The 56,343-nt window shown below is 71.7% G+C and carries 49 protein-coding genes, 1 tRNA gene and 2 pseudogenes (2 of these 52 cut by a window edge); 29 read left to right on the forward strand and 23 right to left on the reverse strand.

Annotated elements, in window-relative coordinates; genetic code table 11:
- The 6 genes from ACZ4Z1_RS10215 to ACZ4Z1_RS10240 all read left to right on the forward strand — a co-directional run.
- Positions 1–379: the 3' portion of a DUF5063 domain-containing protein gene (locus ACZ4Z1_RS10215; protein WP_468486117.1), read on the forward strand. The gene continues 287 nt to the left of window position 1, outside the view; only the last 379 of its 666 coding nucleotides appear in the window; its start codon lies beyond the left edge, outside the window; it ends in the stop codon at positions 377–379.
- A 366-nt stretch (positions 380–745) separates the two neighbouring features.
- Positions 746–2,017: an aspartate kinase gene (locus ACZ4Z1_RS10220; RefSeq protein WP_003984653.1), complete on the forward strand. Its 1,272-nt coding sequence runs from the start codon at positions 746–748 to the stop codon at positions 2,015–2,017.
- On the forward strand, positions 2,014–3,153 hold the full coding sequence (locus ACZ4Z1_RS10225; RefSeq protein WP_468486118.1) for an aspartate-semialdehyde dehydrogenase: 1,140 nt from the start codon (positions 2,014–2,016) through the stop codon (positions 3,151–3,153). Before ACZ4Z1_RS10220 ends, ACZ4Z1_RS10225 begins: the two co-directional genes overlap by 4 nt.
- 555 nt (positions 3,154–3,708) lie before the next feature.
- On the forward strand, positions 3,709–4,296 hold the full coding sequence (locus ACZ4Z1_RS10230; RefSeq protein ID WP_174857309.1) for a SigE family RNA polymerase sigma factor: 588 nt from the start codon (positions 3,709–3,711) through the stop codon (positions 4,294–4,296).
- Positions 4,293–5,675 carry a DUF4232 domain-containing protein gene (locus tag ACZ4Z1_RS10235; protein ID WP_468486119.1) on the forward strand — a complete coding sequence of 461 codons (1,383 nt, stop codon included), beginning with the start codon at positions 4,293–4,295 and terminating at the stop codon, positions 5,673–5,675. The genes ACZ4Z1_RS10230 and ACZ4Z1_RS10235 overlap by 4 nt, the downstream gene beginning before the upstream one ends.
- Before the next feature lie 154 nt (positions 5,676–5,829).
- Positions 5,830–6,705 (forward strand): SURF1 family protein, encoded by an 876-nt coding sequence (locus ACZ4Z1_RS10240; protein WP_468486120.1) that lies wholly within the window; start codon positions 5,830–5,832, stop codon positions 6,703–6,705.
- 4 nt (positions 6,706–6,709) lie between these two features.
- Here ACZ4Z1_RS10240 and ACZ4Z1_RS10245 read toward each other — a convergent pair whose 3' ends face one another.
- Positions 6,710–7,546, reverse strand: a complete 837-nt coding sequence (locus ACZ4Z1_RS10245) for a pentapeptide repeat-containing protein (RefSeq protein ID WP_468486121.1) — start codon at positions 7,544–7,546, stop codon at positions 6,710–6,712.
- Between the two features lie 360 nt (positions 7,547–7,906).
- The gene (locus tag ACZ4Z1_RS10250) at positions 7,907–9,775 is read right to left on the reverse strand and encodes a S9 family peptidase (RefSeq protein WP_468486122.1); all 1,869 of its coding nucleotides are present in this window, start codon (positions 9,773–9,775) and stop codon (positions 7,907–7,909) included.
- A gap of 69 nt (positions 9,776–9,844) precedes the next feature.
- Here ACZ4Z1_RS10250 and ACZ4Z1_RS10255 point away from each other — a divergent pair, with 69 nt between their 5' ends.
- Entirely contained in the window at positions 9,845–10,690 is an 846-nt protein-coding gene (locus ACZ4Z1_RS10255) for a class I SAM-dependent methyltransferase (protein WP_468486123.1), read from the forward strand.
- A 60-nt stretch (positions 10,691–10,750) separates the two neighbouring features.
- Here ACZ4Z1_RS10255 and ACZ4Z1_RS10260 read toward each other — a convergent pair whose 3' ends face one another.
- The 5 genes from ACZ4Z1_RS10260 to ACZ4Z1_RS10280 all read right to left on the reverse strand — a co-directional run bounded on the left by ACZ4Z1_RS10260 (position 10,751) and on the right by ACZ4Z1_RS10280 (position 17,309).
- Positions 10,751–11,776: a PLL family lectin gene (locus ACZ4Z1_RS10260; protein WP_468486124.1), complete on the reverse strand. Its 1,026-nt coding sequence runs from the start codon at positions 11,774–11,776 to the stop codon at positions 10,751–10,753.
- Positions 11,777–11,985: 209 nt separating this feature from the next.
- Positions 11,986–13,365, reverse strand: a complete 1,380-nt coding sequence (locus tag ACZ4Z1_RS10265; RefSeq protein WP_468486125.1) for a cryptochrome/photolyase family protein — start codon at positions 13,363–13,365, stop codon at positions 11,986–11,988.
- A 31-nt stretch (positions 13,366–13,396) separates the two neighbouring features.
- A complete protein-coding gene (locus tag ACZ4Z1_RS10270) occupies positions 13,397–13,792 on the reverse strand; it encodes a hypothetical protein (protein WP_468486126.1) in 396 nt (131 codons plus the stop codon).
- A gap of 359 nt (positions 13,793–14,151) precedes the next feature.
- A complete protein-coding gene (locus tag ACZ4Z1_RS10275; RefSeq protein WP_468486127.1) occupies positions 14,152–15,810 on the reverse strand; it encodes a protoporphyrinogen/coproporphyrinogen oxidase in 1,659 nt (552 codons plus the stop codon).
- The gene (locus ACZ4Z1_RS10280; RefSeq protein WP_468486128.1) at positions 15,807–17,309 is read right to left on the reverse strand and encodes a globin domain-containing protein; all 1,503 of its coding nucleotides are present in this window, start codon (positions 17,307–17,309) and stop codon (positions 15,807–15,809) included. Before ACZ4Z1_RS10280 ends, ACZ4Z1_RS10275 begins: the two co-directional genes overlap by 4 nt.
- Before the next feature lie 429 nt (positions 17,310–17,738).
- On the opposite strand from ACZ4Z1_RS10280, the gene ACZ4Z1_RS10285 reads away from it, so the two are divergent.
- From ACZ4Z1_RS10285 to ACZ4Z1_RS10295, 3 genes are all read left to right on the forward strand, one after another.
- On the forward strand, positions 17,739–18,476 hold the full coding sequence (locus tag ACZ4Z1_RS10285; protein WP_468486129.1) for a response regulator: 738 nt from the start codon (positions 17,739–17,741) through the stop codon (positions 18,474–18,476).
- A gap of 403 nt (positions 18,477–18,879) precedes the next feature.
- The gene (gene ctaD / locus ACZ4Z1_RS10290; protein ID WP_468486130.1) at positions 18,880–20,550 is read left to right on the forward strand and encodes an aa3-type cytochrome oxidase subunit I; all 1,671 of its coding nucleotides are present in this window, start codon (positions 18,880–18,882) and stop codon (positions 20,548–20,550) included.
- A 141-nt stretch (positions 20,551–20,691) separates the two neighbouring features.
- A complete protein-coding gene (locus ACZ4Z1_RS10295) occupies positions 20,692–21,243 on the forward strand; it encodes a hypothetical protein (RefSeq protein ID WP_468486131.1) in 552 nt (183 codons plus the stop codon).
- Positions 21,244–21,265: 22 nt separating this feature from the next.
- Here the strand turns inward: ACZ4Z1_RS10295 and ACZ4Z1_RS10300 are convergent, their stop codons facing one another.
- The 3 genes from ACZ4Z1_RS10300 to ACZ4Z1_RS10310 all read right to left on the reverse strand — a co-directional run bounded on the left by ACZ4Z1_RS10300 (position 21,266) and on the right by ACZ4Z1_RS10310 (position 23,128).
- Positions 21,266–22,408, reverse strand: a complete 1,143-nt coding sequence (locus ACZ4Z1_RS10300; RefSeq protein WP_468486132.1) for an SPFH domain-containing protein — start codon at positions 22,406–22,408, stop codon at positions 21,266–21,268.
- Between the two features lie 14 nt (positions 22,409–22,422).
- A complete protein-coding gene (locus ACZ4Z1_RS10305) occupies positions 22,423–22,674 on the reverse strand; it encodes a hypothetical protein (RefSeq protein WP_468486133.1) in 252 nt (83 codons plus the stop codon).
- Between the two features lie 178 nt (positions 22,675–22,852).
- Positions 22,853–23,128 (reverse strand): hypothetical protein, encoded by a 276-nt coding sequence (locus tag ACZ4Z1_RS10310; RefSeq protein ID WP_468486134.1) that lies wholly within the window; start codon positions 23,126–23,128, stop codon positions 22,853–22,855.
- A gap of 100 nt (positions 23,129–23,228) precedes the next feature.
- Here ACZ4Z1_RS10310 and ACZ4Z1_RS10315 point away from each other — a divergent pair, with 100 nt between their 5' ends.
- The 9 genes from ACZ4Z1_RS10315 (at position 23,229) to ACZ4Z1_RS10355 (ending at position 33,958) form a co-directional block, all read left to right on the forward strand.
- Positions 23,229–23,891: an LURP-one-related/scramblase family protein gene (locus ACZ4Z1_RS10315; protein WP_468486135.1), complete on the forward strand. Its 663-nt coding sequence runs from the start codon at positions 23,229–23,231 to the stop codon at positions 23,889–23,891.
- Positions 23,892–24,073: 182 nt separating this feature from the next.
- Positions 24,074–24,256 (forward strand): hypothetical protein, encoded by a 183-nt coding sequence (locus ACZ4Z1_RS10320; RefSeq protein ID WP_365837671.1) that lies wholly within the window; start codon positions 24,074–24,076, stop codon positions 24,254–24,256.
- A 103-nt stretch (positions 24,257–24,359) separates the two neighbouring features.
- The gene (locus tag ACZ4Z1_RS10325; protein WP_468486136.1) at positions 24,360–25,631 is read left to right on the forward strand and encodes a lanthionine synthetase LanC family protein; all 1,272 of its coding nucleotides are present in this window, start codon (positions 24,360–24,362) and stop codon (positions 25,629–25,631) included.
- A gap of 32 nt (positions 25,632–25,663) precedes the next feature.
- A complete protein-coding gene (locus ACZ4Z1_RS10330; RefSeq protein WP_468486137.1) occupies positions 25,664–28,924 on the forward strand; it encodes a lantibiotic dehydratase in 3,261 nt (1,086 codons plus the stop codon).
- Positions 28,917–30,782, forward strand: a complete 1,866-nt coding sequence (locus ACZ4Z1_RS10335; RefSeq protein ID WP_468486138.1) for an ABC transporter ATP-binding protein — start codon at positions 28,917–28,919, stop codon at positions 30,780–30,782. The genes ACZ4Z1_RS10330 and ACZ4Z1_RS10335 overlap by 8 nt, the downstream gene beginning before the upstream one ends.
- Positions 30,779–31,843 carry an LLM class flavin-dependent oxidoreductase gene (locus tag ACZ4Z1_RS10340; RefSeq protein ID WP_468486139.1) on the forward strand — a complete coding sequence of 355 codons (1,065 nt, stop codon included), beginning with the start codon at positions 30,779–30,781 and terminating at the stop codon, positions 31,841–31,843. Before ACZ4Z1_RS10335 ends, ACZ4Z1_RS10340 begins: the two co-directional genes overlap by 4 nt.
- A gap of 47 nt (positions 31,844–31,890) precedes the next feature.
- Entirely contained in the window at positions 31,891–32,292 is a 402-nt protein-coding gene (locus tag ACZ4Z1_RS10345; RefSeq protein ID WP_468486140.1) for a hypothetical protein, read from the forward strand.
- A gap of 143 nt (positions 32,293–32,435) precedes the next feature.
- Positions 32,436–33,098: a response regulator gene (locus tag ACZ4Z1_RS10350; protein ID WP_468486141.1), complete on the forward strand. Its 663-nt coding sequence runs from the start codon at positions 32,436–32,438 to the stop codon at positions 33,096–33,098.
- An 86-nt stretch (positions 33,099–33,184) separates the two neighbouring features.
- Positions 33,185–33,958, forward strand: coding sequence for a class I SAM-dependent methyltransferase (locus ACZ4Z1_RS10355; RefSeq protein ID WP_468486142.1), 774 nt, complete (start codon positions 33,185–33,187; stop codon positions 33,956–33,958).
- A gap of 47 nt (positions 33,959–34,005) precedes the next feature.
- Here the strand turns inward: ACZ4Z1_RS10355 and ACZ4Z1_RS10360 are convergent.
- Positions 34,006–35,160, reverse strand: a pseudogene (locus ACZ4Z1_RS10360) (sensor histidine kinase); the annotation flags it as partial.
- 417 nt (positions 35,161–35,577) lie between these two features.
- Positions 35,578–35,982: pseudogene (locus ACZ4Z1_RS10365) on the reverse strand (arsenate reductase/protein-tyrosine-phosphatase family protein).
- A 211-nt stretch (positions 35,983–36,193) separates the two neighbouring features.
- On the opposite strand from ACZ4Z1_RS10365, the gene ACZ4Z1_RS10370 reads away from it, so the two are divergent.
- A complete protein-coding gene (locus tag ACZ4Z1_RS10370; protein ID WP_468486143.1) occupies positions 36,194–37,372 on the forward strand; it encodes a Shedu anti-phage system protein SduA domain-containing protein in 1,179 nt (392 codons plus the stop codon).
- Entirely contained in the window at positions 37,369–37,692 is a 324-nt protein-coding gene (locus tag ACZ4Z1_RS10375) for a hypothetical protein (protein ID WP_468486144.1), read from the forward strand. The genes ACZ4Z1_RS10370 and ACZ4Z1_RS10375 overlap by 4 nt, the downstream gene beginning before the upstream one ends.
- Positions 37,693–38,647: 955 nt before the next feature.
- Here ACZ4Z1_RS10375 and ACZ4Z1_RS10380 read toward each other — a convergent pair.
- From ACZ4Z1_RS10380 to ACZ4Z1_RS10405, 6 genes are all read right to left on the reverse strand, one after another.
- Positions 38,648–39,739, reverse strand: coding sequence for a helix-turn-helix domain-containing protein (locus ACZ4Z1_RS10380; RefSeq protein ID WP_468486145.1), 1,092 nt, complete (start codon positions 39,737–39,739; stop codon positions 38,648–38,650).
- A 32-nt stretch (positions 39,740–39,771) separates the two neighbouring features.
- Positions 39,772–40,407 (reverse strand): hypothetical protein, encoded by a 636-nt coding sequence (locus tag ACZ4Z1_RS10385; RefSeq protein ID WP_468486146.1) that lies wholly within the window; start codon positions 40,405–40,407, stop codon positions 39,772–39,774.
- Between the two features lie 314 nt (positions 40,408–40,721).
- Positions 40,722–40,970, reverse strand: coding sequence for a hypothetical protein (locus ACZ4Z1_RS10390; RefSeq protein ID WP_468486147.1), 249 nt, complete (start codon positions 40,968–40,970; stop codon positions 40,722–40,724).
- 364 nt (positions 40,971–41,334) lie between these two features.
- Positions 41,335–41,408: transfer RNA gene (locus ACZ4Z1_RS10395), tRNA-Pro, on the reverse strand.
- Between the two features lie 12 nt (positions 41,409–41,420).
- On the reverse strand, positions 41,421–42,236 hold the full coding sequence (locus ACZ4Z1_RS10400; protein ID WP_468486148.1) for a Pr6Pr family membrane protein: 816 nt from the start codon (positions 42,234–42,236) through the stop codon (positions 41,421–41,423).
- A 129-nt stretch (positions 42,237–42,365) separates the two neighbouring features.
- Complete coding sequence (locus ACZ4Z1_RS10405) at positions 42,366–43,304, reverse strand: metallophosphoesterase (RefSeq protein ID WP_468486149.1); 939 nt, start codon at positions 43,302–43,304, stop codon at positions 42,366–42,368.
- Positions 43,305–43,437: 133 nt separating this feature from the next.
- Here ACZ4Z1_RS10405 and ACZ4Z1_RS10410 point away from each other — a divergent pair, with 133 nt between their 5' ends.
- Positions 43,438–43,902 carry a GatB/YqeY domain-containing protein gene (locus ACZ4Z1_RS10410; protein WP_468486150.1) on the forward strand — a complete coding sequence of 155 codons (465 nt, stop codon included), beginning with the start codon at positions 43,438–43,440 and terminating at the stop codon, positions 43,900–43,902.
- 82 nt (positions 43,903–43,984) lie between these two features.
- Here the strand turns inward: ACZ4Z1_RS10410 and ACZ4Z1_RS10415 are convergent, their stop codons facing one another.
- The gene (locus tag ACZ4Z1_RS10415) at positions 43,985–46,189 is read right to left on the reverse strand and encodes a transglycosylase domain-containing protein (RefSeq protein ID WP_468486151.1); all 2,205 of its coding nucleotides are present in this window, start codon (positions 46,187–46,189) and stop codon (positions 43,985–43,987) included.
- Positions 46,190–46,784: 595 nt separating this feature from the next.
- Here ACZ4Z1_RS10415 and ACZ4Z1_RS10420 point away from each other — a divergent pair.
- A complete protein-coding gene (locus tag ACZ4Z1_RS10420; RefSeq protein WP_468486152.1) occupies positions 46,785–47,177 on the forward strand; it encodes a WhiB family transcriptional regulator in 393 nt (130 codons plus the stop codon).
- A gap of 439 nt (positions 47,178–47,616) precedes the next feature.
- Here the strand turns inward: ACZ4Z1_RS10420 and bagB are convergent, their stop codons facing one another.
- Positions 47,617–49,053, reverse strand: a complete 1,437-nt coding sequence (gene bagB, locus ACZ4Z1_RS10425) for an ATPase BagB (protein ID WP_468486153.1) — start codon at positions 49,051–49,053, stop codon at positions 47,617–47,619.
- A complete protein-coding gene (gene bagA, locus ACZ4Z1_RS10430; RefSeq protein WP_468486154.1) occupies positions 49,050–50,045 on the reverse strand; it encodes an ATPase BagA in 996 nt (331 codons plus the stop codon). Before bagA ends, bagB begins: the two co-directional genes overlap by 4 nt.
- A gap of 162 nt (positions 50,046–50,207) precedes the next feature.
- On the opposite strand from bagA, the gene ACZ4Z1_RS10435 reads away from it, so the two are divergent.
- The 4 genes from ACZ4Z1_RS10435 to ACZ4Z1_RS10450 all read left to right on the forward strand — a co-directional run bounded on the left by ACZ4Z1_RS10435 (position 50,208) and on the right by ACZ4Z1_RS10450 (position 52,852).
- Positions 50,208–50,369, forward strand: coding sequence for a DUF4177 domain-containing protein (locus ACZ4Z1_RS10435; RefSeq protein ID WP_003981536.1), 162 nt, complete (start codon positions 50,208–50,210; stop codon positions 50,367–50,369).
- Positions 50,366–50,830 (forward strand): RidA family protein, encoded by a 465-nt coding sequence (locus ACZ4Z1_RS10440; protein WP_468486155.1) that lies wholly within the window; start codon positions 50,366–50,368, stop codon positions 50,828–50,830. The genes ACZ4Z1_RS10435 and ACZ4Z1_RS10440 overlap by 4 nt, the downstream gene beginning before the upstream one ends.
- A gap of 235 nt (positions 50,831–51,065) precedes the next feature.
- Positions 51,066–52,025, forward strand: a complete 960-nt coding sequence (locus ACZ4Z1_RS10445) for an NUDIX hydrolase (RefSeq protein ID WP_468486156.1) — start codon at positions 51,066–51,068, stop codon at positions 52,023–52,025.
- Positions 52,022–52,852, forward strand: coding sequence for an MBL fold metallo-hydrolase (locus ACZ4Z1_RS10450; protein WP_468486157.1), 831 nt, complete (start codon positions 52,022–52,024; stop codon positions 52,850–52,852). Before ACZ4Z1_RS10445 ends, ACZ4Z1_RS10450 begins: the two co-directional genes overlap by 4 nt.
- 83 nt (positions 52,853–52,935) lie before the next feature.
- Here the strand turns inward: ACZ4Z1_RS10450 and ACZ4Z1_RS10455 are convergent, their stop codons facing one another.
- A complete protein-coding gene (locus ACZ4Z1_RS10455) occupies positions 52,936–53,544 on the reverse strand; it encodes a TetR/AcrR family transcriptional regulator (protein WP_468486158.1) in 609 nt (202 codons plus the stop codon).
- A gap of 153 nt (positions 53,545–53,697) precedes the next feature.
- On the opposite strand from ACZ4Z1_RS10455, the gene ACZ4Z1_RS10460 reads away from it, so the two are divergent.
- Complete coding sequence (locus tag ACZ4Z1_RS10460; RefSeq protein WP_468486159.1) at positions 53,698–54,867, forward strand: agmatine deiminase family protein; 1,170 nt, start codon at positions 53,698–53,700, stop codon at positions 54,865–54,867.
- Between the two features lie 91 nt (positions 54,868–54,958).
- Here the strand turns inward: ACZ4Z1_RS10460 and ACZ4Z1_RS10465 are convergent, their stop codons facing one another.
- Positions 54,959–55,633, reverse strand: a complete 675-nt coding sequence (locus ACZ4Z1_RS10465) for a Crp/Fnr family transcriptional regulator (protein ID WP_003981529.1) — start codon at positions 55,631–55,633, stop codon at positions 54,959–54,961.
- 227 nt (positions 55,634–55,860) lie between these two features.
- Between ACZ4Z1_RS10465 and nth the strand changes: the two genes are divergently transcribed.
- A protein-coding gene (gene nth, locus ACZ4Z1_RS10470; RefSeq protein ID WP_468486160.1) for an endonuclease III crosses the window boundary here: on the forward strand, positions 55,861–56,343 show its start. Its footprint extends 612 nt past the window's final position; 483 of the gene's 1,095 nt are visible here — the first part of the coding sequence; the start codon lies at positions 55,861–55,863; its stop codon lies off the right edge, out of view.

Raw genomic sequence — 56,343 nt, forward strand, 5'->3', positions numbered from 1 at the left:
GGTGGACGTGTACTCCGAGGTCTTCGACCCGTACGTACCGCGCAGCGCGCCCGTGCCGTGCCGGATCTCCGACGACCTCGCGGACATCGTCACGGACCTGCGGCACGGCCTGGCGCACTACCGCGCGGGCCGGGTCAGTGAGGCGCTGTGGTGGTGGCAGTTCTCGTACCTGTCGAACTGGGGGCCGACGGCGAGCGCGGCGCTGCGCGCACTGCAGTCGCTGGTCGCCCACGTACGGCTGGACCAGCCGCTGGACGAGCTGGACGGTCTGGACACGGACAGCGACGCGGCGGACGGCGACGAGGAACGGCTCGCCGAGGAGGCCGGCAAGGTCATGGCGGCGGAGATCGCCGGGCCGCTGGGGCTGCGCGGGATGTGAGACGGCCGCACGGGATGTGAGACGGCCGCATGGCCGGGTACGCGTCCGACGGCGGCCGTCGGTGGGGTACACGCCCCATGGGCCCCGGCCGGGTACGGGCGCCACGGCGACCGGGACAGCCGTCGGCCCCGGTGTGACCTGGGTTACCTTTCCGTGTGCCCTTGTGAGAAGCGGGCATGTGCTCGCCGAGCGGGCGCAACGGCGCGCCCACGCCGGTCCACGGACGTGCGTGACGTGAGCGCTATGTCTCACCATGTGGTATTGGCGAGGCGGATTCCGCCTGCTCGTTAGACTGAGCCGACCGCAGTACCCCCTTTCCGGGGGTCCGGGAGGAAACTCCCGAAGAGACAGTTGCGAGGAGCGCACGTGGGCCTTGTCGTGCAGAAGTACGGCGGCTCATCCGTTGCGGATGCCGAGGGCATCAAGCGCGTTGCCAAGCGAATCGTCGAGGCCAAGAAGAACGGCAACCAGGTGGTTGTCGTGGTCTCCGCGATGGGCGACACGACGGACGAGCTGATCGATCTCGCGCAGGAAGTGTCCCCGATGCCGTCGGGGCGCGAGTTCGACATGCTGCTGACCGCCGGAGAGCGGATCTCCATGGCCTTGCTGGCGATGGCGATCAAAAACCTCGGTCACGAGGCGCAGTCCTTCACCGGGAGCCAGGCCGGTGTCATCACCGACTCCGTGCACAACAAGGCACGGATCATCGATGTCACCCCGGGCCGCATCAAGACGTCCGTGGACGAGGGCAACATCGCCATCGTCGCCGGCTTCCAGGGTGTCTCCCAGGACAAGAAGGACATCACCACGCTGGGGCGGGGCGGCTCGGACACCACCGCCGTCGCGCTGGCCGCGGCGCTGGACGCCGATGTCTGTGAGATCTACACCGACGTGGACGGCGTCTTCACCGCCGACCCCCGGGTCGTGAAGAAGGCCCGGAAGATCGACTGGATCTCGTTCGAGGACATGCTGGAGCTGGCCAGCTCCGGTTCCAAGGTGCTGCTGCACCGCTGCGTCGAGTACGCCCGCCGTTACAACATCCCGATCCACGTCCGCTCGTCCTTCTCCGGACTGCGCGGCACCTGGGTCAGCAACGAACCGCAAGGGGACCAGCCCATGGAGCAGGCGATCATCTCGGGCGTCGCGCACGACACCTCCGAGGCGAAGGTCACGGTCGTCGGCGTCCCGGACAAGCCGGGCGAGGCCGCGACGATCTTCCGCGCCATCGCGGACTCCGAGGTCAACATCGACATGGTCGTGCAGAACGTGTCGGCCGCCTCGACGGGGCTGACCGACATCTCCTTCACGCTGCCCAAGGACGAGGGCCGCAAGGCCGTCGCGGCGCTGGAGAAGACCAAGGCGTCGGTGGGCTTCGACTCGCTGCGCTACGACGACCAGATCGCCAAGATCTCGCTGGTCGGCGCGGGAATGAAGACCAACCCCGGCGTGACGGCGACCTTCTTCGAGGCGCTGTCCAACGCAGGCGTGAACATCGAGCTGATCTCGACCTCCGAGATCCGCATCTCGGTCGTCACCCGCGCCGACGACGTCAAGGAAGCCGTGCAGGCCGTGCACAGCGCCTTCGGCCTCGACAGCGAGAGCGACGAGGCCGTGGTGTACGGCGGCACCGGTCGATGACCACACCCTTCCCGGGTACGGGTACGGGCCGCGCGGGTGACCGCGCGGCCCGTAAGCCGCATCTGGCCGTCGTCGGCGCCACCGGCGCCGTCGGCTCGGTGCTGCTCGGCATCCTCTCCGAGCGGGCCGACATCTGGGGCGAGATCCGGCTGATCGCTCCCCCAAGCTCTCAGCTGCGTTCGAACAGGGGGGACCTCCACCATTCGGCCGGCCGCAAGCTGACCGTACGGGGTGAGGAGGTCGAGGTCCTCGCGCTGGGCGAGGAGGTCTTCGACGGCATCGACATCGCGGTGTTCGACGTACCGGACGAGGTCTCGGCGCAGTGGGCGCCGGTCGCCGCCGCCAAGGGCGCGGTGGTCGTGGACAACTCCGCGGCGTTCCGGATGGACCCGGAGGTGCCGCTGGTGGTCCCCGAGGTCAACGCGCATGCCGCGCGGGTCCGCCCGCGCGGCATCGTCGCCAACCCGAACTGCACCACCCTGTCGATGATCGTCGCGCTGGGCGCGCTGCACGCCGAGTACGGGCTCACCGAGCTGATCGTCTCCTCGTACCAGGCCGTCTCGGGCGCGGGCAAGGACGGCGTCGACACGCTTCGCTCCCAGCTCGCCGCCGTCTCCGGTACGGAACTGGGCACCACGCCCGGCGACGTACGGCGGGCCATGGGCGACACGCTCGGCCCGTTCCCGGCGCCGGTAGCGCTCAACGTCGTGCCGTGGGCCGGGACCCTGAAGGAGGACGGCTGGTCCTCGGAGGAGCTCAAGGTCCGCAACGAGTCGCGCAAGATCCTCGGCCTGCCCGATCTGCGGGTCACCGCGACCTGTGTACGGGTTCCGGTGATCACCACGCACTCGCTGACCGTGCACGCGCGCTTCGAGAACGAGGTCACGGTCGCCGGGGCGCACGAGATCCTGGCGTCCGCGCCGGGCGTGGTGGTCTGCGACGACCCGGAGGCCGGCGAGTTCCCCACGCCCGCCGACGTGGTCGGTACGGACCCGACCTGGGTCGGGCGGGTACGGCGGTCCCTGGACGACCCCCGGGCGCTGGAGTTCTTCGTGTGCGGGGACAACCTGCGCAAGGGCGCGGCGCTGAACGCCGCGCAGATCGCCGAGGTGGTCGCGGCGGAGATGACGGCGTAGGGCCGGTCGACGCGGGACCGGCCCGGTGTCCGGCGTGCGGTGTCCGGGCCCGTAGCCCGGCGTGCGGCCCGGTGCGCGGGCCCGGCGTGCGGTGTCCGGGCCCGGTGTGCGACGCTCGATGGCTGGTAAACGTCGTTCGTGGCCGAGGAGCATCGCTTCGGGGCGGTTACTGACCCGATTGGTGCTGTCACTGATCCGCTCAGGAGATACCTTGTGAGTTGTGTGAAGGTCCTGTGAGCGAGTCGTTGGTCCAAACCACTTGAACTGGCCCGACGCCGTGTTCGACTATTCGCTCCCCCCTTACTGCAACCGGTAGTTGGGCGGGGAGCGTCTTTGTGGCCGCCCCTCGTGGGCGTCCATGGACCTGCGGGACAAATGGGGTATTGGGGAAGAGCTGGTACGCATGAGGGCATTTGACCCGCCGTCAAAGACGGTGTCGTGCGCGTACAACCCTGATGGGGGGAAACGTGTCCAACAGGCGTGGCAGAGGTATTCGGCATCGCGATCGCCCCAGGGGGCTCCGGCGGCACAGCAGTGCGGCCGCTGCGGCCTCGCATGCCCGGGGGTATGCCGGTGATCGCCCCCTGGCCCGCCGCGCAGCCCGCGCAGATCTCTCCTCAGCGTGGGGACACTGACGACGCGATGGCTGCGGGCACGACTGTCGACCATCTCACCGAGACCTATCGCGCGCACTACCGATCACTGCTGGGCCTGGCCGCGCTGCTGCTGGACGACACCGCCTCGTGCGAGGACGTCGTCCAGGAAGCCTTCATCCGGGTGCATTCCGCCCGGGGCCGGGTGCGCGATCCCGAGAAGACCCTCGCCTATCTGCGCCAGACAGTCGTCAATCTCTCCCGTTCGGCGCTGCGCCGACGCATCCTCGGGCTCAAGCTGCTCTCCAAGCCGATGCCCGACATGGCGAGCGCCGAGGAAGGCGCGTACGACCTCCTGGAGCGCGACCAATTGATCAAGGCGATGCGGGGGTTGCAGCGTCGCCAGCGCGAGGTCCTGGTCCTGCGGTACTTCGCCGACATGACCGAGGCCCAGGTCGCCGAGACGTTGGGGATATCGCTCGGTTCGGTGAAGGCGTACGGCTCACGGGGTATCGCGGCGCTGCGCGTCGCCATGGAGGCTCCCGCATGAGTGGCAAGCAGTTCGGCCCGTACGACCCGCAGGATCCGCAAGGCCCGCGCAACTCCCGTGACCAGGAGGCGCCGCGGCACCCGCACCACCAGAAGGACGCGCAGGACCAGCACAGCACACAGGAGCAGCACGGTACGCACGACCCGTACAGCACGCACGGCCGGCACAGCTCGCACGACCAGGACGGCCCGCACGAAGCGCAGGACCGGCAGGAGGCAGGCGAGGCCGGGCCGGACGCCGGCCGCGGCGCCGACGGGACGCGTGGCGAGGGCCCGGGCCCGGACGGCCCGCGCGGCAGCGACTCCTCCGAAGACGCCCTGAGCGGTCTCGGCGGCGGCAGCGTGGGCGAGGACGAGCTGCGGCGACTGCTGCACTCCGCCGTCGGCGACCTGGAGCCCGCCCCCGACTCGCTCGAACAACTGCGCCGCGCGGTACCGGCCCGCCGTCGGCGCCGCCGCCACGCCGTGGTCGGCGCTGCCGCCGCCCTCCTGCTCGGCGGCACGTCCATCCCCGCGATGGTGCACGTGGCCGACTTCGCCGACGGCCCCGAGGACCGCCCCGCCAACGCCGCCAGTACGCAGCGCACGCCGGGCGGCACCGAGGGCACGCACGGCGAGGGCACCGAGCACAGCGGCAAGCCGCCGGCCGGTCACGGCGGGAAGAAGACCGAAGGGGGCAAGCCCACCGGCCCGGGCAAGACCCCGGATGCCAGCGGCAAGCAGCCGGCTCCCGGCACCGGCACGCCGTACCCGTCCGGGACGATGGACGTCACCTCGCCCGCCTGCTCGCGCGCGCAGCTCGGCAACGGTGTCAGCTCGGTCGGCCCCGCCGACGCGAACGGCCGTGTCTACGGCTCGTTCCGGGTGGTGAACACCTCCGACACCGCGTGCTCGGTCGAGGGCGGCGGCGAGATCGGCGTGCTCGCGCAGGGCGGTACGGACAGCTCCCGCGTCAGTGTCGTCGACCACACGGCGGGTGACGCGGCCCCCGCCCTGCCCGACCCGATCACCACCCCGGACCAGCTGGTGCTCAAGCCCGGCCAGGCGTACGAGGTCAAGTTCGCGTGGGTCCCGGCGGAGGGCGGCGGTACGACCGGCTGTGCCGCGCCGCCCCCGACGCCGACCCCGGCTCCGTCCAAGGCACCCGGTGAGACGTCGCCGGGCGCCTCGTCGTCCTCCTCCGGCGAGGGCGCCACGAGCACCTCGGGCGGCGGCCAGGCCGGCGGCAACGAGGGCACCCCGGGCGATGGCTCCAACCCGCCGGGCGGCGTCGTGCTCAACCACACCCCGGAGGCCGGCGAGCCCGCGGCGGCCGACGCCAAGATCCCGGACGCCTGTGCCGGAACGGTCTACCGCACGGAAGCCCTGCCAGCGCAGTAACGGCCGGAGGGCCGGAAGCCGGAGACGGCCCGGGCCTGGTGTCCGGGTCCGGTGGCCGGGCAGTGGCTGAGCCCGGTGACCGGGGCCGCGGCGTGGCGGGTACGGTGCGGCCCCGCCGTCCGGGCCGGGCGGCGCTCCCCGTACCGTTGGCCTTGTGTACCGGTTCCTGCTGACCCCGCGGTGGTGGGGAATCAACGTCTTCGCCGTACTGGCGATCCCTTTCTGCATCTTCATGGGCAGCTGGCAGCTGAGCCGCTTCGAGGACCGCGTCGATACGCACCACCAGCAGGAGGACCGGTCCGCCGAGGCGAAGACCGCGGCCGCCCGGCCGCTGGCCGAGCTGCTGCCGGTGGACAAGGTCACCTCGGGCCGCCAGGCCACCGCCACCGGCCGCTACGACACCGGCCACCAGCTGCTCGTACCGGACCGCCGGCTCGACGAGCGCAACGGCTTCTACGTGCTGACGCTGCTGCGTACGGACGGCGGCAAGGCGCTCCCGGTCGTACGGGGCTGGCTGCCCGGGGACGCGGACGCGCCGGAGGCCAAGGCGAAGGTGCCCGCGCCGCCGAGCGGTGAGGTCACGGTCACCGGGGCCCTGCAGGCGTCGGAGAACCAGGGCACCGACGGGGTGCACGCGGGCGGCGGACTGCCGTCCGGGCAGCTCGGCATGATCAGCGCGGCGTCGCTGGTCAACATCGTCCCGTACGACGTGTACGACGCCTGGATCACCGTGACCGAGGCGGAGGCGCCGCTGGTCGCCGTACCGCCGGTGGCGGCGGAGGGCAGCGGGCTGGACCTGAAGGCGTTCCAGAACCTGGGGTACACCGGGGAATGGTTCGTGTTCGCCGGGTTCGTGGTCTTCATGTGGTTCCGGCTCTTCCGCCGGGAGGCGGAGGCGGCCAGGGACGTGGCGCTGGGGCTGGTCCCGGCGGAGGAGACGGCTGAGCCTTCCGGGGACGGCGCCCCGGGAAGTGGTGCCTCGGGGGACGGCGCCTCCGGGAGCGGCGCCGACTCCGTAGCGCGGTCCTGAGCAGCTACTTCCAGTGAGCCGGGCGGCTGAGGCCGTCCGGCAGCTTGGTCGCCGCGTCGCCCTTGGCCGCGTTGAGCTGGGCCTGGGTGAGGAAGATGCTGCCGGTGAGGTCGGCGCCGCTCAGGTTCGCGTCACGGAAGTCCACGCCGATCAGGTCGGCCGTGCGCAGGTCGGCGCCCTGGAGATCGGCCGCGATGAGGCAGGCGCCGCGTAGATTGGCGCCCCGCAGGCCGGCCCCCCTGAGGCGGGCGCCGATCAGGTCGGCTCCCCGGTGGTTCTTCTTACGGCCGGGAACGGTGGCCCGCACCAGTTCGCCGGCGCGCAGCAGCAGGGCGTTGACGGCCTGCCGTACGGCCGCGACATCCACCTCGGCGAGCGCTTCGGCGCTGCCGCGGGTGAGCCGGTCGGTCTCCTCGAGGGCGCGGCGGAGATCCTTGTGCACGGGACGGGCGGCCGGCAGCGACAGCGCCTCGGTCAGGTACCGGAGCAGCTCGTGGAGCTGGCGCATGACGGGGAACACGTCGAACATCTGCCGCGCGGTGCCCGGCGCGCTGCGCCAGTCCGTACCGCCGAAGGTGACCTGGGAGACCTTCTGGCCCGCGCCGAAGCAGTCGAAGACGGTACAGCCGGAGAAGCCCTTGTCGCGGAGGCGGGCATGGATGCCGCAGCTGAAGTCCGCCTGAAGGTTCGTGCACGGCTTGCCCGCGGGCTTGTCGACCGCGAAGTCGGCGGAGGCGGCGAAGGGCAGCGCGACGCAGCACAGGCCGAAGCAGCTGCCGCAGTCGGCCTGCAGGTCGAGACGGTCGCCGCCGGCCGGGGGCGTTTCGTGCTTCTGGGACACCGCGAGTGATCTCCTGCCACAAGACGAGCGGGAGGCCTCCCGCTCCGTTCCGTTCCATGACGAGCGGGAGTGTCCTCCCGCCTCACGACGGGCACCCTCCTGGGCTCGCCGCGATCCGTACAAGCCTCCATTGTCCCGGACGGGGAGGCAGGAGGGAGGGACGGGGCACGGGGGTGGGGGAAGGCGGGCGGGGTGGGGGTGTGGGAGGAGGCGGAGGGGCGGGGCGGCTCCCGGGGCCCCGGCGGCTCACCGGGCGGCGTCAGGGCCGGGGGCGGGGCCGGGGCTGGGCCGGGGCTGGGCCCACACGACGCTCTGGTGGCCCCTCCCCCCGCCCACCCACCCCCGCACCCCTCCGCGCAGCTACTCCTTGATCACCCCGTCCCCGCCCAGTCCCAGGTACCGCCGCGTGAAGTCCAGTTCCAGGCGGACCTGCTTGATGCGTTCCTCGACCACCAGGGAGCCGTGGCCCGCGTCGTAGCGGTAGACCTCATGGGGGTGGCCGCGCTCCTTCAGGCGGTCGACGTAGTTCTCCACCTGGCGGATGGGGCAGCGCGGGTCGTTGACGCCGGCGGAGATGTAGACCGGCGCGCGCACGGCGTCCACGTACGTCAGGGGCGACGACGCCTCGAAGCGCTCCGGCACCTCCTCCGGTGTCCCGCCCAGCAGGGTGCGGTCCATCGCCTTCAGGGCTTCCATCTCGTCGTGGTACGCGGTGACGTAGTCCGCCACCGGGACCGCCGCCAGGCCCAGCGCCCACGCCTCCGGCTGGGTGCCCAGGCCGAGCAGTGTCAGGTAGCCGCCCCACGAGCCGCCGGAGAGCACCAGCCGCTCCGGATCGGCCAGCCCGCAGGAGACGGCCCACTCCCGCACCGCCGCGATGTCCTCCAGCTCGATCAGCCCGACACGGTGCTTGAGGGCGTCCGTCCACTCCCGGCCGTAACCCGTCGAGCCACGGTAGTTCACCCGCACCACGGCGAAGCCGTGGTCCACCCACGCTGCGGGCGCGGACGCGAAGGCATCGCTGTCGTGCCACGTCGGGCCGCCGTGGATCTCGAAGACCGTCGGGAACGGGCCATCGCCGGGCGGCTGCTGCACCAGCGCGTGGACCGTGCCGCCTGGGCCCTCCACCCACGCGTCGGTCACCGGCACCGAGCCCGGCGCCTTCATCCCGGGCGGGTCGAGGACGACCTGCCCGCTCGTCGAACGCACCTCCGGCGGCTGTGCGGCCGACGACCAGAGGTACTCCACCGAACCGTCCGGCCGCGCCGTCGCCCCGGCGACCGTCCCGGCGGGCGTCCCGACGCGGGTCAGCTGCCGGGTCAGCGGCTCATAACGCCACAGCTCGGCGCGCGCCCGGAACTCGTGCTCCACCAGCAGGGCCGCGCCGTCCGGATACCAGTCGGCGGCCACGTCGCCCGGCAGGTCGATGTCCAGGGCGCTCTCCTCGCCCGACAGCGGGTCCCAGATCATCGGCTCCCAGCGGCCCCGCCGCTGGTGCCCGACCAGCAGCCGGGAGTCGCCGTCCACCGGCGCGAAGCCCAGCACCGACAGCCCCAGCTCCTCGGTGCCGCCCTTGGTGTCGTCCAGCTCGGCGACGGTCGAACCGTCCGGCCGCACCACCCGGATCGCGGAGTGCATCGCGTCACCGTGCTCGGTGTGCTCGACGGCGATCAGCGAACCGTCGTGCGACAGGGCGCCCACGCCCGCCGACTCGCGGTGCCGGTAGATCTCCACGGGCGGCTGCCCGGGCCGTACGACGTGGATGGTGGTGCCGTCCTCGTCCGTGGAGCGGCCGATCACCGCCGTGCCGTCCCGGCCGAGCGCCAGGCCCGCCGGGTACGAGGGCTCCAGGCCCGGCGCGGCCGGCTCGTCCGCGCCACCGCCGAACGGCTGCCGCTGCCAGGTGCCGAACTCGTCCCCGTCGGTGTCCGAGAACCACCAGATCCACTCGCCGTCCGGCGTCAGCGTGCCGTCCGTCGTGCCGTTCGGCCGGTCCGTTACCTGCCGCTGCTCGCCGGTCGCCCGGTCCCAGGCGTACAGCTCGAAGGTGCCGGTGGCGTTGGAGACGAACAGTGAGCGGTCCGGGGCGTCCTCGGCCCACTCGGGCAGGCCGACGCGCGGTGCCCGGAAGCGCTTCTCCCAGTCCGGCGCGGCCCCGGGAGAACCGGCCGCCCCCGGGGCGCCCGCCCCGAAAGCGTCAGTGTTGGCGTTGGTGGTCTCGTCAGTCATGGCCCCATTCTGCGCAGGCCCGCGAAAATTCCGCTGACACGGCCCCCAGCCTGTGGATAACTTCGCCGGATGCTGACACACACGGGACCTGAGGACTGGCGGGCGGCCAACCGGGCCATGTGGGACGAGCGGGTGCCCATCCACCTCGCCAGCGACTTCTACGACCAGGACGGATTCCGCCGGAGCCGCGACGTGATCCGCGACTTCGAGGTGGCGGAGGTCGGTGACGTCACCGGACGGACGCTGATCCACCTCCAGTGCCACATCGGCCAGGACACCCTCTCCTGGGCCCACCGCGGCGCTTCCCGCGTCGTCGGCCTGGACTTCTCCGAGCCCGCCGTCGAAGCCGCCCGTGAGCTGGCCACCGAGGTCGGCATCGGCGCCGACCGGGCCACCTTCCTCGCCGCCGACGTGTACGACGCGGCCGAGGCCGTCGCCGCCTCCGCCACGGCCCCCGCGACGTACGACATCGTCTACACCGGCCTCGGGGCGCTGTGCTGGCTCCCGGACATCCGCCGCTGGGCCGAGACCGCCGCCTCCCTCGTCGCTCCCGGCGGGTTCCTCTACCTCGCCGAGTTCCACCCGCTCACCGACGTCCTGGACGACGAGAGCGCCTCACGCGTCGCGTACGACTACTTCAGCCGGGACGCCTGGGTGGACGAGAGCCCGGGTACGTACACGGACTTCGCGGCCCCCACGGTCAACAACCGCCGCGTCGAGTGGCAGCACACCCTCGGCGACGTCGTCTCGGCGCTGGCCGCGGCGGGTCTGCGCCTGGAGTTCCTGCACGAGCACGACATGACGATGTTCCAGCGCTTCGGCGCGCTGGAACGCGGGGACGACGGCTATTTCCGGCTGCCCGCCGGCCGTCCCCGCGTCCCGCTCATGTACTCGCTCAAGGCGACGCGTCCGTAAGGGACGTGCAGCCGGCCGGTCCGTGCGGCAGGGCCGGCCGGCCCGTTCAGACGCTCCGGCTCACACGAACTTCTGCGGCCGGTGCCACAGCGCCTCGTCGGTGCCGCGGAAGAACAGCTCCAGGCGCCCGTCCCGGTTGGTGCCGATCACCGGGTCGCCGCCGGCGTTGCGGACGAGTTCGAAGTGGCCGCTCCAGTCCACGCCGTTGATCCTCGATTCCTCGGCCGCGTACATGTGGCCGTTGGTGCTGTGGTGGAAGACCACCAGCCGGCCGTCGGCCGCGCGCGCCATCGCGGGCGTGCCCTGGACGCCGCCGCCCAGGCTGGACGCGGAGGTCCAGGAGTCGTAGCCGGCCTTCTGCTGGATGTGCCACAGCTGGGTGTCCGTGCCGCGGAAGAACACCTGGATGCGCCGGTCGGAGTCGAGGCCGGTCTCGATGCCGCCGCCGATGTTGCGGACGAGCTCGAAGTGCCCGCTCCAGGAGTCGCTGGAGTCGGGGACCTTCTGCTGGTTGTCGTACAGGTTGCCGTTGGTGCTGTGGTGGAAGACCTCCAGCTTGCCGTCGCCGGCCCGCATGACCGCCGGGTTGCCCTGGACGCCGCCGGCCAGGCTGGACGGCGCCACCCAGTTCTCGTAGTCGACGTTCTGCTGGTAGACGTGCCACAGCTGGGTGTCCGTGCCGCGGAAGAAGACGTCCAGGCGGCCGTCGGCGTTCAGGGCCGGGACCGGGTCGCCGCCTATGTTGCGCACGATGACCTCGTCCGGGCTGAAGCCGCCGTCGATGACGCCCTGCCGTACGTGGTGCAGGTGGCCGTCGGCGCCCTTGTAGAAGACCGAGATACGGCCGTCCCGGCCGCGGATGGCGTTGGGCTCGCTGCCCAGCGAACCGCCCAGGTTCTCCCAGTCGCTCCAGCCGCCGTCGCGCTTCTGCCAGATGGACCACAGGGCCTGCTCGTTCTTGCCGCGGGCGAACACCTGCAGCCGGCCGTCGGCGTTCGGGGCCACGGAGGGGTTGCCGACGATCTGCCCGTGCAGGGACGTGACCTCGTCCCAGGCCATACCGGGTGTGGTGGGGATGTCGACCATGATCGCTCTCCTTCGGGCGTACGAGTGGAGCAGGTCGGCGCACAGGCTAGCCACGGGAACCGCGCCCGAGAACACGGCTCGGCCGATTGACCGGAACCACCCGCCATACCCGGCCAAGAGCGACATCGACGGCGCCGGACCGAAGCCGGGAGCCCGTCTCCGGACCCCCGCATCCGGGCCGCCCGCGGACTGCCGCCCCCGAGGGCCGCTCAGTCCAGCCCCCGCGCCTCCTTGAACCGCGCCAGGCCCTCGGCCAGGTCGATCACCGGCTCCGGGTAGTCCAGCCCCGCCCGCGCCGCGGCCGGCCGCAGCTTCCACGGCTGGTGGACGGCGCCCCCTTCCAGCCCCGGTACGTCCGCCAGCTCCGGCACCCAGCGCCGTACGTACGCGCCGTCCGCGTCGAAGCGCTTCGCCTGCGCCAGGGGGTTCAGGACACGGTTGGGGCGTGTGTCGGTGCCGGTGCCCGCCGCCCACTGCCAGTTCAGCTGGTTGTTGGCCAGGTCGCCGTCGACCAGGAGCGACAGGAAGTGCGCCGCGCCCAGCCGCCAGTCCAGATACAGCGTCTTGGTCAGGAAGCCGGCGGTCAGCAGCCGCGCGCGGTTGTGCATCCACCCCTCGTGGGCGAGCTGCCGCATCGCCGCGTCCACGATCGGGTAGCCGGTACGGCCGGTGCGCCACGCCTCGGCCTCCCGCTCGTCACGGCGCCACAGGTCGTGCCGCGCCCGGTAGTCCCTGTGCGCCGCGGACGGGCGGGCCGCGAGGACCTGATGGTGGAAGTCCCGCCACGCCAGCTGCCGTACGAACGCCTCGCCGCCGTCCCCGCCCGCCTCACGGGCGCGCCCGACCAGTTCGACGGCCGACAGCGTGCCGAAGTGCAGATGCGGCGACAGGCGCGACGTCGCGTCCCCGGCGAGGTCGTCCTGTCCCTGTGCGTAGCGGCGCAGCGGACCGCCCATCCAGGCCGTCATCCGGCGGCGGCCCTCCGTCTCGCCGCCCGCCGCCAGCCCCGGGGACACCCCGGACACGTCACGCCGCCGCGGTACGGGCCCGGAGCCGACCGTCTCGGGCACCCGTACCTGCCGGGGCGCCCGCAGTACGTCGCGGAGGCGTTCGGCCTGCCAGCGGCGGAAGTACGGCGTGAAGACCGCGAAGTGATCCTTGCCTGCCGGGGTGACCTCGCCCGGCGCGAGGGCGGTGACCACCGCGTCGTGCACGTGCAGCCGCCGCCCGTCGGCCTCCAGGGCCCGCCGCAGCCGCTCCTCGCGGCGGTGCGCGTACCCGCTGACCCCGCCCGCCACGTGCACGTCGCGCGCACCCGCCGCCGCGGCGGCCTCGGCGGTCTGCCGCACGACGTCTCCCGTACGGACGACGAGCCGGCCGCCGCGTGCGCGCAGCGCCTCGTCCAGGTCCGCCAGGCAATCGGCCAGGAAGGCACGCCGGTTGGGCACGTCGAAACCCGCCGCCCGTACCCCGTCGTCGACGACGAACAGCGGCACGACGCCGCCCGCGCCCTTCGCGGCGGCATGCAGGACGGGGTTGTCGTGAACCCGCAGGTCGGAGGTGAACAGGGCGATCGAGGCAGCACTCATGCGGGTCACTCCGGGCTTCGCGGGAAGGGGGTCATCTGCGTGTACGCGGCGCACGCGCGCCGGACGCCGGCCACAGCACCCCCGCGACCGACAACGCGCCCCACCCCACGGAGACGGCCACCGCCGACCGCCGCCGGGCCCGCCCCGGGAGCGTCACACCGAGCAGTGCCGCGTCGCCGAAGTCCGCCGCGATCCGCAGCCAGGCGGCGGTACGCAGTGCCGGGCCTGCCGGAGCCAGCGCCAGCGCGAGGCCGCAGGCCGCGTCGCGCCAGGCCAGCGGGCGCAGCGAGGTGCGGGTGGCGGGGGCCGTCCGGCCGTCGGCTGCCGCCAGGCCGGACGGCTTGGCCAGCAGGGCGGGCCAGGCGGTGACCGCCAGGCCGTACACCGCCGTCGTCACTCCCACCGCGCGCAGCAGCCCCACGTGCACCGTCCGCCTCCTCATGGTCGCCGTCAGGTACCCACTGTTCCCCTTCCGCCGCCTTCCAGGGGCTCAACGCGCCCGGCGGATCCGGCGGACCGTTCCGGCAGTGTGGCGGGGGCCCCGGACGTCCAGGCCCGGCTCGGCCTTCCGCAGGCTCCGTCAGGCGGCCAGGCTCCGCCGGGCGGCCTCCGGGCCGCCATGGGCGCGGTCCAGGCTTCGCGGTACCGAGGAGCGCGCGGTGGCGGCCCCATGCGCTCACCTTGGCATGCGCTCACCTTGGCGCGGGCTGCGGCTGGCTGATGCCGTATCAGGCGGGCACATGGCGCAGTAGGGACGTCGGCCGGGGCGCACCCCGGCCGGCTCCCTCAGGCCGCTTCCGCCGCGATGATCTCGTCGGCCGCGCGCTGCCCGCTCGCCACACAGTCGGCGACCCCCACACCGTCGTACGCCGCGCCGCACAGCCGCAGCCCCGGCAGTGCGGACAGCCCGTTGCGGACCCGGGTCACCCGCGCCGGGTGACCGACCGCGTAGTGCGGCAGCCCGCCGATCCACCGGGTCACATCCGTCGCGACCGGCCGCGCGGCCAGCCCGGTGGCCTCGCCCAGGTCGCGCAGGGCGGCGCTCACCAGGTCGGCGTCGTCCAGGTAGAGCACCTCCTCCTGGCCGTACCGGCCGATGGACGTGCGCAGCACGAACAGGTCCTTGGCCCGCTCCGACAGCCAGTCCCACTTACGGGTCAGGAATGTGGACGCCTTGATGGTGTGCCCGTCGCCCGGCGGCACGAGGAAGCCGCACCGCCCGTCGAACGCCGTCAGCCCCTCCAGGTGCGAGCGCCGGAACGCCATCGTGACGAGGGCCATCGACGCGTAGGCGACCTCCGACAGCTCGGCCGCGGCGAGTGGCGCCTCGGCGGCGAGCAGGGTGGCCGCCGTCCAGGCCGGGGTGGCGAGGACCAGGCCGTCGCACAGCAGGGTGCGGGCGGCCGTGCGGACCTCCCAGCCGTACGGGCCGCGGGTCAGCGCCAGGGCCGCGGTGTTGCGCAGGATTTCGCCGCCGGCGGCGCGAACGGCATCGGCCACGGCGCTCGCCAGGGTGCCCGCGCCCCCGTCCAGCCCCAGATAGTCGGGACCGCCGCGGGACAGGTCCGGGATGGTGCGGGCGCCTCCGGGGGCACCGGAGATACCGGGGGCACCGGGGTACGCGCCCCCGGACTGCGGCCCGGCACCGCCCGCACCCGGCTCCCACTCCGGCCCCGGCCGGGTGAACCAGGAGCGGGGCCGGGGGATGAGCGGCCCGGAGCGCGGGCGCCCCGCGGTCCCCGGCCGGTCGGCGAGGCGCCGCTGCTCGGCGATCCGCCGTTCCTCCGTGATCCGCCGTTCCTCGGCGATCCGCCGCCGCTCCACCGCCTGCCGTTCCTCGGCGAGGCGCCGCTGCTGCTCGGCCGTCCGACGCCGCACCCGCCGTACGCCGGTGAGCAGCGCGCCGTCGTTCCGTGCCGCCTCGAAGAGCTGCGGTACGGCGGCCCGCAGCGACACCTCGTACGTGTCCGCCGTACGGGCCCTGCCGAGGACGTCCCGCCCGCGGCAGCTCGGGATCGGCCGCAGCGCGCCCCGCGTCCACAGCGCGGCGTCCGTCGCGGCCGGGACGCGCAGCCGGTCCCCGAGGCCGACCTCCCGGGCCAGGTCGACCGCCTCCGGCCGGGGCACCCGCAGGGCCTCGGCGCCCAGGTCGACCGGTGTCCCGGCGATGTCGCCCGAGCGCAGCTTGCCGCCGAGCCGTCCGGTGGACTCCAGCAGCGTCACACGCAGGCCGGCGCCGGTGAGCCGGTGGGCGGCGGCGAGCCCGGCGATGCCGCCGCCGATGACGACGATGTGCCGGGCGCGCGCCGGGCCGGCCGCGTCGGACCGCCCGGAGGCGGCGGACGGCCCTGGTGCGGCGGGCCGCCCTGTCGGGCCGTCAGGACCGGTCCGGGAGCCGGCCCGGGGCCCGGGACGTACGGCGGACACGGTCGTCGGCACGCTCATGAGTCGGCTCCTTCGAACCTGGTGCTCGCGGTCGTCGTCCGGCCGGCCGCCGCGCCCCGGGACCGGGACACCACGGCGGCCCCGCCCGCCGCCGGATCGCCGGCCGCTTCCCCGGCGCGGGACGTCGGGCGCAGGATGTCGTCGAGCGGGTCGTGGCGGATGTCGCGCGGCGGCATCCCGGCGGCGGTCAGCCGTGCCACCGTCGTGCCGACCACCGCGGTCGGCCCGCTGACGTACGCGAGATGCCCCGACCAGTCGCCGTGCCGGGTCACGGCCTCGGCCACCGCCTCGGCGAGCGCGTCGTAGCCGTACGCGTCCGGCCCGAAGGCGCCGCCGTTCTCCGGCCGCCGCCCGATCACCGGCGTGACGCGCAGCCAGGGGCGGCCCCGCTCCAGCTCCGACGGCGCGCCCGCGTCGTACAGGTCGGCGAAGCTGTGCGCACCGAGGAACAGCCGTACGCTGCGGTGGCCACGGCGCGCGGACAACTCCTCCAGGAGCGCCTTCACCGGCGCCCAGCCGGTGTCGGCCGCCACCAGGACCAGGTCGCTCGCCAGCTCGTCGTCCAGCGTCATCGACCCGCGCGGCGGGCCGACCCGCAGCGTGTCGCCGGCCTGCGTATGCGCCACCAGGGCCTCACTCACGCCGCCCGTGCAGGTCTGCCGTACATGGAACTCCAGCTCACCGTCGGACCGGGGCGCGCAGGCGATGGAGTACTGCCGCCACGCCTGCGGCAGCCGAGGCGACTCCAGCGCCGCGAACTGCCCCGCCCGGTAGGGGTACGGCTCGTGCGGCCGCACCCGCAGCACGGCGAGGTCCGGGCGGCGGCGCTCATGCGCGGTCACTGTGGCCTGCCAGTACGGGGGTTCGGCCAACGCGGCGTCGGCGCCGTCCACCATGGCGGCTACGGCGAACCGCAGCATCCGTATCCACGCCTGCTCGACGGCGTCGGCCCAGCGCGGCCCCGCCGTCCGGCGCAGCGCCTCGCACAGTGCCGCCTCGAACGCCTCGAAGTGCACCGGACGCACCCCGAGCTTGCGGTGGTCGCGGCCGAGCCGGCCGAAGACCTCCGCGATGTCGTCGGGCCGGTGCAGGTTTTCGATCAAGTACCAGAAGGCGCGGGCCAGATGGGCGCGCTGGAACTCCATCGAGTCCGGGAACAGCGACCGCAGGTAGGGCCACCGCCGGAACATCGCGTCGTAGAGATGGGTGATCAGCTCGCCGAAGGGCGTGACGAGTTCCAGGTACTCGGTGATCACCCGCTGGTCGGCGGCGCCGTCGTACGCGTCGATCTGCGCGTCCGCACGGTACGGTCCCGTGGAACCGGACACGTTCCCGGAGTGGATCGCGGACGGGCCGAGTGCCCGGGGCCCGCCGGACGGGCCGCCGTACGCGGGACGCTCCGGGGCGGCCTCCTCGCGCGGCGAAAGGATGCGGCGGCGCAGCCGCATGGCCTCGTGCCGGGCGAGCAGGGCGTGGTAATCGTCGTTGACGCTGCTCATGAACCCACGACCGGGTTCGTGGCCGGGCGGGACAGGACGAGGGGGGACGCCGGGAGGGCCGGAACGGCTCGGTGCGCTCTGACCGTGAGGGCGTACGACGCGAGGCGTGGCATGAGCGGACCTCCTGAAGGGGATGGGGCGCGTCAGTATGGCACCGGGCAAAGGTGCCCGAACGGCCCTATTCCCCCGGGTCTTTCGGCCCTCGCCGCACCCCGGCGCACGGGTGTGTGATGCCCTCGCACCCCTTTGCGCGCAGCGCGGGAACCTGCCTCGTCCATTGCCGGGGCGTGCTCCAACGCGCGCGAATACCACGGGTGTTACGGCGGCGGCGGGCCACCGGTCCGGGCGGCCGCCGACCGGCCCGCCCCGCCGGACCGCCCTGCCCAGGACCGGTACTCCCGCACACCCGGCCGACAGATCGAGAGCCGCATGAACCAGCACACCGGACCCACCGGCCCCGCCGCACCGGACGCACCGCCCCTGCGCGTCTTCATCCTCGACGACCATGAGGTGGTCCGCCGGGGCGTGCGCGACCTCCTCGACGCGGAGGACGGCATCGAGGTCGTCGGGGAGGCGTCCAGCGGCCCCGAGGCGCTGGCCCGGGTGCCCGCCGTACGCCCCCAGGTGGCGGTGCTCGACGTACGGCTGGGGGAGCGGGGCGAGCCGTCGGGCGGCGACCACGAGGGCATCGAGGTCTGCCGCGAACTGCGCGCCCGTATGCCGGAACTGGCCTGCCTGATGCTGACCTCCTTCGACGACGACGAAGCCCTCTTCGACGCCATCATGGCGGGCGCGGCGGGGTACGTCCTCAAGCAGATCAACGGCTCCGACCTGGTGAACGCCGTGCGCACGGTGGCGGCGGGCAAGTCGATGCTGGACCCGCGCACCGCCTCCCGCGTGATGGCGCGGCTGCGCGCCCCGCAGCAGGCCGAGACGTCCCCGCAGTCCGAACTGGACCGGCTCGCGCCCCGGGAGCGCGAGATCCTGGAGCTGATCGGCGAAGGCCTGACCAACCGGGAGATCGCGGACCGCCTGTTCCTCGCGGAGAAGACGGTGAAGAACCGCATCTCCACGATCCTGTCCAAGCTGGGCGTGGGGCGCCGGGTGCAGGCCGCGGTGATCGCCGGACGGATACGGGGGCAGCAGGAGCAGCGAGGCGGCCGGTAGGCGCGCGCTACGGGGCCGTAGGCAGGCCCGGGCAGGGACCGCCGGCAGCGGGCGGGTGCGTGCAGGGACCGCCGGCGGCCGGTCGGCGGGACCGGGCAGGGACCGTCGGCCGCTGCTGGGCGGATGCGAACAGGGACCGTCGGCTGCCGTCCCGGCCCGCCCGGCCCTATGGCGGCGGACGCGCCGCGGACGACCCTGGTGAGGCCGGGAAGAGCCGGTCTCTCCCCCGTGCTGAGGCTCTTCCCGGCCAGCCAAGTCATGCGCCAGAGGTGAAGGACACAGCCCGGTGGACGGATCGGATACACGTACGCAGTCAGACCCGGGAGCGGAAGCAGGACCCGGCGCTCCGGGCGGACCCGCCACCGGCCAGGCCCCCCACCGGAGCCCGGACGGGCGCGAGGGCGTGGCGGGCGGGACCGGGGCCGCCGGCGCTCCGCCGCCCGCCGCGAACGGCTCCCGCCCGGTCCGGCGCCGGATCCCGGTGGAGTGGCTGACCACCACCGACCACAAGAAGATCGGGACGCTCTACCTCGTCACGGCGTTCGTGTTCTTCCTGGTGGGCGGCCTGATGGCGCTGCTGATGCGGGCCGAACTGGCCCGCCCGGGCACGCAGATCATGTCGAACGAGCAGTTCAACCAGGCGTTCACGATGCACGGCTCGGTGATGCTGCTGCTGTTCGCGATGCCGCTGTTCACCGGCTTCGCGAACTGGCTGATGCCGCTGCAGATCGGCGCGCCCGACGTGGCCTTCCCGCGCCTGAACATGCTCGCCTACTGGCTCTTCCTGTTCGGTTCGCTGATCGCGGCGGCCGGCTTCCTCACCCCGCAGGGCGCCGCCGACTTCGGCTGGTTCGCGTACGCGCCGCTGTCGGACGCGGTGCACTCGCCCGGCATCGGCGCCGACATGTGGATCATGGGTGTGGCGCTCTCCGGATTCGGCTCCATCCTGGGCGCCGTCAACTTCATCACCACCATCATCTGCATGCGCGCCCCCGGCCTGACCATGTTCCGGATGCCGATCTTCACCTGGAACGTGCTGCTGACCGCGCTGCTGATCCTGATGGTCTTCCCCGTACTGGCCGCGGCCCTGTTCGCCCTCGAAATGGACCGTAAATTCGGATCGCACATCTTCGACCCGGCCAACGGCGGCGCCCTGCTGTGGCAGCACCTGTTCTGGTTCTTCGGCCACCCCGAGGTCTATATCCTCGCCCTGCCGTTCTTCGGCATCATCTCCGAGGTCATTCCGGTCTTCTCCCGGAAGCCCATGTTCGGCTACATCGGGCTGATCGCCGCGACGATTTCCATCGCGGGCCTGTCCGTCACCGTATGGGCGCACCACATGTACGTCACCGGCGGCGTGCTGCTGCCCTTCTTCGCCTTCATGACATTCCTGATCGCCGTGCCCACCGGTGTGAAGTTCTTCAACTGGATCGGCACGATGTGGAAGGGCTCACTGTCCTTCGAGACCCCGATGCTCTGGGCCACCGGCTTCCTCATCACCTTCGTCTTCGGCGGCCTGACCGGCGTCATCCTGGCCTCGCCGCCCATGGACTTCCACGTCTCCGACACGTACTTCGTCGTCGCGCACTTCCACTACACGCTCTTCGGCACGGTCGTGTACGCGATGTTCGCCGGATTCCACTTCTGGTGGCCCAAGTTCACCGGCAGAATGCTCGACGAACGGCTCGGCAAAATCACCTTCTGGACCCTCACCGTCGGCTTCAACCTCACCTTCCTCGTCCAGCACTGGCTCGGCGCGGCGGGAATGCCCAGGCGGTATGCGGACTATCTCGCAGCCGACGGATTCACCACCCTCAACACCCTCTCCTCCATCGGCTCGTTCCTGCTCGGCCTGTCCTTCCTGCCCTTCTTCTACAACGTCTGGAAGACCGCCAAGTACGGCAAGAAGGTCACCGTCGACGACCCCTGGGGCTACAGCCGCTCCCTGGAATGGGCCACCTCCTGCCCGCCGCCGCGGCACAACTTCACCTCGCTGCCGCGCATCCGCAGCGAATCCCCGGCCTTCGACCTGCACCACCCGGAGGTCGCCGCCCTGGAATCCAGCCGCACCTGACGTCCCCGTCCCACGGCTTCGGAAGCACGCCGACGCTTCCGCAGCCGTGGGCCCCACCGGTCACGGCCCTGCCGCCCACCCAGGACACCGGGCCAAGGCTCGGCCCACCCGGCCCCTACCCCCCCGAGGGAGGAACCCACCATGTCCCACGCCACCCTCGCTCTCGGTGCCACCGCGCTCTTCGCCGCCGGCTGCGTCTGGTACCTCCCGGCGGCCGCCGCCCTGCGCGCCGGCGCCGACCGGCCGTACTCGCACCGCATCGCCGCCGCGTCCTGCGTCACCTTCTGGTGCACGCCCGCGCTCGTCGCCGTCCTCCTGCTGACCCCGGCCCCGTGGTCCGCGCTCGGCGCCGTCACGGCCGCCGGGCTGCTCACGGCCACGGCCCTGCTGGCCGTGTCCCACCTGCAACGCTCCCGCGAACAGCACGAGGAGAGCGAGCGCTGGTCCACCCTCCACCAGGGCCGCCCCGACGCCCCCGCACCGCCCCGCAACCCGGCCCGCGCCCAGCTGACGTTCCTGCTCTACCTTCTCCCCGGCAACATCGTCGCGTCGGTGATCGCCACCACCGTCCTGCTGACGGCGGACAGCCTGACCCGGCAGAGCGCCCTCACCGCGACCCTGACCGCCGTCGGCATCTCCGCCGCCTCCCTGGCCCTCGCCGGCACCCGCGCGCAGGCCATCCGCCGGCACTGACCCGTACGGCCCGCTGGCGCGCCTACTCGATCTCCACCCGGCCGCCGCCCTGCTCCGGCACCCGCCCGTCGGCCGTGCCCTCCTCCGGCGCCCCCAGGTTGCGGCGTACGGAGTCCAGGATGGTCAGGCCCTGACCGACCAGCCCCGCGGCGATCTCCCCGAGCCCGTCGGCGCCGTTGAGGACGTTGACGTTGGCGCCGGAGAGACCGGCCGCGGCCTCCTTGACGATCTGCGGGAGCTGGTCGATCAGCATCCGGTCCAGCGCCACCCGGTCGTACGACGCGGCGGCCTCGGCCTGGATCTTCATCCGCTCGGCCTCGGCCAGGGCGAGCACCCGGATGCGTTCCGCGTCCGCCTCGGCGGGCTTGACGACCTCGGCCACCAGCTGCTGCTGGCGCAGCTGGGCGGCCCGCTCCGCCAGTTCGGTCTGCGCGTCCAGCACCTCCTGCTGCGCGTGCGCCTCCGCCAGCGGACCGGCCTGCGCGGCCTGGGCCTGCGCACGGTCCACCTCGGCCGAGTACTCGGCCTGCACGACGGCGGTCTGCCGCGCGTACTCGGCCTGCTTGCGCGCCGCCTCCTGCTCGGCCTCCGCCGCGGCCTGCGTCGCCTGCGCCTGCGCGATCTGCGCCTGCCGCTGGATCGCCGCCTTGTGCGGGGCGGACATGGCGTCGATGTAGCCGGTGTCGCCGTCGTCGATCGACTGGATCTGCAGTGAGTCCACGTGCAGCCCGATCTTCGCCATCTCGGACTTCGAGGTGTCCAGCACCTCGGTGGCCAGCTTCTGCCGCTCGGTGACGATCTCCTCGACCGTCATCGACCCGATGATGGACCGCAGGTGGCCGGCGAAGATCCGGCCGGTCAGCACCGACATCTGGTCCTGGTCGGAGAGGAAGCGCTGCCCCGCGTTGACGATGCTCTCGGTGTCGTTACCGACCTTGAAGGCGATCACGGCCCGTACCGTCAGGGCGATGCCCTGCCGGGTCACACAGGTCTCGACGACCTCCGACTCGCACATGGCCAGGGTCAGGAAGCGGGTCTTGCGGAAGACGGGCAGGACGAACTTGCCGTGGCCGGTCACCACGCGGAACGGCGCGCCCCCGAGCCCACGCCTGCCACCCGAGATCAGCATCGCCTCGTCAGGGGCGGGAACGCGGTAACCGAACATCCTTCGTCGTCTCCTCAACCGGCGTCGCCGGCGACACCGGCGGACGCGTCCAATGGATCGGCCCAGCTGATCACGTCGACCTGGCGGCCGCCCCGGGAGTCGACCACGAGTACGGTCGTCCCGCGCGGCAGCGGATCGTCGGACCACGCGAGGAACGTCTCGGTCCCGCCCCTGACCCGCACCAGGACCTCACCGGGCCCGGCGGCGCCACGGGTCCCGAGGACCAGCTCTCCGGCGCAACCGATCACCGCCTCGTCCGGCACCATCGGCGGCCGCCCCCTCGTCGCTCTGACCTGCGCTTCGACCTTAGCTTCCCACGCCGCGCAGCCCCATCTCCGTCGCGTTGTGCGCTACGACTTCCTGATGTGGATGTGGATGTGGATGTGGGTGGGCGGTGCCGGGGCTGGACGTACGTCAGGGCTGCGGCAGGTGGCTGGTCGTCCGTCAGCGCACCGGCAAGTGGCGGGTGAAGAACGACCGCAGCCCGCGGCGTACGGCGGGCACCGACCGCGCCGGACCGGCCGTACCGACGAGCCTGGCCCGGCCCTCGGCCGTCATCAGCCCCGCCGCCTGCACATCAGCAACGCCACCGCCTCCGCCCATACGGCCGCCCTGCGCGCCGCCGGGCTGCTCACCACGGCCGGGCCGGGCGGTCCGTGCTCCACCGGCGTACGGATCTGGGGGCGCTGCCGGCGCGTCGTACGGAGTGACGGAGCGCACGCCACCGGCCGATCGGCCGCCCGGCACCCTCCGACCGGGGGGCCGGTGTTCCGCCTTGAGGTGTACGGGGACGGCTGCTGCCGCTGCTTACGGTTCCCGCATGGAGCAGCTCAGGGAATTCCTCATGACGCAGAAGATCACGCCGCTGGTGAACCGGTACGTGGTCACGGCGCCGGAAAGCGGTGCGGTCGTCGCGTTCGCGGAGCAGAAAAGGTTCGCGCTGAAGGAGGAGCTGACCTTGTGGTCCGACGAGGACCGCACCCGGGAACTGGGCGGCTTCAGGGCCCGCAAGATGATCGACTTCGGGGCCACGTACGACGTCCTGGGCGCCGGCGGAGAGCCCGTCGGCACCTTCCGCAAGGACGTCAAAGCCTCGCTGCTGCGCACCACGTGGCACCTGACGCAGGGCGGAGGGGACGCGCGAGGCGCCAGTGGCGAACCTGGCGGGGGAGGCGACGAGGCTGATCAGGGGAAACGGAGTGATCAGGACGGCTGGGCCGCCGTCGGCAAGGAGCGGAGCGTCGGTGTCGCGCTGGCACGGCGGGCGTGGGAGCTGGTCGACGCGGTCGTGCCGGTCATTCCCGTGCCGCCCGCGCCGTTCGTCTACCACTTCGACTTCGTACGGGACGGACAGCCGGTGCTGGCGGTCGAGCGGAAGTGGGGAATACGGGACCGGTACGTCATCCGCGTCCAGGACCCGGAGCTGGACCGCACCCTCGCGCTGTGCATGGCCGTAGGACTGGACGCCCTGCAAGGGCGCTGACGCCCGGATCTTCGACAGACGGGTGGTCCGGACCGGCCGTTCGGAGGGGCCGGAATGGGAAGAACGGCGGGTTTCAACAGGGCCCGGGGCGTCATTACCTTTCATTCCGTCCGCCTCCGGAACTTCGCCGGAGTTCCTTTCCTGGCGGGCCTTTTGCACGGAATGAAAGGTGCTTTTGTTTCATGGACGAGTTCAACCTTGACGCCCGCGTGATCGTTTCGGCCGACCCGGTCCAGACGCAGCTGTCCCCGGTGGCCAGCGTCGCCTCCCGCGTCGCCAGCAAGTGGGTCGTCAAGCAGACCATCCGCCAGACGATCAAGATGACGGCCGCCTGCGCCGCCGTCCGCACGAACGGCAAGTGCTGACCCACTGCCGATCGCGTCCGATCACACGGTGGGCCCTCCGGCAGCAGCCGGAGGGCCACCCTCCGGAGCACCCGAGCACACGAGAACACCGCAGAGCCCACCCATGCACTCGAAGCCCCTGCTGCCGTACGGACTCGCCGCGCGCGCCCACACCGCCGCGGACCTGATCCGGGAACGCCTCGACAGCCCCGCGAGCGCCGACGCGTACGCCGCGCGCGCCGCCGGGCAGAGCGACGTGTCCTTCTGGCACGGTGCTTCCCTCAGCGAAGGCCACGCCGGGCTGGCACTCCTGCACCTGCACGCCGCCCGCACCGCCCGCAGCGACGCCGAACGCGAACAGTCGCTCGACCGCGCCTTCTCCTTCGTACGCGCAGCGTTCGCCGCCACCCAGGAGCGCGCGCTCACCCACCCGGGACTGTTCGACGGCACTGCCGGACTCGCCTTCGTCCTGCGCGAGGCCGCGACCCAAGAGCCCCGCTTCCTGCCCAGCCTCGCCGCACTGGACGAGCAACTGTGCCGGCAGGCCCTCGCCATGGACCTGCCCCACGACCCGGAAGCCGTCGCCGACCACCACTACGACCTGGTCTACGGAAGCGCCGGCATCCTCACCCACCTGTGCGCCGTCCACCCCGTGACCCCGCTGGCCGAACAGGCCCTGCGGCGGTGCCTGCGCCACCTCTTGTGGGCGGGCGCCGATCGCCGGTGGGCCGTCCAGGGGCGGCTCGACACCGGCATGTCCCACGGGGCGGCGGGCATCGCGGCCGCCCTCGCCACGGCCTGGCGGCACGGCCACCGGCTGCCCGGACAGCGCCATGTCATGAACCGGCTCGTCAGGTGGCTGCTGGAGACCGGCACCAGCGGCGGGCGGCAGCTCCAGTGGCCGCGGTACGTGGCCGTGGCGCCGGACGCGGACCCGGCCCGCAGCGGTGGCGACGAAGCCGTCCCCGCCTGGTGCCACGGGACCGGGGGAGTGGCCGCCGGGCTGCTCGCCGTCGCCGGCGCGACCGGTGACCAGCCCCTGGAGGACCGGGCGTTCGCCGCGCTCGACGGCCTGCTCGACCGGGTGGCGGCGGGGGACGTACCGCGTTCTCCCACCGTGTGCCACGGCCTCGCCGGTCTCGTCGCGCTGGCCCACGAGTTCGCCGCGCACGGCAGTGCCGGGGCCGCCCGCGCGCTGCCCCGGCTCGTGACGGACCTGGTCGCGACCGCCGACCCCGAACAGCCCCTCGTCTACCGCGACCACGAGACCACCGGGCACATCGTCGACAGCCCCGGGCTCCTCACCGGCGCCGCCGGAATCGCCCTCACCCTCCGCGCCGCCGCCACGGGCACCGGCCACCGGCCGGGCTGGTGGCGGGTGCTCTTCCCGCGATGAAGGCGAGCGGCCGCGACCGAACCCCAGTGACCATGACGACGACGGACAAGGACCCCACCCGCCCCATGCCGCGGTACGAAGCCCTCGACTTCCACCTCCTGCGCGCCCCCGCCCTCCCGGTCGACGTCTGGCGGCAGGCGCTCGCCGACCGCGACCCCGGCCGTACCCACGCCCGGCTGCGGGCCATGGCCGACGACCCCCGCATACGCCACGGGCTCGTCGCCGCGGGCAGCGGGCTGCTCGACGGGCTCGCCAAGGCCGGGGGCGCGCACGACGGCACGCAGGGGCGCGCGAGCGGCAAGGAGATTCGGCGCGTGCACTCCCGCGCCCTGCGCTACCTCACCCGCATGAGCACCCGCCCCACCCCCTTCGGCGCCTTCTCCGGCGTCGCCCTCGGGACGTTCGGCGCGACCACCACCGCCCGCCTCGGTGACACCGCCCTCGCCTCCTCCCGCGTACGGGCCGACATGGGCTGGCTGCTCGCCCTCGTACGTGACCTGGAGAGCGACCCGGAAGTGCTCGGGCAGCTCAGCGTGTCCGTGAACGCCATGGCCTACCGGGTGGGCGACCGTCTGGTGCTGCCCTCCTCCGACGTGCACGGCAACGCCGACCGGCGCTCCGTACGGGTGCGGCACACCGCGCCGCTCGACCACATCCGGCGCCTCGCGCCGCCCGCCGCGCCCGTGCCCTGCGCCGAGCTGGTCACCGCGCTGACCGAACGGTTCCCGGCGGCCGGGCGGGAGCGGATCACCGCGTTCGTCACCGAACTGGCCGGTCTCGGCCTGCTCGTGACCGATCTGCGGCCACCCGTCACCGAGCCCCGGCCCGAGGTCCACGTCCTCGGCCGGCTCACCGCCGCCGGTGTCGTCCACCCCGCCGTCGCCGGACTGCGCGAGGTCGTCGAACTGACCGGCGACGTCGCCCACGGCGACACGGGCACCCTGGAGAAGCTGCGCCTCACCCAGCGCAATCTCGTACCCGCATACCGGCACCAGCCCTTCCAGGCCGACTCCATCCTCTCCACCCCCTCCACCACCTCCAGCCTCTCCGCCCCCGGCCTCAGCGGCACGGTGCTCAACCGCAGGATCGCCGACGAGGTGGCCGAAGCCGTCGGCTGTCTGGCCCGGCTGGCCCAGGCCGCACCCGGCGGGTACGACCACCTCGTCCCGTACCACCAGGCGTTCATGGAACGGTACGGAACCGACGCCCTCGTCCCCGTCCTCGAACTCCTCAGCGCCGAACGCGGCCTGGACGCCCCCAACGGCTACCTCAACCCGCCGCGGGCCATCGTCATGCAGCAGCCCGGTGGCGAAGGCGACCCGCACGCCGCGCGCGCCCTCGTCGCCCTGGCGTCCGAGGCGTGGCGCAGCGGCGCCGACGAGGTGGAGCTGAGCGACGAGGTGCTGGGCAGACTGCTGCCCGCCGACGCCGACGGCGAGGGTGATCACCGGCTCGTCTGCCCGGGCGTCGACGCGTACGTCCAGATCGCCGCCACCGGACCGGACGCCATCGACGCCGGCGACTGGCGCGCCGTACTCAACAGCGACGGCCTCGGCGAGGGCGGACGCACCTTCGGACGGTTCTGCCACCTCCTCCCGGATGCCGCCACCGGGCAACTGCGCGCGTACGCCCGGGAGCGCGAGGCACTGGAGCCCAACGTCGTGGTGGCCGAGCTGGCGTACCTGCCGGGCAACGGGCGCGGCGCCAACGTGGCGATCCGGCCCGCCGTCCACGCGTACGAGATCCCCGTCAACGTCGCCCCCTCCGCGGCACCGGACCGGACCATCGACCTCGCCGACATCCACGTCGGCGCCACCGACGACGGCTTCCGGCTGTACTCGGCACGCCTCGGCCGCGAACTCGTGGCCGTCCAGAACCACATGCTCAGCCCGCTCGGCGCACCCAACGTGTGCCGCTTCCTCCTGGAGGTCTCCCGGGCCCGGTACGCCGTCCCCACCGGCTTCACCTGGGGGCCTGTCGAGGGCGCGCCGTATCTGCCGCGGGTGGTGCGGGGGCGGGTGGTCGTGCGGGCGGCGGAGTGGAATCTGTATCCGGGTGAGGGCGCGGGTGTCGCCCCCGTGCCCGGGGCCGTGCCCGTATCCGGACCCGTACCCGTACCCCGTACAGCCGCGGACGTGACCCGGTGGCGCCGCGCCTGGGACGTCCCCCGCCACGTCTACCTGGCCGACGACGACAACCGTCTGCTCCTGGACCTCGACCACCCGGTCTGCGTGGACGAACTGCTGGCCGCGCTGCGCACCACCGCCGAGCGGATCACGCTCCAGGAGGCGCTGCCGGGGCCCGACCAGGCGTGGCTGCGCGACAGCGCCGGACGCGGGCACCTTTCGGAGGTGGTCATCCCCCTGCTGGCCACAGCACACGAGCCCCGTGAGCCCCGTGAGGCCGCGTCGGACCGGATACGCCACAAGACCCACCCCGCCGCCCACCCCGCCCACCTCCCCGGCTCCGCGTGGACGTACCTGAAGCTGTACGCCGCCCGCGACCTGCACGACGAGATCGCCGCGGTCGAACTCCCCGGCATCATCGAGGGAGCGACGGACGCGGGCTCCGCCCTCGACCGGTGGTTCTACATCCGGTACGCCGACCCCGACCCGCACCTGCGCATCCGAGTCCGGACCGCGCCCGGTACGCCGTCCGCCCTCGGCCCGCTCCTGGACCGCTGCCGCCCGCTGGTCGACCGGGGTCTCGCCGAGCGGATCGAGGTCGCCACGTACCACCCGGAGGTCAGCCGGTACGGCGGTCCCGCCGTGTACGACCAGGTCGAGGAGGTCTTCGCGGCCAACAGCGCCGTGTCCGCCGCCCTCCTGCGCCTCCTCTGGGACAGCGAGCCGGGCCTCCGGCCCGAAGCGGTCACCCTCGCCGCCGTCGACGCGCTCTACACACAGTGGGGCCTGGACGTCCGTGAACGGCTCGCCGCCATGCCGCGGCCCGCCGAGGACCCGGAGGCCCGCGAGCAGTACAAGAAGGACCGCGACTACCTGTGCGAGCTGCTCGCCCCCTGGGACCGCCGCCCGCACGCCCTGGGCCGTGCCCACCACGCGCGCCTCGCCGCCGTACTCGACGGGCAGGCCGGCGCCGTACGGGCCGCCGCCCGGGCCGTCGCGGAGGCGGAGGCGGCCGGAACGCTGTGGGGCACCCGGGATGCCGTCCTGGCCAGCCTCGCGCACATGCAGGTCAACCGCCTGCTGCCGATGGACCGGCCCGCCGAGAACCGCTGCTACCTGGTGTGGGGGCACGTCCTGAACTGCCTTCGAGGGAGGCCCCGTGACTGACGGCCCGACGACCGACCCCGAGCGGCCGGACCGGCCGGCCGCCCCCGAGGAGCACCGCCGCCTCTCCCGCGACCTGCGCTACTGGGGACTGGTCCTGCGCACGTTCTGGGGCCTGAGCCCCCTGCGCGTCTCCGCGCTCGTGGTGGCCACGGCCCTGACCGCGGCCGTGCCCGCGACCGGCATCTGGCTGACCGCCCGGGCCGTACAGGCCGTCGTCGACGCGGTCATGCACGTACCGGGCGCGATGGACCGGCTCACCCCCGCGGCCGCCGGACTGGTGGCCCTCGCCGTGGCCGAGCACGTCGTCTCCTCCGTCTCGCAGTACCTGAACTCCCTGCTCCAGCTGGAGTTCTCCGCCAAGATCGGCGAGCGGGTGATGGTCAAGGGCACCCGCATGGACCTCAGCGCCTACGAGGACCCCGAAGCGTACGACCGGCTGCAGCGCGCCCTGAGGGAGAGCGGCAGCGGCACGGCGTTCGAGGTCTTCGAGGAGATGATGCGCACGCTCACCTCGCTGGCCTCGCTGGTGACGGTCAGCTGGGTGCTGTTCACCTGGAACGCCTGGATCGCGCTGGTCATCCTGCTGGCTCCACTGCCCGCGCTCGCCGCGCACGCCGTGTTCAGCAAGCAGGGTTACGCGATCGAGTACCACCGGGCCCAGGACCGCCGCCGCGCGTTCTACTACCAGGACCTGACGACGACGGACGCCTCCTACAAGGAGGTCAAGCTCTACCAGCTCGGCCCGTACTTCGTGGACCGCTACCGCGCCCTCGTCCAGGACTTCTTCCGCGTCGACCGCTCCCTGGCCCGGCGCCGGCACGGCTGGTCGGCGGCGCTCGGCCTGGTCAGCGTCGCCTGCTCGGCGGGCGCCCTGGTCTTCGCCCTCACCTCGACGGCGGACAACGGCAGACTCGGCGAGCTGGCCGGCTACCTCCAGGCGCTCGGCGCCGTGCACGCGGCGGCCACCGGCCTGCTGCTCGGCGTGGCGACCCTATACCAGAACACCCTCTTCACCGGAAACCTCTTCGACTACCTGTCGCTGCCCGAGGGCGGCATCACCGGCGGCTCCCGGCCGTTCCCGCGGCGCCTGACGCACGGCATCGAGTTCCAGGACGTCACCTTCCGCTACCCGGGCACCGAGACCACCGCCCTCGACCGCTTCAGCTGCTTCATCCCCGCCGACACCTGCTGCGCCCTCGTCGGTTCGAACGGCGCGGGCAAGAGCACCGTCGTCAAACTGCTCGCCCGCCTCTACGAGCCGACCAGCGGCCGCATCCTCATCGACGGCGTCCCGATCGAGGAGTACGACACCGACGACCTCCAGCGGAACATCGGCGTCGTCTTCCAGGACTTCATCCGCTACGAGATGCCCGTACGGCACAACATCGGCTTCGGCCGCCTCGACGACCTCGGCGACGACGCCCGGATCCGGATGGCCGCCAAGGCCAGCGGCGCCGACGCGTTCGTCGACCAGCTCCCGGACCGCTACGACACCACGCTGGGACGCCACTTCGAGGGCGGCCACCAGCTCTCCGGCGGCCAGTGGCAGAAGATCGCACTGGCCCGGGCCTTCCTGCGCGACGCCCCCATCGCCGTCCTGGACGAGCCGACCGCCGCGATCGACCCCGAGGCCGAGGCCGACATCTTCGGCCGGCTGCGCACCATCTGCTCACAGGCGACGTCCCTGGTGGTCTCCCACCGGTTCTCCACCGTCCGCATCGCCGACAAGATCCTGGTCGTGGAGGGCGGGAGGCTCATCGAGGAGGGCAGCCACGAGGAACTGCTCGCCCTCGAAGGCACGTACGCCTACCTCTTCCGCCTCCAGGCCGACGCCTACCTGCCCGAGGCCACCCCATGACCACCTCCGGAGCCACCCCGCCCGACTCGGCCACCACCCCGTCCACCGCCCAGGAAGCGCCCGTGCACCGCACCCCCGCCCTGTCCCTCATGTACCCGCTCATGGCGTACGACCTGGACCACCTCGCCGCGTTCGGCGCGGCCGTCCGGGACCTGCCTCTGGAACGTCTCTACCTGGGCCAGTCGGTACTGGTCGACACCCACCAGGCCTTCGCATACCTCGCGGGGCGCGGCATCCGCGTCCCCGTCGGCACGAGCGTCGCCCTCACCGCACTGCGCCACCCCCTGGACGCGGCGGTGCAGGCCAGGTCCCTGGCGCTGCTGACCGGCGCCGAAGTGGTGGCCGGGTTCGGCGCCGGCGACCCGGAGTTCGTGGCGGCGCTGCGCGGAGCGCCGTACGGGAGCCCGCGCACGGCCGTCAGCGAGTACCTGACAGTCGTCCGGCGGCTCCTGGACGGCGAAGTGGTCGACTACGAAGGACGCTACGTACGGGTGGACGAAGGGCTGCTCCAAGTGCCGCACCCGCCCGTGTCGCTCGGCGCCGGCGTCCTGCGCCCGCGCATGGCACACACCGCGGGCCAGGTGGCCGACGTCGCGATCACCCTGCTCACCCCGGCGGACCACCTGAGGGACCACCTCGTGCCGGCGCTCGCCCAGGGCGCCGCCTCCCGGGGCCGCCCGGTGCCCAGGGTGACGACGATCGTTCCGTGTGCCGTACGCAGACCCGGCCGGGACCCGCGCAAGCTCGCCTTCGCCGCCCACGAACTGCACCTGACCGGCGAGCACTACGCCTCGATGCTCCGCTCGGCCGGCCTGGACGTGGACGCGGCCGACCCGTGGGCCGGAGCGGGCGCCCTGGTCGACGGCGGGGTCTTCGCCTACGGCACACCTGAGGAGGTCGCCGACCAGCTCACCGGCTACGGTATGGCCGGGGCGACGGAGATCGCGCTGAGCTGTGCCGGAGTCCTGCTGACCGAAGGAGCCGAGGCGGCGCTGAACGATGTACGGGCCATCGCCGAGGCGATGCGGGACCGGGCGGACCGGACGGTCCCCGCCCGATGAAGGCCTTGTTTGTCCATTCGAGTCGTCCCGACTGAGGGGAAGAACCCATGCTTCTGGAATTCGCACTGCATTCCCTGATGGATTTGGTGCTGTGGATAGGCGGCAAGGGCCTGGACAGGTCCCGCTCGGCGCGGAAGACCGCCGCTTTCCGGCGCGGCGAAACCGTCACCCTGCGCTGCCGGTTCCGTATTCGGGCACAGGGCCCCGCGATGCACCGGGGCAGCATCACCCTGAACCGTTCCGGCGTCTTCCTGGACGGCCCCGGCGCGAAAGGCCTGCGGCTCTCGGCCCCGGCCGCGTCGGCGACCGGCGGCGGCCGGGGCGGCACCGCCGTGGACTGCACCGTGACCACGAAGGACGGCGGGACCAAGCAGCTCGAACTTCTCCTGCCGACCTGGGACAAGGAACTGCTGAAACTGATCACGGAAACCATGCCCGCCCAAGCCTGACGCCTTCCCCTGACCACTCCGGACCCACTCCCACAACGCCCGCCCTCACCACACCCCCAAGCGCCCGAGCCGCCATTCCCATTGGTACCTTGAGCGCGATATGGCCGAGGGGCCATGCAAACGGGGGCGTGATGAATCGCGTGATGATCGTCGATGACGAAATTCTGCTGCGGACGTGTATGCAGCGCATTCTGGAGTGCGAACCGGACATCGAGGTGCCGGTGGCCTGCGACGGGCGGGACGTAATCGAAGCGGTGGACACCCACCGGCCCGACGTGGTCCTGCTGGACCTGAGGATGCCGGACGTCGACGGGCTCACCGCCCTCGAATGGATCCGCTCCCGCCCGGCGCCGCCCGCGGTCGCCATCCTCACGACGTTCCTGACCGACGAGGACATCGCCGCGGCGCTGCGCTCCGGCGCGGCGGGCTTCCTGATGAAGGACGCCACCCCGCAAGAACTGGCCCACGTCGTCCGCGTACTGGCCGCGGGCGGCACCGTACTGTCCGCCGCGGCGGCCCGGATCGTCGTCGACGGCTACCTCGACACCGGCCTGCGCCACGATGAACGGGACCCGCGCCTGGACACCCTCACCGAGCGCGAGCACCAGGTGCTCGAACTGCTCGCCGAAGGGCTGACCAACGCGGACATCGGACGCCGCCTGCTGCTGAGCGCGTCGACCACGAAGGAGCACGTCAGCACGATCCTGACGAAGCTGGGCCTCACCAACCGGGTGCAGGCCGCCGTGGTGGCCCACCGCGCCGCGGCCGCCCGGAGACGCCCGCTGGCCCTGTCCGACACCCGCTGAACGACCGAGCGGAGAGCGACCGGAGGCAGCGAGCGGCAAGCAGACACTCACCTCTCCCTCCTCCCCTCTCCCCGGAGCCCATCACCATGACCCTCGGCAACGCGCTCTACGACCAGAAACTGGCGAGCGTCTACGACCGGATGTACCCGATCGGCGAGGACACGGATCAGGCGGTCGAGTTCATCACCGCGCACACCCCGCCCGGAGGCCGCGTCCTGGAACTGGGTGTCGGTACGGGGCGCATCGCCGTCCCGCTCGCCGGGCGCGGCCTGACCGTACACGGCATCGACGGCTCCGAGGCCATGCTCGCCGAGCTGCGTAAACGCGACCCGCAGGGGACGGTGACCACGCAGCTCGGCGACTTCACCGAAGAGGGCACCGACCAGGTCTTCGACACCGTGACCCTCGTCCTCAACACCTTCTTCGTAGCCATCACCAAGGACCAGCAGCTCGGCTGCCTCCGCCTGGCCCGCAAACAGCTCGCCCCCGGAGGCCGCTTCATCCTGGAGGCCTTCGACCCGGCGCCGTACCACCACCTCCAGAAGCCCGACTTCTCCATGCGGCACCTGGACGAGCGGGCCGTCATGCTGGACACCCTCACCGTGGACCGTTCGCAGCAGCTCATGCTCTCGACCCACACCATCGTCGACGGCGGCGCACCGGAGACCCGGGAACACGTACTGCGCTACGCCTTCCCCTTCGAGATCGACCTACTGGCCGAACTGTCCGGAATGCGGCTCCTCGACCGCTCGGAAGACTGGTGGGGCACCCCGTACACCGCCTCCAGCCTGCGGCACGTCTCGGTGTACGAACCGGACCCCGACTCGCCCTGGTCGTCCTCGTCACCCACAGCCGGCTGACGCACCGGCGCTCTCTTCCCGGCGGCAGGGCCCCCGAGCGGCAATTCGGCCCGCACGACGAACCCACCCTCCTCGGTGGCCCCCGCCCGGAACACCCCACCGACGAGCGCTGCCCGTTCCTCCAGCCCCGCCAGCCCGTACCCGCTCACCGGCGCCTCCACCGTGACCCCCACAGCAGACCGCCCCTCCGGAACAGCCCCGTTACGCACCTCCACCACCAGCACATCCCCGTCGTCCGACGGCCGCACGGAGACCACGACGGGCGCCCCGGGCGCGTGCTTCCGCACATTCGTCAACGCCTCCTGAACCGTCCGGTAAGCCACCCGCTCCACCGCGGCCGAAGTCGCCCCGTCCGCCGGCGCCGTGAACCGGAACCGGGCCCCCAGCCGAGCCCCCTCCACCAGCCCCGGCAGATTCCCCAGGCTGACGGAGTCGGAGTCCTCCACCCCCTCCACTCCCTCCACCCCCTCTCTTCCCTTCCGCAACACACCCACCACATCCCGCAGCTCGGCCATCGCCTCCGCACTGTGCCGCCGTATCGTCTCGGCGTCCTGTCGAACCGTGTCATCGGGCGCGGTCGCCCACAGCGCCCCGGACTGTGCCGCGATGATCCCCAAGTGGTACGAGACGGTGTCGTGCATCTCCCGCGCCATCCGGGTCCGCTCCTGCGCCACCGCCCGCTCGGCCTCCAGCCGCCGCCCGTGCTCCTGCGACGCCGTGAGCTCCGCGAGCCGTTCCCGCAACACCGACCGCGTACGGACCAGCAGCCCCAGCCCGGCCGGCCCGACACTGAACATCAGGGCCACCTCGACGGTGAACAGATGGTCCCCCCAGTGCGTGACCTCCTCACCCACCGCATACCCGGACCACACCACCGCCCCGAACAACGCCAGGGCCGCCCCACCGACCACCACCCGCCGCGTACACCGCGACGCCACCGTGAACATCGCGATCATCGGCGCCAGCCACAGATGCCCCGTAGCCATCGACGGCAACGTGGCCACCAACACCACCACCGGAAACCGCCGCCGCACCACCAACGCCCCCAACGAAGGCACACAAACCACCGCAGAAACCCAATCCAACGCCCCGAACAACGTAAACAACTCAGCAGCAGCCACCACAACCAACAACACATCAACCACAAACGGCCCCCACCGAACAGGCGGCCGCCGAACAGGTCTGGGCAGGATCGACCACATGGTGCTTCTCCGGTTTCACAGCGTGGGGGGTGGAGCGGGAGCGTCCATCGCAGTATCGCCGGGGTGGGGGAGGAGAAGACGGGGAGGTAAGGGCAGGGCGGGCGCCCCGACAAACGCGAACGCGCGAGTGAGACGTGCATCACCCTGGCCACCACATCGCCAAACACCACGCAAAACAAGCCAGGGGCCCGACCCGCTCTCGCGGATCAGGCCCCTGACCTGGTGTTCCTTCAGTCGGGGTGGCGGGATTTGAACCCACGAGCTCTTCGTCCCGAATGAGGGTCGGCGGAGATCGCGACCAGCTTGGATGGCATTCCCCCTTGTCAGGGCGTCGGTGCGGGTAGGTGTGGAGTGGTCCCGCGGGGGCTTGAGGAGCGGGTCGGCTCACAAACGGCTCCCAGGCGCTACGACCTGCGACTACGCGGGAGCGATCTTGGAGGCCAGGGCCGCGACGCGCTGCTTGATCGCGTCGCGGATCGGGCGGATGACCTCGACGCCCTCGCCCGCGGGGTCTTGCGAGCCGCCAGTCGAGGCATGTCCTGCCGGGGAAGACCGGGCACGCGTCGCCGCAGTCCAACGTGACCACGTAGTCGGATGCCGGACGGCCTCGGTGGTGAGGACCTTGGGGGTGGCGGCGGTGAGGTCGATGCCTAGTTCGGCCGTGGCTTCGATGGCGGCCGGGTTGACTTGGTCGGCGGGCGGGGAGCCCGCGGAGCGGACCTCCATGCGGTCGGCGGGGCTGCCGGGGCGCGGGGCGGAGAAGTGTGCACAGCGGGCTTCACGGACACCATCCTGACCGCGGGACACGCGGACGGGATGTATGCGGGGGAGGAAGGGGGCGAGAGGTAGGGGGCTTCGGAGCAGCGCAGTGGGCGTGGGAGCCAGCTGGCTTGGATGGCGGAACAGCTGCGGCATCTACGAAGATTCGTAGGTGCCGGGCCTCCTGCTCGTACTGCTGCAACCCACAGTTGTCAGTGCCGACTTCTAAAGTCCCGGTATGGCTATATTCCGGTCCAGCTTCTCGCTCAGGCTCATGGTCGAAGAAGCGCGAAAACTCACCAAGCACGTCGGCGTGCATGAACGGATCGACGCGGTGCTGCGCATCATGGGCGATGGCCTCGGCGGGACGTACGGCAGGGGAAGACCGCTGGTGGACGCTCTGGAGGAGGTGGCCCAAGCGTGCCTGCTCCATGAGGAGTTCGCGCTAGCTCAGCGCTTCCAGAGGTTCGCCGGCTACGCGGGCGGCAAACTCTTCCTCGACACCATTGAGAATTACTACGACGCGGAGGCCCGGCAGCGGAGTGAGGAGTTCATGCGGCGGATGGCTGCCATGGGCGCCGATCGTGCCGTCTCCGCCCTGGAGGCGCTGCGCGCCGAGAACCCTGACGCGAGTGTCACCGATGCCCTTGCTCTCTTCCGCGGCATCGCCCGGTCCACCGTCCATCTGGGTATTGGAGACGGCGAGGGCGGAATCCAGCTGCCCGCCAAGTACCTCAAGCGCCTCCAGGAATTCGGGCACATGGAGCTGATCCTGCGGGATCTGCCCCGGCCAGCCTCCGCCGAGACCGCCCGGATGATGAGCGAGTTCCTGGAAGACGCGGACGCTGGATTGCTGGCCCAGCTGCTGGAATTGCGGGCCAGGCGGGCGGGTCTCGCCTCCCTGCGTGTCGCAGTGGACCGCCCCGAGAGTTCTGAGGGTGCCCTCCATGCCTGCCTGAAGAACCAGGAGTGGATCTTCGGTGGTGCCTTCGTGGCTGAGCTGGCCCGCCGCCAGTACACCCCGGACACCATTCTCGACATTCCGCTGCTGCGAGGGGACGGCTCCTTGCACGTGGTGGAACTCAAGCGCGCCAACATCGAGAAACTGGTCATCCGGCCCAGCGGCCAACTCATGCTGGGCGCCCCGGTCCACCGCGCCGTCTCGCAGACGCAGAACTACCTACGGACCTTGGACGAGGGCCGTGAAACCATCCTTGCGCGGTACGGGGTCGACACGCGCAGGGCTTCCGCGACTGTCGTGATCGGGAGTCCGCAGTACGTGAGTGAGGGGGTCACACCCCAGCAGGTAGCGGACACGCTGCGGACCTACAACACGCACATGGCACGTATAGAAGTGATCACCTACGAGACCTTGCTGGAGTCTGCGGAGCGGATGCTGGCGCTCTCGTCAGCCGGCCAGACCTCCGGCCAAGTTGAGGGACACGCGGCATGAACGACGACTCTCCCGCGATTGAGCCGCTCCTGGCGAGACTCTGCGGTGGCACCATCAGTGGCAAGGACTACGTCGGCTACTTCATGAACGAGCATGGCGAGGAACTCGTCTTCGCCCAGCGGCGGGGCGACAAGACCGCCCGGCTCTGGCACAGCGACGCGGACTGGGGGATGGTCCGGGTCGGTGATCATTCGATACGGCTCGACGGAGCCATGGAAGGGATGATCACCGTGGCCGACCTGATTATCGACCGCTCTGAGGCGACATGGCTGTCCTCCTGCCTGTCAGCCTCCCGCCATCTGCGCCCGGGGCGCGCCTGAAGCGTACAGAAGCAGGTCAGGCGCATACCGGATCCAGTAGGCGCCTGACCTGGTGCTGCTCCGTCGGGGTGGCGGCACTTGGGCCACGGCCTCTTCGTGCCGAATGAGGTTCGGAGGGTGGTCTTGCCTGCGAGGAAGCGTTTGCCCAGGTCAGAGGCGTGATGCTGATTGGTCTCGGGAGGTGTCGAAGGGGGGCCGTGAGCGGGTCGGCTCCCAGAAGGGGCATGTGCCCCGTGTCGATCGAGTGGGGATCGGCAGGCTGAAGGCGTCTCGTTTCCCGGTGCATCGTCACGCAGCTTCGGCTGACGTGCTGACCCCATCGTCGTACGCGACTGCCGCGGTTGTGGCCGTGGCCTCTTTGAGGCCGACAATCTCCTGGTGGCCGTGGAAGTCCGGTTGTTTTGTCCTTGTTGCTGCCGCAGTGGTAGGGGGATGGTGCTGACCTTGACGTGCTGCTTGTGATCGTCCATGGCGACAGTGGTGATATCGGCGCAGCTGCAGGCGCGCCACTCCTATGCTGGCTGAGCGGACGAGGAGCAGGGGGAGGGCCATGCTGTATTGCGAGCGCCATGAGATGCACAACTGCGCCGATTGCACCCCGAATGGGGGAGTGCGACGTCCTGGTCGCCGGGCTGACACAGTTGAGCCGACCTGGGCAGGCTGGCCGAAGGGGGCGATCATTGTCCACGACAGCGGCAAGGCCCACCTACCTGGATGCGCCCACCTCTCGGACAGCCAGATTCGGGCCCCGAAGTTCGGCTGGGTGACCGATCCCGCCCCAGGCGCGTGGCGCCGACTCTCCGAGTCCAATCCGCTCCAGGCGGCCGAGGGCAACATCGAACTCGCGGGGGTAAGCCGTTGCCAGACCTGTGACGCCACCCAATAGTCCATAGGCGCTCTCAAAGGGGGTTTGCTCGGCTTCGACACCCACGCAGCAGCCGCGTGGGCCTCTGCGTCAGTACCCGTGTACGAGTCGAAGGCCAGGACGTGGTGAGTCCGAGACCTGCCCCCCGCCCTGCACGCTGATCGGTACGAGGCCGAAAACGTAGTCATTGAGTTCTTCGGGGTGGATTCCCATCTGGTCAGCGACCTCGGCGGGTGTCATGCCTTTGTCCCGTAGAGCGTCGAAGACCTTGGCCAGGAGTTGGCTGCTCTCGCGGGCCATGAGCGACTTAGGTTCGCCGTTGCGGTAGCCCATCTGCGCGAGTTTCTTGACCGTCTGGGCGTGCTTCCACTCGGAGAGGAGCCCAAGATCGCGGAGCCGATAGGTGAGAGCCATGGCGGATACCGCCCAGCGCCGTTTGGCGCTGAGGATCCGGTCCACTGATGCGTCGCCCAGTTGCTGGGCGATGATCCCGGCCTTGGGCATGAGGAAGGCGGACGCGAAGGCGTTGGCCTCCGGCTCGGCTGCACGGCCGCGGGGGAGCCTGTATTCGGAGTGCAGGACGAGGTGGCCGAGTTCGTGGGCAGCGTCAAACCGGCCTCGTTCTCCGGTCTTCCGTGTATTCAGGAAGATGTAGGGCGTGCCGGCGTGCGTTGTAGAGAAGGCGTCGGCGTCGAGGCAGTCGGGAGCCAGGGAGAAGACCCGTACGCCATTGGCCTCCAAGAGGTGTACGAGGTTGGGTACGGGGCCTTCGCCCAGTCCCCACGCGGCCCGGACTTGTTCGGCAGCTTGTTCAGGAGCGAGGTGGGGGTAGGTAGGCACGTTGGGGGCGGGCAGGCGGAACCGCTCCTGCAGCCATGCGTTGAGGGTGGAGGCCACGGCACCAGATCCAAGTGTGGCGTCCCGCTCCAGGGCGCTCATCTTTGTGGGTGCCCTGAAGCTGACTGCGTCCAGCTGCATCTCTGGTGCCGGCGGTGCCTGGAAGAACGACACGGGAAAGCGTAGGGCGTTCGCCAAGGTGGAGAGCGTGTCTGCGGACGGGGCCTTCCGGTGCTTCTCGAAGGCGTTGATGCTTTGCGCAGAGAGCCCAGAGGCCGCAGCCAGGGCCGCTTGGGTCATGCGCCGTCGCTTGCGCGCGAGGACCAGCCGCTCTGGCGTGAACACGTGCTTCAACTCCCATGTCTTGCTCTGACCAGTTAATTCTCCCCCAGAAGTTCCACGACGACCTCCGGAGCCTCTCCGTCGCCGGGATCGTCGAGGGAGATGTCGAAGCCCGGGTCGTCCATGGGCGGCAGGCTGATGGGTATACGGGTGTGCCACTCGTCGACGAACTTGCCGTTCATCTTCACTGGCAGGGACAGTTCGGCGAAGACCTCACCCTGGTCCCGCCTGTAGAGCAGGCACCAGGTCGGGATCTGGTCCAACTCCACCCCGTACAGCAGCTCGTCGCGGGAGACGAACGACAGTTGCCCGTTCTTCTCCACCATGCGTGCCATTGCCGGACCCTTGGGGTTCTTCGATCTCACCGGCTTCTTCAGGTTCGCGACTCCGCCCTCGGCGCTGATCGCCGTAATGGCGTGAGTGCGGTCCGGGTGAATCACGCGGAGGATGCTGTCTCGTGACGTGCGTGCCCAGCCGTCGGGCACCAGCACCTCAGCCAGGTAGCGGTTCGCGCGGCTCCAGAAGAGGAAGCCTCGTGCGGCAGGAGCGTCGAAGTCCGTGCAGCCACGTACATCTTCGACTGCCATCCCTAACGCCACAGTGAACAGATCGACTGACACGCCGAGTTCGGCAAGCTGCCTGGCGTGTCGCTGGGGGTCGAGCTGTGCCAAGGTTCGTTCCCTCCAAGCGTCTCAAGTTTCAGAAATCATACCTCGACCGAGGTGCGAATTCTGAAACCCGAGGCAATCGTACGCGTGTTCCCTCTGGTGTCTCAAGAGGGTTGGTTCTTGGCGAGGTGCTTCTGTGCTGTGCGTAGAAGGGGCAGCTGAAGGCGAGTTCGCGGAAGGCGTTGCGGACAGCCGTCAACGGCTCGCGGTCGCGGGTGTAGTAGGGCTTGTTCGTCAGTAGCCCAGGTTCCCTGTTTGGGGGAGATCCGCATGCCGGTGCCGTGAAGCTGTAGTGCTCGTATGTGCGATTTGCGGGGTCAGTGCCGGGGGGCAGGCTGCCAGAAGAGGCCGCGCACGGGCTCCAGGGTTCCGGTCTGGACACTGAGCGATTCCTCGACCCAGCTTGCTCCGCATCCCGGTGCTGTGGGGGCGGCCGTGGGGTCGAGCATGTGCTGCAGGAATCGGGCGAGGTCGTCGAGGAGGGGCAAGGTGCCGGCGATGCCGCAGATGCCACCGAGGGGGCGGGCGGTGTTGGACGGCCCTTCATCACCGCCGTGAACAGCCAAGCCCGCTCGCTGCCTGGACAGAGCGGGTGTTAAGTGACTGAACAGGGCGGGCTCTTCCTGAGTGGACACCGAGGCGTTTCACTCAGGAAACGGTGGGATGTTCCTCTGGGGACGGCTCAGTGTCGCTGTGACTGTTGTGCAGGTGCGCAATGCCCGTGCCTGACATTCACCCTGCGCTGTGGCGTACCTCACTCGCCCGTGCGCTCGGCGGCCCCTCGGCGAGGTGCTGGCCGTTGCCTCAGCGGGGGAGGGATGGGGTCGCCCGGGAGTCGGATCCTGAAGTTGGCTCCCAAAACGGGGTCGTACGACAGGTCAAGCCCGGTACTGATCTCTCAGTACCGGGCTTGACCTGGTGTTCCTTCAGTCGGGGTGGCGGGATTTGAACCCACGACCTCTTCGTCCCGAACGAAGCGCGCTGCCAAGCTGCGCCACACCCCGAAGCAACGAGCTCTACTTTAGCGGACCGATCCCCATAGGTGAAATCCGGTTCTCCGGGCGACGGGGTTGGGGCCTGACCTGGTCGATCGCTACGAGGATCAGGGCGAGGGCGTAGAAGGCGGAGCCGAAGATGAGGGTGTTCAGGGCGATGCCGGCGTAGCCGTGGAGGTCGACGTCAAGGAAGGGGTACGGGTAGCGGCCCTCGGTGCCGGGGGTGAGGAGGGCGCCGCGGAGGAGGGCGAAGGGGAGGTAGAGGAAGGGGTAGGCGAGCCACTGGGCGGCGTGGCGCCAGCGGAAGCCGCGGGGGGCGGTGAGCAGGAGCCAGTCGAGGGCGGCGCCGATGGGGGTGACGGTGTGCAGGAGGTGGGTGGAGATGGTGCGGACGGTGTCGTGTTCCGGGGTGCCGGTCATCGAGAAGCTGCTGGAGTCGTTGGTGAGCACCAGGTGGAAGACGAGACCGGTGATGGCTATGTAGAGGAGGACGCCGCCGCTGATGCGGGAGGAGATCGGGGGGCGCGCGGACCAGGCGCGGTAGGAGGACCAGGCGAAGAAGACGGTGACGGCGATGTTCGTCTGGACTGTGAAGTAGCTGAAGAGGCGGCCCAGGTCCGGGGTGATCGCGATGTCCAGGACGAGGCCGGTCAGCGCGGCCAGCGCGATCAGCAGGCGGAAGGCGGCGGCCAGCGGGCGGCGGACCGGGGGCACGACCGCGGAGGCCGGGGTCTGGGCCGAGGCGGCGGCCGCTCCCCGGGCGTACCGGGTGGAGGCGTGCGAGGTGGCCTGGGGCGGACGGGAGCTCGGGACGCGTGCGCTGGTCGGGTCGATCATCCCCCCACGCTAGACGGGAGTGGGGGGCGATGTGGAAGGTGTGTGCGAATTGGCGGGGGAGGGGGACGGAGCGGGAGGGGCCGACGTACCCGTGGGGTGGTACGGGTACGTCGGAGGCCGCCCGGTGGCTCAGTCCCGTGCCGTCAGTGTGAGGAGTGTCGCTTCCGGGGGGCAGGCGAAGCGGACCGGGGTGTAGCGGTTGGTGCCGCAGCCCGCGGAGACGTGGAGGAAGGAGGTGTGGCCGCCCGCGGTGTGGGTGGACAGGCCCTTGACCCGGTCCGGGTCGATGTCGCAGTTGGTGACCAGGGCCCCGTAGAAGGGGATGCAGAGCTGGCCGCCGTGGGTGTGGCCGGCCAGGATCAGCGGGTAGCCGTCGGCGGTGAAGGCGTCCAGGGAGCGCAGGTAGGGGGCGTGGACGACGGCCAGGGAGAGGTCGGCGTCGGGCTCCGGGCCGCCGGCGACCCGGGCGTAGCGGTCCCGCTTGATGTGCGGGTCGTCCAGGCCGGTCAGTGCGATCTCGAAGCCGCCGGCCGAGCCGTCCAGCTTGAGGCGGCCGCGGGTGTTGGAGAGGTTGACCCAGCCGGCCGTGTCGAAGGCGTCGCGCAGGTCTTCCCAGGGGTTGTGGACGACGCCGACGGCGGGCGGGTTGCCGTTCAGGCCGTGTCGCTTCTGGGCCTTCTCGATCAGGTAGCGGGCGGGATTGCGCAGCTTCGGGCCGTAGTAATCGTTGGAGCCGAAGACGTACGCGCCCGGGAACTCCATGAGCGGGCCGAGCGCGTCCAGTGCCTCGGGGACGCCGTCGGGGTCGGAGAGGTTGTCGCCCGTGTTGATGACGAAGTCGGGGCGCAGCCCGGCCAGCGACTGGAGCCAGCGCTGTTTCTTGCGCTGGCCGCTGACCATGTGGATGTCGGAGACCTGCAGGACGCGCAACGGCCGCATTCCGGGCGGCAGAACGGGCACGGTGACCCGGCGCAGTCTGAAGGAGCGGACTTCGAATCCGGCGGCGTAGGCCAGGCCCGCCGCACCGGCCGCGGCGATGGACAGGGGGACTCCGTAACGGGCGCGCATGGTTCCCATCGTGGCAGAGGGAGGGGGGAGGGTGCCCACAGGGAGTGGATCAGGCGCCCGTCGGGACGTCACGCCTGCTCACCCGTACGCAATGGTGGAGCGCCGGGCGCTGCGTACGGGCATACTCGACGTCATGACCACGCTCAAGTCGAAGCTGCAGGACGACCTCACCACGGCCATCAAGGCCCGTGACGAGCTGCGCTCTTCCACCCTCCGTCTCACCCTGACCGCCGTCCAGAAGGAGGAGGTCGCGGGCACCGAGGCGCGCGAGCTGTCGGACGCCGAGGTCGAGAAGATCGTCGCGCGGGAGGCGAAGAAGCGCCGGGAGGCCGCCGAGGCGTTCGACAAGGGCGGCCGCGCCGAGTCGGCCGAGCGGGAGCGCGCGGAGGGCGAGGTGCTCGCCGAGTACCTGCCGAAGCCGCTCTCGGACGAGGAGCTGGAGAACATCGTCGCCGAGGCCGTGGCGGAGGCGAAGGGCGGCGGCGCCGAGGGCCCGAAGGCGATGGGCGCCGTCATGAAGATCGTCAACCCGAAGATCGCGGGCCGGGCCGAGGGCGGCCGGGTGGCCGCGGCGGTCAAGAAGCTGCTCGCGGGCTGAGGGAACGGCAGTACGGAGCAGGGGCGCCCCCACCCGGTGGGGGCGCCCCTGCTCGCCTTTGTGTGTCACGGGCCGGCTGACGTCAGCCCGTCCCCCCGAAGAGCCCGGGGAAGCCGGGGATGTCCCAGCCGCCGCCCGGCTTGTCGCCGCCGTGGCCATGGCCGCCGCCGTGGCCGCCTCCGGGCCGGTCGTGGCGGCCGCCGCCTCCGCGGTTCTTGCCGTCGTCCTTGTCCTTGCCGGCGTCGCCGAGCGGGACGGTGGGCAGCGACGGTGCGGGCCTGCCGGACAGCGCGCCCGACATCGCCTCGCGCCAGATCGGGCCGGGGGTGTCCCCGCCGTACACCTTGTCGTGGAAGTTGCCGCCGATGGTGATGTCGAACATCCGGCGCTTGTGAGCCGGGTCACCCACCCACACCGCGCCGGCCATGTTCGGGGTGTAGCCGGTGAACCAGGCCGCGTACCGGCTGTCGGTGGTGCCGGTCTTGCCCGCGCTGTCCCGGCCCTGGAGGCCGGCCTGCCTGCCGGTGCCGTCCTCGACCACGCCCTTGAGCAGCGCGTTGATGGTCTTGGCGGTCTGCTGGGACATCGCACGGTGGCAGCTGGTCTTCGGTACGGTCAGCGCCTTGCCGGTCGCGTCGGTGATCGACTCGATGGCGACCGGGGAGCAGTGGACGCCCTCGTTGGCGAAGGTCGCGTAGGCGTTGGCCATGATCAGCGGGGACACCTCGGGGGAGCCCAGCGCGATGGCGGGGCTCTGCTCCACCGGCTTGCCGTTGGAGCGCTTGATGCCCATCTTGTCGGCCATCTTGGTCACCGGGCAGATCCCGATGTCGCTGATCAGCTGCACGAAGTAGGTGTTGACCGACTTCGCGGTCGCCTCCTTCATGCTGTACGGGCCGACCTCGGAGGTGTTCTCGTTCGAGACCGGGTCGTTGCCCGTCCACTGCCCTGTGCAGGTGGAGACCGGGCTCGGGTACTGCATCTTGTACGGCGACGAGTACGACTGGTCCGGGCTCTTGCCGGCCTCCAGGGCCGCCGCCGCGATCACCGGCTTGAACGTCGAGCCGGGCTGGTAGCCCGCGCCGCCGCCCATCTTCTGGTCGACGGACAGGTTCATCTGAGTCTGGTTCTGACCGAAGCCGTACGGGCGTGACTGGCCCATGCCCAAAATCTTTCCGGTGCCGGGCTGGACGATCGTCGCCGCGGCGGCGACGGGGTCGTTGTCGTAGACCTGACCGGTGACGGCCGACTGGATCGCCTTCTGGGTCTGCGGGTCGAGCGTCGTACGGATCGTCAGGCCACCCTGGTTCCAGCGCTTGCTGCGTTCCTTGCGGGTCTTGCCGAAGGCCTGGTCGTTCAGCAGCACCTCGCGTACGTAGTCGCAGAAGAACCCGGCACCCGAACCGGCCGTGATGCAGCCGTTCTTGGGGCGGCTGACGTCCAGCTTGATCGGCTTCTTGGCGGCGGCGTCGGCCTCGGCCTGGGTAACGGCCTTCGTGTCGGCCATCCGCTGCAGCACGGTGTTCCGGCGGCGCTGCGCCTCCTTGGGGTCGTTGACCGGGTCGTACCGGCTCGGCGACTGCACGATGCCCGCCAGCAGCGCGGACTCGTCCAGGGTCAGGTCCTTGGCGTGCTTGCTGAAATACCGCTGCGCGGCGGCCTCGACGCCGTACGCCTGCTGCCCGAAGAAGGTGATGTTCAGGTAGTTCTGAAGGATCTTCTGCTTGCCCAGCTCCTCCTCGACCTGGATCGCGTACTTCAGCTCCTTGACCTTGCGGCCGATGGTCTGCTGGGTGGCCTGGGCGACCTTGTCAGGGTCGTCGCCGGCCTCCTCGACGAAGACGTTCTTCACGTACTGCTGCGTCAGCGTCGAGGCGCCCTCGGAGACGCCGCCGGACCGCGCGTTCTTGTTGAGCGCGCGCAGGATGCCCTTCAGGTCGATCGCGCCGTGCTGGTAGAAACGCGCGTCCTCGATGGCGACGATCGCCTTCTGGACGTACGGCGACATGTCCTTGAGGCCGACCACGGTGCGGTCGCGCGAGTAGACCTTGGCGATCTCGCCGCCGTTCGCGTCGAGGATGGTGGTCCGCTGGCTCAGCGGTGGAGTCTTGAGGTTGGCGGGGATCTCGTCGAAGCCCTCGACCGATCCCTTGGCCGCGAGGCCCAGCGCGCCGGCGGCGGGGAGGGCCAGGCCCGCCAGCACCGCTCCGGCCAGGACGCTGACACCCAGGAATTTAGCGGCCTGCTGGGTCTTGGTCAGACCCCCGCCGTCGCGCTTCTTACCCATGAGGGCAGCCTAAGCCCTCGTGTGCGGCGTCCCGAGGGAGCGGGGCTGGCTCGGGACGTCCGCGTATCGGGGCGTGCGGTTCCGGCTGGCCTGAAGGGGTCTCGGGTGGCTTGAAGTGGTGCGGGGTGACGGGAGGGGCGCGGGTGGCCGACGTGGTCCTCCGGCCGTGCTGTGACCGCGGTGGCGCCGGTGGCGACCGGCCCGGTGCGACTTCCCGATGTAGCTACGTTCTCAATCGCCGGACAGGGGCGCATCTGTTCGTTTAACCTGATCCCGTCCGGCGCGGCAGAGAGATCACGTCGCTTCGTCAACCCCGCCTTCGTGTGCGCAGAGCGCCCCGTACGTCCGCTTCTGTCGCCGAAAACCCGTTGTGGCGGTGGTGAACTGCCCCATGCTGCCGGGAACGTGGCGTATGCCACCGGCTCACTCCGTTGGGTGATCTGCCGCGTACGCATAGTCCGTTCGGGCCATTCAAGATTGGGCCCGAAGGGGGTGTTGCGCCCTGCTCGCCTTCCGTAACGTCCTCAACTGGCAACGGTGAATATGCCGCTTGCCGCCGTGGGGGAGCCTCGATTCGGGAGAGGACGGCGCCAGCATGAGCTGGGTAACCGACTGGAGTACACAGGCAGCCTGCCGCACCACCGATCCGGACGAGCTGTTCGTTCAGGGCGCGGCCCAGAACCGGGCCAAGGCGGTCTGCACCGGATGCCCGGTGCGGACGGAGTGCTTGGCCGACGCCCTGGACAACCGCGTGGAGTTCGGAGTCTGGGGCGGCATGACCGAGCGCGAGCGGAGGGCGCTGCTGCGCCGCCGCCCGACCGTCACCTCGTGGCGCCGGCTGCTGGAGACGGCGCGTACGGAATACGAGCGCAGCACCGGCATCCTGCCCGTGGACTGCGAGGACGACGAGACGTACGAGACCACCTACGACAACACGTACGGCAACCGCTACGACGGTACGTACGGCGACTACGCCGCGGTCGGCTAGGCAGCGGCAGCCGTCTGCCGTGGGCCGCGCGGTCCACGGGCGTATTCGGCGTGGGCCGGAGTGGCCGACGAGCGGTCCGGCTGTGGTCGGAGTGCGATTCGGTGTGCGCGGTGCGGTAGGACCCGGTGCCTGGCTCCTCGGTGCCGGGAGGGCTCGGGACGGCGTAAGCCTTCTCCCCGTGCCCTGAGTCCTGAATCCGGAGACCTGAGCCGCGAGTCGGGGCCCTGAGTCGGGAGCCCTGAGCCAGGAGCTCTGAGCCGTGCGTTCGGAGCCTTGACCGCTGCTCCCCAGGTCGCCACCCGGTTTTTTTCCTACGGCCTCTTGGGCCGCGTACGGGACCTTGAGTCCCTGTTGCGGTCAGGCGTGGGCGCGTACGGTGCTCCGCCCGTCCGGTTCGGCGGCAGCGCTGAAACGGTGGGGAGGCGGTGCTCCGCCCCGGTCAGCTTCCGGCGCCCCGCCCGTCGTCCGCCGCCCGCCCCTGGCCGGCGAGGCGGGCGCCGATGGTGCGCAGCCCCGCGAGGTCGTGCACGTCTCCGGGCAGCGCGGCGATCTCCGCGACCGGGACCTCGGGATGCAGCGCGGTGAAGCGGTCGCGCGTACGCCGCTCGCGGGCGAGTACGTGCATCCGCTCGGCGTGCAGCCGCAGCAACCCGGCGGCGAGCCGCGCTGCCGACGGGGAACCGTCTGTTGTGTGTGGGTCCGCCGCGGCGGGGGAGTGGCCGTCGGCGGTACGAGAATCAGCCTTCCCGGCTGCTAGATCCACAATGCCGCCGTCACCAAGATTTTCAGACCGGCCGCCGGACGGTCCCGGAGCGCCGTCGTCCTCGCAGGCGGCCCGGTCCCGGTCCGCCAGGGCCTCCGCCGCGGCCAGCGCACGTTCCGCGCCGAGCTGGGCGGCGCCGCTGCCGTGCACCCGGTTCAGGACGAGTCCGGCCAAGGGCATCTGCTCGGCGGCCAGCCGTTCGACGAAGTACGCGGCCTCGCGCAGCGCGTCCCGCTCCGGGGCCGCCACGACGAGGAACGCGGTGCCGGGGGCCTGGAGGAGCCGGTACGTGGCGTCAGCGCGCGTACGGAAGCCGCCGAACATGGTGTCCATGGCGGCGGCGAACGTCTGGACGTCCCGCAGCAGTTGACCGCCCATGATCTTGCTGAGGGTGCCGGTCATCATCGACATACCGACATTGAGGAACTTCATCCCGGCCCGCCCGCCGGCCTTCGCGGGCGCCATCAGCACCCGGATGAACTTGCCGTCCAGGAAGGACCCGAGCCGCTTGGGCGCGTCCAGGAAGTCCAGCGCGGAGCGGCTGGGCGGGGTGTCGACGATGATCAGGTCCCACGCGTCGCGGGTGCGCAGCTGGCCCAGCTTCTCCATGGCCATGTACTCCTGCGTGCCCGCGAAGCCGGCCGACAGGGACTGGTAGAAGGGGTTCTCCAGGATCGCGCGGGCCCGCTCGGCGTCCGCGTGCGCCTCGACGATCTCGTCGAAGGTGCGCTTCATGTCCAGCATCATCGCGTGCAGCTCGCCGCCCGCGCTCTCGTCGATGCCCTTGACCCGGCGGGGCACGTTGTCCAGCTCCGAGATGCCCATCGACTGCGCCAGCCGGCGGGCCGGGTCGATGGTCAGCACGACGGCCTTGCGGCCGCGCTCGGCGGCGCGTACGCCGAGGGCCGCGGCGGTCGTGGTCTTGCCGACGCCGCCGGAGCCGCAGCAGACGACGATGCGGGTGCGCGGGTCGTCGAGCAGCGAATCCACTTCGAGGAGGGCGGCGGGGGAGTCCAGCGCGCCGTGTTCGGCGGCGGGCGGTGCGGCGCGCCCGGCCGGAGCGGCGTCGGCGTCCGGGGTGCTGTCGTCCGGGAGACTTGCGTCCGCGGTCATATGGGCCCCTGTTTCCGCAGGTCTCGCGCGAGCCGGTACAGCCCGGCGAGGTCCACTCCCTCGGGGAGCAGCTCCAACTCGTAGGTGGGCAGGTCGAGTCCGGCCAGTTCGGCGTGCTCGGCCCGCTCCAGGTCGACGCGCTGCGCGTGCTCGCGGGCCTCTTCGAGGAGGGGGTCGATGAGCCCGTCGGCCCACTTCACACCGGCCGCGCCCCGGCGGCCGCCGCGCAGACCCGCCTCGGCCAGCGCCTCGGCGATGCCCCGGCGCGCGCCGTTGGCGGCGATGTCGACCTCGCCGGTGTCCAGCACCTCGGGCCGGGTCATGTTGATCACGATGCCGCCGACCGGCAGCCCGGCGGCGCGCAGCTCGGCGATGCCGTCGACGGTCTCCTGTACGGGCATCTCCTCCAGCAGCGTCACCAGGTGGACGGCTGTCTCGGGAGACTTCAGGACGCGCATCACGGCCTGTGCCTGGTTGTGGATCGGCCCTATTTTGGCCAGGCCCGCGACCTCGTCGTTGACGTTCAGGAAGCGGGTGATGCGGCCGGTGGGCGGGGCGTCCATCACGACGGCGTCGTAGACGAACCGGCCGCGCTTGTCCTTGCGGCGCACCGCCTCGCACGCCTTGCCCGTCAGCAGGACGTCCCGCAGTCCGGGCGCGATGGTCGTGGCGAAGTCGATCGCGCCGAGCTTCTTCAGGGCCCGGCCCGCGCCGCCGAGCTTGTAGAACATCTGGAGGTAGTCCAGCAGCGCCCGCTCGGCGTCGATGGCCAGCGCGTACACGCTGCCGCCATCGGGGCCCGGCGCCACCGCGATCTTGCGCTCCTCGTAGGGGAGCGCCTCGGTCTCGAACACCTGGGCAATGCCCTGCCGGCCCTCGACCTCGACCAGGAGGGTACGGCGTCCCTCGGTGGCCAGGGCGAGGGCGAGGGCAGCGGCGACCGTGGTCTTGCCGGTACCGCCCTTGCCGCTGACGACATGGAGCCTGCTCACGCCAAGGAGCCTAACCAGTCCGGCGGCGGGCTACGCACGGGACCGGCGTCGGGTTGTGCGCCGGGGGCGTGCTGAATGTGGTGCACGCGGGGCGGGCCGCTTGGCGCCGGTGCGCGCCCGCCGCTGCCGCGGGCCGTCCGTACAGGCATTACGCTCGGCCCCATGACCAAGTGGGAATACGTGACCGTGCCGCTGCTCGTGCATGCGACCAAGCAGATTCTGGACACCTGGGGCGAGGACGGCTGGGAGCTGGTCCAGGTCGTGCCGGGGCCGAACAACCCCGAGCAGCTGGTGGCCTACCTGAAGCGGGAGAAGCAGGCATGAGCGCGGTGGAGGACAGGCTCGCCGAGCTGGGTCTGAAGCTGCCCCAGGTGGTGCCGCCGCTGGCGTCGTACCAGCCCGCGGTGCGCTCGGGCGCGTACGTCCACACCTCCGGCCAGCTGCCGATGGTGGACGGCGCGCTGCCGGCCACCGGCAAGGTGGGCGCCGAGGTCAGCCCCGAGCAGGCCAAGGAACTGGCCGCGACCTGCGCGCTGAACGCGCTGGCCGCCGTGAAGTCCGTCGTCGGCGACCTCGACAGGATCGTGCGGGTCGTGAAGGTCGTCGGCTTCGTCGCCTCGGCCCCCGGCTTCACCGGCCAGCCCGGCGTCATCAACGGCGCCAGCGAGCTGCTGGGCGAGGTCCTGGGCGACAAGGGCGTGCACGCCCGCTCCGCGGTGGGCGTGGCCGTGCTGCCGATCGACGCGCCGGTCGAGGTCGAGATGCAGGTCGAGGTCGCGGACTGACGCCGGGCGGACACGTACGACTGAGGGCGATCACGTACGGGCCCGTACGACCGCGTACGGCTGTGTTTGTGGTCGGTTTGTGATCGCGCGCGACCGCGTACGACTGGGCGGGGCGGGCCGGGGAAACCGGGCCCGCCCCGCTTCCGTATGCGCGACCCCGCGCCCGGCCCTCCCGGGGCAGCGGCTGAAGAGGTGCCCTCTCGAACATCCACGCGCAACCGCATAGCATCCGGCCATGTCGTCGACCCCCAATGGCCAGTGGTACCCGCCGGAATGGCCGGCCCGCATCCGGGCCCTCGCGCACGGCGAGCTGACCCCGGCGGCGCCCCGCCGGGCCGCGACCGTCCTGCTGCTGCGGGACACCGACGCGGGCGGCCCCGCCGTCCACATGCTGCGCAGACGCACCTCCATGGCCTTCGCCGGCGGCGCCTACGCCTACCCGGGCGGGGCCGTCGACCCGCGCGACGAGCGGCCGGTGGCCTGGGCCGGGCCCTCGCGCGCCGAGTGGGCCGCCCGGCTCGGGTGCGGAGCGGGCGAGGAGGCGGAGGCCGCGGCGCAGGCCGTGGTCTGTGCGGCCGTCCGGGAGACCTTCGAGGAGGCGGGCGTGCTGCTCGCCGGGACCTCCGCCGGAACCGTGGTCGCCGACACCACCGGTGACGACTGGGAGGCGGACCGCGCGGCGCTGGTCGCCCACGAACTGTCCTTCGCGGACTTCCTGGACCGCCGTGGCCTGGTTCTGCGCAGTGACCTCCTGGGGGCGTGGGCCCGCTGGATCACCCCGGAATTCGAGCCCCGCCGCTACGACACCTGGTTCTTCGTGGCCGCGCTGCCCGAGGGCCAGCGCACCAGAAACGTTTCCACGGAGGCCGACCGCACGGTGTGGATCCGTCCCGCCGAGGCCGCCGCCGGCTACGACCGCGGCGAGCTGCTGATGATGCCGCCCACGATCTCGACGCTGCGCGGCCTGGAGGCGTACAGGACGGCCGCCGAGGCCCTAGCGGCGGCCGGCGGCCGGGACCTGACGCCGGTCCTCGCGCAGGCCGAGCTGAAGGACGGGGAGATCGTCCTGAGCTGGCCGGGGCACGAGGAGTTCACCAAGCACATCGCCCCCGCCGCGGGGCCCGCGCCCCGGGGTGCCGCGCCCCGGGGTGCCGCGCCCGTCCCGCCCACGACCACGGGAGAGTCCCCCGCATGACGTACGCAGCCGCCCTGCCCGGCCAGCCCCGCGGAGGGGACATCGCCGGACCCGCCACCGACCGCGCCCGGTGCGTGCTCGCCCCGAACCCGTCCTCGATGACCCTGGACGGCACCAACACCTGGATCGTCGCCGAGCCGGACGCCGACGTCGCGGTCGTCATCGACCCGGGGCCGCTGGACGAGACTCACCTCAAGGCGGTCGTGGACGCGGCCGAGCGGGCCGGGAAGCGGGTCGGCCTCACGCTGCTGACACACGGTCACCCGGACCACTCCGAGGGCGCGGAGCGGTTCGCCGAGCTGACGGGTTCCCCGGTACGGGCCCTGGACCCGGCGCTGCGCCTGGGCGACGAGGGGCTGGCGGCCGGGGACGTGATCACCACCGGCGGGCTGGAGCTGCGGGTCGTACCGACCCCCGGCCACACCGCAGACTCGCTCTCCTTCCACCTCCCGGCCGACGCCGCCGTGCTGACCGGCGACACGATCCTGGGCCGCGGGACCACCGTCGTCGCGCACCCGGACGGCCGCCTGGGCGACTACCTCGACTCGCTGCGGCGGCTGCGGTCCCTGACCGTCGACGACGGCGTCACAACCGTCCTCCCGGGCCATGGGCCCGTACTGAACGACGCGCAGGGCGCGATCGAGTTCTATCTCGCGCACCGCGCCAACCGGCTGGCCCAGGTCGAGACGGCGGTCGAGGCTGGGCACCGCACGGCCTCGGAGGTCGTCGCGAGCGTGTACGCGGACGTGGACCGCACCCTGTGGCCGGCGGCCGAGCTGTCCGTACGGGCGCAGCTGGACTACCTCGGGGAGCATGGGCTGATCTGACGCGGGGACACGGGCCGACCCGAGGGAGCGGCGGGCGGCGGCCGTGGTCGTCCGGCCGGGCCCTCGGCGCCTGTCGCGGCCGCTCAGGCGTCCGCTGGGCCGTCAGGGTCCGCCGCCGGGCCCAGCTCGCGCTCGATGCCGCCGCGCAGCAGCTCGCGGGCGCGCTCCAGGGGGACCGAGCCGCTGAGCCAGCGGGTGCTGAGCCCTTCGACGAGCGCGGTCAGCCGTTCGGCGGTGTCGGCCACCGGGGCGTTCCGGTCGGCCGTGCCGGCGGCCTGCGCCTCCCGTACGAGGTCGGCGACGTCGTCCGTCCACTGCCGGGTCGCCTCGCGCAGCTGCTCCCGCAGCCCGGCGTCGAAGATGGCGCTGGACTGGAACTCGCCCCACGCGGTGCTGTTCTCCACCAGCTCCGGGGTGTCCTGGAGTTCGCGCAGCAGCATCTCCTCCAGCTGGGCGCGCGGGCCGCCCGTGCGGACGGTCTCCGGGCCCGGCGCGGTGCAGCGCTCGGCGCGTTCGCCGATGAAGTCCAGGGTGCGGCGGAGCAGTTCGGCGCGGCCGCCGAAATGGTAGTAGATCAGTCCGGTGGAGACGCCGGCCGCGGCCGCGATCTCTTCCACCCGCAGGCCGCGTACGCCGCTTCGCGCGATGGTGCGGGTCGCGGCTTCAAGGATCTGCTGTCGGCGTTCGGACACAGTCACCCACCGTACTCGGTGCCCGCTGGGCGGTAACCGGTCGCCATCGGTTCTCTGCGGTGCTACGTTCGGCACGGTCTCTGACTGAAATTTCAGTCAGGAAACCGGGGTGGTCCGGCACCGACGGGCGGCCCGGAAAGGAGAACAGCCGTCATGAACCGACCACGACGTCTTCCGTCACGCCGCAGGCTGCTCGGGCTCGGCGGCCTGGGAGCGCTGGCGGGTACGGGACTCGCGTACGCCGCGTGGACACCCCGGCCCTCCGTGCCCACAGGGCCCACCGCACCGGCCGCCGCGTCCGTCCCCGCGCGGATGCCCGCCGAGTGGCGGCCCCATGCCGCTACGTACCTCGCCTGGCCACCGGCCGACTCGCTCTGGAAAGACCAGGCCCCCGCCGTGCAGCGCGACATCGCGCGGCTGGCGCGCACCCTCGCCGAGTACGAGCCGGTCGTGCTGCTGGCCGGCCCAAAGGAGCAGGCACGGGCCCGCCGGGCGTGCGGTATGGCGGTGGAGATCGTGCCGCTCCCGGTCGACGACCTGTGGATGCGCGACACCGGCCCGGTCTTCGTCACCCGGCCGGATGCGTCACCGGGGCCCGGCCGCGCGGGCGTCGACCTCCACTTCAACGGGTGGGGCGGCAAGCAGCGCCACCCGCACGACGCCGAGGTGGCCCGCAGGCTGCTGGACCACGAGGGGATCACCCGTATCGACGCCGGGATCGTCGCCGAGGGCGGCTCCGTGGAGGTCGACGGCGAGGGAACGCTGCTCGCCACCGAGAGTTCCCTGGTCAACCCCAACCGCAACCCCGGCAGGACGCGGGCGGAGATCGAGCGGGAGCTGCGCCGCCTCCTCGGCGTGACCCGGGTGATCTGGATCGCGGGCGTGCGCGGCGCGGACATCACCGACTGCCATGTCGACACCGTCGCGCGCTTCGTGGAGCCGGGCGTCGTCGCCCTGAACCGCCCCTGGACGGGGGACGGTCCGGACGTCTGGACGCGGGTGTACGAGCAGGCCCGCGGCGTCCTCGCGAAGGCCCGCGACGCCCGCGGCAGGCGTCTGGAGGCCGTCGAGATCGCGGAGCCCGACCCGTACGCGATCGGCGACCGGGGGCCGGAATTCCTGTCCTCGTACCTGAACTACTACGTGGCGAACGATGTGGTGGTCCTGCCGCGCTTCGGCGACCGCCGGGCCGACGACCGGGCCGCGGGGGTGCTGCGCGACCTGCATCCGGGCCGCGACATCCGGCAGATTCCGATCGACGCGGTCGGCGAGGGCGGGGGCGGCATCCACTGCGCCACGCAGCAGCTGCCGAGGGTGCCGTAGGGCCTGTCCGCCCGGTTTCACGCGAAAGGGTCCCGCTCCCGCAGGAGAAGGACCCTTTCGGTGCTGCTTTGTGCTGTGCAGCCGGTGCGCGTCAGCGGGAACGCTTCGCCAGCCGCTCCACGTCCAGCAGGATCACCGCGCGCGCCTCCAGGCGCAGCCAGCCGCGGCCCGCGAAGTCCGCGAGGGCCTTGTTGACCGTCTCGCGCGAGGCGCCGACGAGCTGGGCCAGCTCCTCCTGCGTGAGGTCGTGCACGACGTGGATGCCCTCCTCGGACTGCACGCCGAAGCGGCGCGACAGGTCCAGGAGCGCCCGGGCGACCCGGCCCGGAACGTCGGAGAAGACCAGGTCGGACATCTGGTCGTTGGTCTTGCGCAGCCGGCGCGCGACGGCGCGCAGCAGCGCCGTGGCAACCTCCGGGCGGGCGTTCAGCCAGGGCTGGAGGTCACCGTGGCCCAGGCCCAGCAGCTTGACCTCGGTGAGCGCGGTGGCGGTGGCGGTACGCGGGCCCGGGTCGAAGAGGGAGAGCTCGCCGATCAGCTCGCCGGGGCCGAGGACGGCGAGCATGTTCTCCCGCCCGTCCGGGGAGGTGCGGTGCAGCTTCACCTTGCCCTCGGTGACCACGTACAGGCGGTCGCCCGGGTCCCCTTCGTGGAACAGGGCGTCGCCGCGGGCGAGCGTGACCTCTCCCATCGAGGCGCGCAGCTCGGCCGCCTGCTCGTCATCGAGCGCCGCGAAGAGCGGTGCGCGCCGCAGAACGTCGTCCACGAGATCTCTCCTTGTCGACATGCTCAAAGGGACCTTGGTCCCCATCATGCCGGAATGCAAAACAGTGCGATCAATCACAAGGATGCCGGACCCGTGGCGCAAGCCATACGGCAGGGGGCCGATTGGACCCACGGGCACCGGCGATCGGACGGGATGTCAGTGGGTGGCCTTAGTCTGGCCGAGTGTCCAATACGCCGGTGAGAGCACAGGACAAGGGGGCTGAGCGAGTGAGCGCGGGCCGTGATTCCGCTGTGGGCGAACAGGCGCCCGCCGAAGCCGCGAAGGCGGTGAAATCCTGGGAAAAGGGACGTAAGGCTGCGACGCGGAAGAAGTCCGCCGCCACCGACGCAGCCGGCACCTCTGCCGCGAAGACGGCCCCGGCGAAGCAGGCGGTCGCCAAGAAGGCTGTTGCGAAGAAGGCCACGGCGAAGCAGGCCGTCGCGGCGAAGAAGACCGCCGCCAAGACCACGGCCGAGAAGACCACGGCCGAGAAGGCAGCCTCCGCCAAGGCCGCCACCTCCAAGGCCAACGCCCCCAAGCCCGTCCCCGCCGCCAAGCCCGAGTCCCGTACCGCCATGGTCCGCCGGGCCCGGCGGATGAACCGCGAGCTGGCCGAGGTGTATCCGTACGCCCACCCCGAGCTGGACTTCCGCAACTCCTTCGAGCTGCTCGTCGCCACGGTGCTGTCCGCGCAGACCACCGACCTGCGG

The organism is Streptomyces sp. NPDC030165 (assembly GCF_055573595.1).

What these genes read in the sequence shown, in the direction of transcription:
- ACZ4Z1_RS10225 (WP_468486118.1), top strand. Translation starts at nt 2,014, where the DNA reads ATGACCACACCCTTCCCGGGTACGGGTACGGGCCGCGCGGGTGACCGC.
- ACZ4Z1_RS10230 (WP_174857309.1), top strand. Translation starts at nt 3,709, where the DNA reads ATGCCCGGGGGTATGCCGGTGATCGCCCCCTGGCCCGCCGCGCAGCCC.
- ACZ4Z1_RS10235 (WP_468486119.1), top strand. Translation starts at nt 4,293, where the DNA reads ATGAGTGGCAAGCAGTTCGGCCCGTACGACCCGCAGGATCCGCAAGGC.
- ACZ4Z1_RS10250 (WP_468486122.1), bottom strand. Translation starts at nt 9,775, where the DNA reads ATGACTGACGAGACCACCAACGCCAACACTGACGCTTTCGGGGCGGGC.
- ACZ4Z1_RS10255 (WP_468486123.1), top strand. Translation starts at nt 9,845, where the DNA reads ATGCTGACACACACGGGACCTGAGGACTGGCGGGCGGCCAACCGGGCC.
- ACZ4Z1_RS10260 (WP_468486124.1), bottom strand. Translation starts at nt 11,776, where the DNA reads ATGGTCGACATCCCCACCACACCCGGTATGGCCTGGGACGAGGTCACG.
- ACZ4Z1_RS10265 (WP_468486125.1), bottom strand. Translation starts at nt 13,365, where the DNA reads ATGAGTGCTGCCTCGATCGCCCTGTTCACCTCCGACCTGCGGGTTCAC.
- ACZ4Z1_RS10275 (WP_468486127.1), bottom strand. Translation starts at nt 15,810, where the DNA reads ATGAGCGTGCCGACGACCGTGTCCGCCGTACGTCCCGGGCCCCGGGCC.
- ACZ4Z1_RS10280 (WP_468486128.1), bottom strand. Translation starts at nt 17,309, where the DNA reads ATGAGCAGCGTCAACGACGATTACCACGCCCTGCTCGCCCGGCACGAG.
- ACZ4Z1_RS10285 (WP_468486129.1), top strand. Translation starts at nt 17,739, where the DNA reads ATGAACCAGCACACCGGACCCACCGGCCCCGCCGCACCGGACGCACCG.
- ACZ4Z1_RS10295 (WP_468486131.1), top strand. Translation starts at nt 20,692, where the DNA reads ATGTCCCACGCCACCCTCGCTCTCGGTGCCACCGCGCTCTTCGCCGCC.
- ACZ4Z1_RS10300 (WP_468486132.1), bottom strand. Translation starts at nt 22,408, where the DNA reads ATGTTCGGTTACCGCGTTCCCGCCCCTGACGAGGCGATGCTGATCTCG.
- ACZ4Z1_RS10305 (WP_468486133.1), bottom strand. Translation starts at nt 22,674, where the DNA reads ATGGTGCCGGACGAGGCGGTGATCGGTTGCGCCGGAGAGCTGGTCCTC.
- ACZ4Z1_RS10315 (WP_468486135.1), top strand. Translation starts at nt 23,229, where the DNA reads ATGGAGCAGCTCAGGGAATTCCTCATGACGCAGAAGATCACGCCGCTG.
- ACZ4Z1_RS10320 (WP_365837671.1), top strand. Translation starts at nt 24,074, where the DNA reads ATGGACGAGTTCAACCTTGACGCCCGCGTGATCGTTTCGGCCGACCCG.
- ACZ4Z1_RS10325 (WP_468486136.1), top strand. Translation starts at nt 24,360, where the DNA reads ATGCACTCGAAGCCCCTGCTGCCGTACGGACTCGCCGCGCGCGCCCAC.
- ACZ4Z1_RS10330 (WP_468486137.1), top strand. Translation starts at nt 25,664, where the DNA reads ATGACGACGACGGACAAGGACCCCACCCGCCCCATGCCGCGGTACGAA.
- ACZ4Z1_RS10340 (WP_468486139.1), top strand. Translation starts at nt 30,779, where the DNA reads ATGACCACCTCCGGAGCCACCCCGCCCGACTCGGCCACCACCCCGTCC.
- ACZ4Z1_RS10345 (WP_468486140.1), top strand. Translation starts at nt 31,891, where the DNA reads ATGCTTCTGGAATTCGCACTGCATTCCCTGATGGATTTGGTGCTGTGG.
- ACZ4Z1_RS10350 (WP_468486141.1), top strand. Translation starts at nt 32,436, where the DNA reads ATGATCGTCGATGACGAAATTCTGCTGCGGACGTGTATGCAGCGCATT.
- ACZ4Z1_RS10355 (WP_468486142.1), top strand. Translation starts at nt 33,185, where the DNA reads ATGACCCTCGGCAACGCGCTCTACGACCAGAAACTGGCGAGCGTCTAC.
- ACZ4Z1_RS10370 (WP_468486143.1), top strand. Translation starts at nt 36,194, where the DNA reads ATGGTCGAAGAAGCGCGAAAACTCACCAAGCACGTCGGCGTGCATGAA.
- ACZ4Z1_RS10375 (WP_468486144.1), top strand. Translation starts at nt 37,369, where the DNA reads ATGAACGACGACTCTCCCGCGATTGAGCCGCTCCTGGCGAGACTCTGC.
- ACZ4Z1_RS10400 (WP_468486148.1), bottom strand. Translation starts at nt 42,236, where the DNA reads ATGATCGACCCGACCAGCGCACGCGTCCCGAGCTCCCGTCCGCCCCAG.
- ACZ4Z1_RS10405 (WP_468486149.1), bottom strand. Translation starts at nt 43,304, where the DNA reads ATGCGCGCCCGTTACGGAGTCCCCCTGTCCATCGCCGCGGCCGGTGCG.
- ACZ4Z1_RS10410 (WP_468486150.1), top strand. Translation starts at nt 43,438, where the DNA reads ATGACCACGCTCAAGTCGAAGCTGCAGGACGACCTCACCACGGCCATC.
- ACZ4Z1_RS10415 (WP_468486151.1), bottom strand. Translation starts at nt 46,189, where the DNA reads ATGGGTAAGAAGCGCGACGGCGGGGGTCTGACCAAGACCCAGCAGGCC.
- ACZ4Z1_RS10420 (WP_468486152.1), top strand. Translation starts at nt 46,785, where the DNA reads ATGAGCTGGGTAACCGACTGGAGTACACAGGCAGCCTGCCGCACCACC.
- bagB (WP_468486153.1), bottom strand. Translation starts at nt 49,053, where the DNA reads ATGACCGCGGACGCAAGTCTCCCGGACGACAGCACCCCGGACGCCGAC.
- ACZ4Z1_RS10435 (WP_003981536.1), top strand. Translation starts at nt 50,208, where the DNA reads ATGACCAAGTGGGAATACGTGACCGTGCCGCTGCTCGTGCATGCGACC.
- ACZ4Z1_RS10440 (WP_468486155.1), top strand. Translation starts at nt 50,366, where the DNA reads ATGAGCGCGGTGGAGGACAGGCTCGCCGAGCTGGGTCTGAAGCTGCCC.
- ACZ4Z1_RS10445 (WP_468486156.1), top strand. Translation starts at nt 51,066, where the DNA reads ATGTCGTCGACCCCCAATGGCCAGTGGTACCCGCCGGAATGGCCGGCC.
- ACZ4Z1_RS10450 (WP_468486157.1), top strand. Translation starts at nt 52,022, where the DNA reads ATGACGTACGCAGCCGCCCTGCCCGGCCAGCCCCGCGGAGGGGACATC.
- ACZ4Z1_RS10460 (WP_468486159.1), top strand. Translation starts at nt 53,698, where the DNA reads ATGAACCGACCACGACGTCTTCCGTCACGCCGCAGGCTGCTCGGGCTC.